At 67.5% G+C, this 56059-nt stretch carries 54 protein-coding genes and 2 pseudogenes (1 of these 56 cut by a window edge); 19 read left to right on the forward strand and 37 right to left on the reverse strand.

All coding sequences use genetic code 11. The features are described from left to right. The first annotated feature begins 354 nt into the window (after positions 1 to 354). Both AB5S17_RS21010 and AB5S17_RS21015 read left to right on the forward strand, forming a co-directional pair. Complete coding sequence (locus AB5S17_RS21010; RefSeq protein WP_369243102.1) at positions 355 to 1971, forward strand: dsDNA nuclease domain-containing protein; 1617 nt, start codon at positions 355 to 357, stop codon at positions 1969 to 1971. Beyond that, the gene (locus tag AB5S17_RS21015; RefSeq protein ID WP_369243104.1) at positions 1972 to 4161 is read left to right on the forward strand and encodes a DEAD/DEAH box helicase; all 2190 of its coding nucleotides are present in this window, start codon (positions 1972 to 1974) and stop codon (positions 4159 to 4161) included. 640 nt (positions 4162 to 4801) lie between these two features. On the opposite strand, the gene AB5S17_RS21020 is transcribed toward AB5S17_RS21015, so the two are convergent. The 25 genes and pseudogenes from AB5S17_RS21020 to AB5S17_RS21140 all read right to left on the reverse strand — a co-directional run bounded on the left by AB5S17_RS21020 (position 4802) and on the right by AB5S17_RS21140 (position 29045). Beyond that, complete coding sequence (locus AB5S17_RS21020) at positions 4802 to 5734, reverse strand: alpha/beta hydrolase (protein ID WP_369243106.1); 933 nt, start codon at positions 5732 to 5734, stop codon at positions 4802 to 4804. Then, positions 5734 to 6843 carry a magnesium/cobalt transporter CorA gene (gene corA, locus AB5S17_RS21025; RefSeq protein ID WP_369243196.1) on the reverse strand — a complete coding sequence of 370 codons (1110 nt, stop codon included), beginning with the start codon at positions 6841 to 6843 and terminating at the stop codon, positions 5734 to 5736. The genes AB5S17_RS21020 and corA overlap by 1 nt, the downstream gene beginning before the upstream one ends. Before the next feature lie 146 nt (positions 6844 to 6989). Beyond that, positions 6990 to 7976, reverse strand: coding sequence for a tRNA pseudouridine(55) synthase TruB (truB, locus tag AB5S17_RS21030; RefSeq protein ID WP_369243108.1), 987 nt, complete (start codon positions 7974 to 7976; stop codon positions 6990 to 6992). Then, a complete protein-coding gene (gene rbfA, locus AB5S17_RS21035; RefSeq protein WP_369243110.1) occupies positions 7976 to 8410 on the reverse strand; it encodes a 30S ribosome-binding factor RbfA in 435 nt (144 codons plus the stop codon). The genes truB and rbfA overlap by 1 nt, the downstream gene beginning before the upstream one ends. Positions 8411 to 8520: 110 nt before the next feature. Next, positions 8521 to 8727 (reverse strand): hypothetical protein, encoded by a 207-nt coding sequence (locus AB5S17_RS21040; RefSeq protein ID WP_369243112.1) that lies wholly within the window; start codon positions 8725 to 8727, stop codon positions 8521 to 8523. Continuing rightward, positions 8724 to 8969 carry a hypothetical protein gene (locus AB5S17_RS21045; RefSeq protein ID WP_369243114.1) on the reverse strand — a complete coding sequence of 82 codons (246 nt, stop codon included), beginning with the start codon at positions 8967 to 8969 and terminating at the stop codon, positions 8724 to 8726. The genes AB5S17_RS21040 and AB5S17_RS21045 overlap by 4 nt, the downstream gene beginning before the upstream one ends. A gap of 166 nt (positions 8970 to 9135) precedes the next feature. After that, positions 9136 to 11820, reverse strand: a complete 2685-nt coding sequence (gene infB / locus AB5S17_RS21050) for a translation initiation factor IF-2 (RefSeq protein ID WP_369243197.1) — start codon at positions 11818 to 11820, stop codon at positions 9136 to 9138. Between the two features lie 411 nt (positions 11821 to 12231). Further along, positions 12232 to 12378 (reverse strand): annotated as a pseudogene (locus tag AB5S17_RS21055) (translation initiation factor IF-2 associated domain-containing protein); the annotation flags it as partial. Continuing rightward, a complete protein-coding gene (locus AB5S17_RS21060) occupies positions 12379 to 13149 on the reverse strand; it encodes an RNA-binding protein (RefSeq protein ID WP_369243116.1) in 771 nt (256 codons plus the stop codon). Positions 13150 to 13171: 22 nt separating this feature from the next. Continuing rightward, complete coding sequence (gene nusA, locus AB5S17_RS21065; RefSeq protein ID WP_369243118.1) at positions 13172 to 14794, reverse strand: transcription termination factor NusA; 1623 nt, start codon at positions 14792 to 14794, stop codon at positions 13172 to 13174. A gap of 106 nt (positions 14795 to 14900) precedes the next feature. Beyond that, complete coding sequence (rimP, locus tag AB5S17_RS21070; protein ID WP_369243120.1) at positions 14901 to 15497, reverse strand: ribosome maturation factor RimP; 597 nt, start codon at positions 15495 to 15497, stop codon at positions 14901 to 14903. A 240-nt stretch (positions 15498 to 15737) separates the two neighbouring features. Continuing rightward, complete coding sequence (locus tag AB5S17_RS21075; RefSeq protein ID WP_369243122.1) at positions 15738 to 16196, reverse strand: N-acetyltransferase family protein; 459 nt, start codon at positions 16194 to 16196, stop codon at positions 15738 to 15740. Between the two features lie 45 nt (positions 16197 to 16241). Beyond that, positions 16242 to 16943 (reverse strand): tRNA (guanosine(46)-N(7))-methyltransferase TrmB, encoded by a 702-nt coding sequence (locus AB5S17_RS21080; protein WP_369243124.1) that lies wholly within the window; start codon positions 16941 to 16943, stop codon positions 16242 to 16244. 116 nt (positions 16944 to 17059) lie between these two features. Beyond that, positions 17060 to 18328 carry a methionine adenosyltransferase gene (gene metK, locus AB5S17_RS21085; protein ID WP_369243126.1) on the reverse strand — a complete coding sequence of 423 codons (1269 nt, stop codon included), beginning with the start codon at positions 18326 to 18328 and terminating at the stop codon, positions 17060 to 17062. Positions 18329 to 18526: 198 nt separating this feature from the next. After that, positions 18527 to 18952, reverse strand: coding sequence for a helix-turn-helix domain-containing protein (locus AB5S17_RS21090; protein WP_369243128.1), 426 nt, complete (start codon positions 18950 to 18952; stop codon positions 18527 to 18529). 147 nt (positions 18953 to 19099) lie between these two features. Further along, the gene (gene lnt / locus AB5S17_RS21095; protein ID WP_369243130.1) at positions 19100 to 20806 is read right to left on the reverse strand and encodes an apolipoprotein N-acyltransferase; all 1707 of its coding nucleotides are present in this window, start codon (positions 20804 to 20806) and stop codon (positions 19100 to 19102) included. A 253-nt stretch (positions 20807 to 21059) separates the two neighbouring features. Then, positions 21060 to 22007 (reverse strand): hemolysin family protein, encoded by a 948-nt coding sequence (locus AB5S17_RS21100; RefSeq protein ID WP_369243198.1) that lies wholly within the window; start codon positions 22005 to 22007, stop codon positions 21060 to 21062. A 211-nt stretch (positions 22008 to 22218) separates the two neighbouring features. After that, positions 22219 to 22758: an rRNA maturation RNase YbeY gene (gene ybeY, locus AB5S17_RS21105; protein ID WP_369243132.1), complete on the reverse strand. Its 540-nt coding sequence runs from the start codon at positions 22756 to 22758 to the stop codon at positions 22219 to 22221. Then, positions 22758 to 23756 carry a PhoH family protein gene (locus AB5S17_RS21110; protein ID WP_369243199.1) on the reverse strand — a complete coding sequence of 333 codons (999 nt, stop codon included), beginning with the start codon at positions 23754 to 23756 and terminating at the stop codon, positions 22758 to 22760. The genes ybeY and AB5S17_RS21110 overlap by 1 nt, the downstream gene beginning before the upstream one ends. Positions 23757 to 23806: 50 nt before the next feature. After that, positions 23807 to 25279 carry a tRNA (N6-isopentenyl adenosine(37)-C2)-methylthiotransferase MiaB gene (gene miaB, locus AB5S17_RS21115; protein ID WP_369243134.1) on the reverse strand — a complete coding sequence of 491 codons (1473 nt, stop codon included), beginning with the start codon at positions 25277 to 25279 and terminating at the stop codon, positions 23807 to 23809. Between the two features lie 111 nt (positions 25280 to 25390). Further along, positions 25391 to 26224 carry a lysophospholipid acyltransferase family protein gene (locus tag AB5S17_RS21120; RefSeq protein WP_369243136.1) on the reverse strand — a complete coding sequence of 278 codons (834 nt, stop codon included), beginning with the start codon at positions 26222 to 26224 and terminating at the stop codon, positions 25391 to 25393. 58 nt (positions 26225 to 26282) lie between these two features. Further along, on the reverse strand, positions 26283 to 26813 hold the full coding sequence (locus AB5S17_RS21125; RefSeq protein WP_369243138.1) for a GNAT family N-acetyltransferase: 531 nt from the start codon (positions 26811 to 26813) through the stop codon (positions 26283 to 26285). A 101-nt stretch (positions 26814 to 26914) separates the two neighbouring features. Continuing rightward, positions 26915 to 27616: a tRNA (adenosine(37)-N6)-threonylcarbamoyltransferase complex dimerization subunit type 1 TsaB gene (gene tsaB, locus AB5S17_RS21130; protein ID WP_369243140.1), complete on the reverse strand. Its 702-nt coding sequence runs from the start codon at positions 27614 to 27616 to the stop codon at positions 26915 to 26917. Positions 27617 to 27852: 236 nt separating this feature from the next. Then, a complete protein-coding gene (locus AB5S17_RS21135; protein ID WP_369243142.1) occupies positions 27853 to 28428 on the reverse strand; it encodes a NifU family protein in 576 nt (191 codons plus the stop codon). Positions 28429 to 28553: 125 nt separating this feature from the next. Beyond that, positions 28554 to 29045, reverse strand: a complete 492-nt coding sequence (locus AB5S17_RS21140) for a universal stress protein (RefSeq protein WP_369243144.1) — start codon at positions 29043 to 29045, stop codon at positions 28554 to 28556. Between the two features lie 161 nt (positions 29046 to 29206). Between AB5S17_RS21140 and AB5S17_RS21145 the strand changes: the two genes are divergently transcribed. Beyond that, positions 29207 to 30349, forward strand: coding sequence for an acyl-CoA dehydrogenase family protein (locus AB5S17_RS21145; protein ID WP_369243146.1), 1143 nt, complete (start codon positions 29207 to 29209; stop codon positions 30347 to 30349). Between the two features lie 99 nt (positions 30350 to 30448). On the opposite strand, the gene AB5S17_RS21150 is transcribed toward AB5S17_RS21145, so the two are convergent. Next, positions 30449 to 30598, reverse strand: coding sequence for a lmo0937 family membrane protein (locus tag AB5S17_RS21150; protein WP_369243148.1), 150 nt, complete (start codon positions 30596 to 30598; stop codon positions 30449 to 30451). 411 nt (positions 30599 to 31009) lie between these two features. After that, complete coding sequence (gene fni, locus AB5S17_RS21155) at positions 31010 to 32077, reverse strand: type 2 isopentenyl-diphosphate Delta-isomerase (RefSeq protein WP_369243150.1); 1068 nt, start codon at positions 32075 to 32077, stop codon at positions 31010 to 31012. A gap of 141 nt (positions 32078 to 32218) precedes the next feature. On the opposite strand from fni, the gene AB5S17_RS21160 reads away from it, so the two are divergent. The 3 genes from AB5S17_RS21160 (at position 32219) to AB5S17_RS21170 (ending at position 35143) form a co-directional block, all read left to right on the forward strand. Next, positions 32219 to 33163, forward strand: a complete 945-nt coding sequence (locus AB5S17_RS21160; protein ID WP_369243152.1) for a polyprenyl synthetase family protein — start codon at positions 32219 to 32221, stop codon at positions 33161 to 33163. A 112-nt stretch (positions 33164 to 33275) separates the two neighbouring features. Further along, positions 33276 to 33821 carry a sterol desaturase family protein gene (locus AB5S17_RS21165; RefSeq protein WP_369243154.1) on the forward strand — a complete coding sequence of 182 codons (546 nt, stop codon included), beginning with the start codon at positions 33276 to 33278 and terminating at the stop codon, positions 33819 to 33821. Between the two features lie 101 nt (positions 33822 to 33922). Then, a complete protein-coding gene (locus AB5S17_RS21170) occupies positions 33923 to 35143 on the forward strand; it encodes an amidohydrolase family protein (RefSeq protein ID WP_369243156.1) in 1221 nt (406 codons plus the stop codon). A gap of 58 nt (positions 35144 to 35201) precedes the next feature. On the opposite strand, the gene AB5S17_RS21175 is transcribed toward AB5S17_RS21170, so the two are convergent. Further along, positions 35202 to 35957 (reverse strand): GntR family transcriptional regulator, encoded by a 756-nt coding sequence (locus tag AB5S17_RS21175; RefSeq protein ID WP_369243158.1) that lies wholly within the window; start codon positions 35955 to 35957, stop codon positions 35202 to 35204. A 261-nt stretch (positions 35958 to 36218) separates the two neighbouring features. Here AB5S17_RS21175 and AB5S17_RS21180 point away from each other — a divergent pair, with 261 nt between their 5' ends. Genes AB5S17_RS21180 through AB5S17_RS21200 form a run of 5 tightly spaced genes read left to right on the forward strand, consistent with a single transcriptional unit; the run spans position 36219 to position 41174 of the window. Then, complete coding sequence (locus tag AB5S17_RS21180) at positions 36219 to 37220, forward strand: ABC transporter ATP-binding protein (RefSeq protein WP_369243160.1); 1002 nt, start codon at positions 36219 to 36221, stop codon at positions 37218 to 37220. A gap of 38 nt (positions 37221 to 37258) precedes the next feature. Further along, positions 37259 to 38545, forward strand: coding sequence for a PotD/PotF family extracellular solute-binding protein (locus tag AB5S17_RS21185; protein WP_369243162.1), 1287 nt, complete (start codon positions 37259 to 37261; stop codon positions 38543 to 38545). Positions 38546 to 38582: 37 nt separating this feature from the next. Then, the gene (locus AB5S17_RS21190; RefSeq protein ID WP_369243164.1) at positions 38583 to 39518 is read left to right on the forward strand and encodes an ABC transporter permease; all 936 of its coding nucleotides are present in this window, start codon (positions 38583 to 38585) and stop codon (positions 39516 to 39518) included. Position 39519: 1 nt separating this feature from the next. Then, positions 39520 to 40422: an ABC transporter permease gene (locus tag AB5S17_RS21195; RefSeq protein ID WP_369243166.1), complete on the forward strand. Its 903-nt coding sequence runs from the start codon at positions 39520 to 39522 to the stop codon at positions 40420 to 40422. Between the two features lie 23 nt (positions 40423 to 40445). Beyond that, complete coding sequence (locus AB5S17_RS21200) at positions 40446 to 41174, forward strand: aspartate/glutamate racemase family protein (protein ID WP_369243168.1); 729 nt, start codon at positions 40446 to 40448, stop codon at positions 41172 to 41174. A gap of 90 nt (positions 41175 to 41264) precedes the next feature. Here AB5S17_RS21200 and AB5S17_RS21205 read toward each other — a convergent pair whose 3' ends face one another. The 9 genes from AB5S17_RS21205 to AB5S17_RS21245 all read right to left on the reverse strand — a co-directional run bounded on the left by AB5S17_RS21205 (position 41265) and on the right by AB5S17_RS21245 (position 50250). After that, positions 41265 to 42257 carry a type II secretion system F family protein gene (locus AB5S17_RS21205; protein WP_369243170.1) on the reverse strand — a complete coding sequence of 331 codons (993 nt, stop codon included), beginning with the start codon at positions 42255 to 42257 and terminating at the stop codon, positions 41265 to 41267. Positions 42258 to 42316: 59 nt separating this feature from the next. Further along, complete coding sequence (locus tag AB5S17_RS21210) at positions 42317 to 43324, reverse strand: type II secretion system F family protein (RefSeq protein WP_369243172.1); 1008 nt, start codon at positions 43322 to 43324, stop codon at positions 42317 to 42319. Further along, on the reverse strand, positions 43324 to 44805 hold the full coding sequence (locus tag AB5S17_RS21215) for an ATPase, T2SS/T4P/T4SS family (protein WP_369243174.1): 1482 nt from the start codon (positions 44803 to 44805) through the stop codon (positions 43324 to 43326). The genes AB5S17_RS21210 and AB5S17_RS21215 overlap by 1 nt, the downstream gene beginning before the upstream one ends. 39 nt (positions 44806 to 44844) lie before the next feature. After that, the gene (locus AB5S17_RS21220; protein WP_369243176.1) at positions 44845 to 46110 is read right to left on the reverse strand and encodes a CpaE family protein; all 1266 of its coding nucleotides are present in this window, start codon (positions 46108 to 46110) and stop codon (positions 44845 to 44847) included. A gap of 8 nt (positions 46111 to 46118) precedes the next feature. Then, positions 46119 to 46850: a CpaD family pilus assembly protein gene (locus tag AB5S17_RS21225; protein ID WP_369243178.1), complete on the reverse strand. Its 732-nt coding sequence runs from the start codon at positions 46848 to 46850 to the stop codon at positions 46119 to 46121. A gap of 20 nt (positions 46851 to 46870) precedes the next feature. Further along, entirely contained in the window at positions 46871 to 48448 is a 1578-nt protein-coding gene (locus AB5S17_RS21230) for a type II and III secretion system protein family protein (protein WP_369243180.1), read from the reverse strand. Positions 48449 to 48459: 11 nt separating this feature from the next. After that, positions 48460 to 49281, reverse strand: coding sequence for a Flp pilus assembly protein CpaB (gene cpaB / locus AB5S17_RS21235; RefSeq protein ID WP_369243182.1), 822 nt, complete (start codon positions 49279 to 49281; stop codon positions 48460 to 48462). A gap of 157 nt (positions 49282 to 49438) precedes the next feature. After that, positions 49439 to 49954 (reverse strand): prepilin peptidase, encoded by a 516-nt coding sequence (locus AB5S17_RS21240; protein ID WP_369243184.1) that lies wholly within the window; start codon positions 49952 to 49954, stop codon positions 49439 to 49441. Positions 49955 to 50073: 119 nt separating this feature from the next. Then, on the reverse strand, positions 50074 to 50250 hold the full coding sequence (locus AB5S17_RS21245) for a Flp family type IVb pilin (protein ID WP_369243186.1): 177 nt from the start codon (positions 50248 to 50250) through the stop codon (positions 50074 to 50076). A 243-nt stretch (positions 50251 to 50493) separates the two neighbouring features. On the opposite strand from AB5S17_RS21245, the gene AB5S17_RS21250 reads away from it, so the two are divergent. The 8 genes and pseudogenes from AB5S17_RS21250 to AB5S17_RS21285 all read left to right on the forward strand — a co-directional run. Next, positions 50494 to 50961, forward strand: coding sequence for a pilus assembly protein N-terminal domain-containing protein (locus AB5S17_RS21250; protein ID WP_369243188.1), 468 nt, complete (start codon positions 50494 to 50496; stop codon positions 50959 to 50961). 121 nt (positions 50962 to 51082) lie between these two features. Then, positions 51083 to 51637 (forward strand): TadE/TadG family type IV pilus assembly protein, encoded by a 555-nt coding sequence (locus AB5S17_RS21255; protein WP_369243190.1) that lies wholly within the window; start codon positions 51083 to 51085, stop codon positions 51635 to 51637. Further along, positions 51637 to 52233, forward strand: coding sequence for a TadE/TadG family type IV pilus assembly protein (locus tag AB5S17_RS21260; RefSeq protein WP_369243192.1), 597 nt, complete (start codon positions 51637 to 51639; stop codon positions 52231 to 52233). Before AB5S17_RS21255 ends, AB5S17_RS21260 begins: the two co-directional genes overlap by 1 nt. Before the next feature lie 43 nt (positions 52234 to 52276). After that, positions 52277 to 53470: a phosphopentomutase gene (locus AB5S17_RS21265; protein WP_369243193.1), complete on the forward strand. Its 1194-nt coding sequence runs from the start codon at positions 52277 to 52279 to the stop codon at positions 53468 to 53470. A 92-nt stretch (positions 53471 to 53562) separates the two neighbouring features. Further along, positions 53563 to 54617 (forward strand): annotated as a pseudogene (locus AB5S17_RS21270) (adenosine deaminase). A gap of 39 nt (positions 54618 to 54656) precedes the next feature. Next, the gene (gene upp / locus AB5S17_RS21275) at positions 54657 to 55286 is read left to right on the forward strand and encodes a uracil phosphoribosyltransferase (protein WP_369243194.1); all 630 of its coding nucleotides are present in this window, start codon (positions 54657 to 54659) and stop codon (positions 55284 to 55286) included. Between the two features lie 373 nt (positions 55287 to 55659). Continuing rightward, entirely contained in the window at positions 55660 to 56001 is a 342-nt protein-coding gene (locus AB5S17_RS21280) for a DUF1778 domain-containing protein (RefSeq protein WP_369243200.1), read from the forward strand. Then, a protein-coding gene (locus tag AB5S17_RS21285) for a GNAT family N-acetyltransferase (RefSeq protein ID WP_369243195.1) crosses the window boundary here: on the forward strand, positions 55989 to 56059 show its 5' end (the start). 460 nt of this gene lie beyond the right edge of the window; only the first 71 of its 531 coding nucleotides appear in the window; the start codon lies at positions 55989 to 55991; the stop codon falls past the right edge of the window. Before AB5S17_RS21280 ends, AB5S17_RS21285 begins: the two co-directional genes overlap by 13 nt.

A 56059-nucleotide genomic window follows, 5' to 3' on the forward strand; every position in this document is an offset into this window, starting at 1 on the left:
GCCTGGCTCGTCCACTACAACACCGAACGCCCGCACCTCGGCTACCGCAACATGGGCCGCAGGCCGGTCGAAACCGTCATGTCATTCGTTAGTCAAGAAGCTTAAGAGGACACCTAGGAGTTGCGGGTTGTAGATGTTGATCGACAGCTTCGGAGAGATGTGGACTGAAGCCCTATTCCCGCATAAGTGTTAGAGAGGAAGTGATATCTTTGGCATTTGCCGCTGCACTCTGAAGTTTTTGAGCATGATCATTGAAAGACCGTTCGACACCAATGAGTCTGCGTGCCGTCGAATTCCACTAGACTGTAAGCTTCGCTCTTCAGCTGCAACATTGGCCTGCATCTGGATCTCCGCATGCCAGAGCCACTGATAGGTCCCACGGCATCTGACGCGGGCGGCATCGCGGCTCGACGAGGGTTCCGAGTTCAGGATCACGTCGCTGCACGGTTAGCGCTCGAAATGCTTCAGGACCCGAGCATTGAACAGTTAGAGTGCGAGACGGGGGACGACATCATCCTCCGCCGGATGGAAAGCGGCGAGGCGGTCATCGAATATGTCCAAGTCAAGACTACGGAGGCCGAGCGCAAGTGGAGTATCAAGGAGCTGACGGAGCGTGAGAAGGCACGGAAGGGTAGTTCCGTTTGTGAGAAATCGCTTCTCTGCGATCGGCACAATGCGATCGCATGGTTTCGGTTCGTCACTACCCGAGCAGTCTCGGCCAAGTTGTCCCCATTCCAGCGCCCGCGATCTAAGCGAGCCGGTGTGCTTGCGTTCAACCAACTCGTGACGTCTTTCGGCATGCGCTACAAGGACGTCAAGTCGGCCTCCGGCCGTGGGCTCGGCGACTGGGCAGAGCAGCTACTCTGGGAGGTAGAGGGCGACGAGCAAGCGCTAATGGCCCGCAATGTCAATTCGATGCTGCGCTTAACGTCGGGGCGTGGCCCCACCCCCGCCTACCAGCTCGTGGTGGAAACCTACGATGCACTGCTAAAGATCGTAAGAGCGATGGGGGACGCCTCGACCGCTGACGCGGCCGCAAAGGTGTGGACCCGCGCCGACTGTCTTGGCTGGTGGGAGGCGCAGCTGACAGCTATGCGTCGAGCAGCCTCCGGGGCCGTCAAGGTATACCAGCTCGCCGACGCGCCACGATTCTTTTCAGAGCTGGCGGTGATTGACGAGATCAAGATCAAGAGGGCGCTATACGCCTACGACGTAGAGTACGACGAAGAAATTTGGCGCAGCAGCGAGCTGATCGAACATCTTCTCGATTGGCTGCCGGAAATGACGCTTCCGGCAAGCACCTTGGCAAACTACAGCTACCTTGCCGCGCGTCGTCTTCCGACGGCCGCTCTCAAGGCTCTAGAGCGGCATGGCCTCACCGACATACCACAGATTGTCGCGGCGCTGATGCTACACGCCATTCTGCGCCACCATTTCTGTGCAGAGCCGATCGCCTGCCGCATCTTCGTTCGGGTCGGCGGCGCCATGCGATCGACCAGTGCACACATTGTACCATCGGAGCGCGGAGAGGAGATCTGGCTGGGGAGGTCGAAACTTTTGACCGCAGCTTCCCACCGCGCGGCGGTGGACGAAGTGCTTGACGAACTACGAACGGCGCTCACCCGCGATGTTCTCGTCGAGGAGCGAGACATCATTGTGCAGCTGCGCGAACCACATCATCTCAGAGCAGACTGCCTAGGACCTATTTTAGAATCAATGGCGAAGACTTCCGATCTGCTCAAGGTGCTAAGACTCCCCATCCTTATTGCTTACGATAGCGACACGTTGTCGAAGGGATTCGATGCAGCTTACGTCACGCATCTGCGCGATGAGGTTGAGGGAGAGTACAATCGCATAAAGCAGCGGATAGGACCGGAGCTTGGGAAGGTGGAGATAGCGCTGTTCCTCGTCCCTGTCGAATGCGCATCTACGCTCGCCAAAGAATTCGAGAAGCGGTTGAGGCGACCATAGATGGATGCAGATGCAATTCGCCGTCGGCTGGCCGAGCCGGACACATTCCCGGAGCATCGTTTCGCGGTCTTGCGCGACCTCGTGAGAATGGCGAACGACCAGCGCACCGTGGCCACAGCGCGTGAACTTGTCATTAGGGTACTGTCGTTGCGGGAGGCGCTCTACGACGGCTACGACGAGCTATTGGATGGGCTGGTGCGCCAAGTGGGGCTATATCCGTACATAGACCAAGACAGACCGCGTAGCTTTGAAGACCAAGTCGTCATAGAGGCGCATCGTGTTCACGGCCTCGCAGAGAACCGCCTTTTCCATAGTCTCCAGCTCTCTGTCTTCCAGGAGCTCGTTAGCGGCCGCAACGTCGTCCTGAGCGCGCCGACGAGCGTCGGCAAAAGCCTCGTGATCGACGCGATCCTGGCAACCGGCCGGCACAAGCGGGCGGTAATCGTGGTGCCGACAATCGCCTTGATCGACGAAACGCGCCGCCGCGTCGGCGCATCGTTAGGGCACTCGCACGATATCATCACCCATCCCAGCCAAAAGCGCCTGGATGACGGCCGGCCCACTGTTTACGTGCTTACGCAGGAGCGGGCGCTGAGCCGTAATGACCTGGAAGATGTCGACTTCTTCGTGATCGATGAGTTTTATAAACTCGACTTGCGTAGCGGTGAAGAGGACGAAAGGGCGGTGGATTTGAACCTCTGCTTCCATCGGCTCGCTCGACAAGGCGCCCAGTTCTATCTAATCGGGCCGAACATCGTCGATGTTCGCGGGCTCGCTTCTGAGTATCGCCACGTCTTTATGCCGTCCGATTTTTCCACTGTAGCTCTCGACGTCACGCATTACAACTTGAAGCGCCAGGGTCCCGAGCGAGGTTCGAAGCTGGTAGAGCTCTGCCGCGTCTTGAAGACGGCTACCCTCGTCTACTGCCAGTCGCCGCGTAGCGCGAGGGAGGCAGCACATCTGATGTATACGGAAGCTGACCTTCCAGAGATCGACGCGACTCGGGACGCAGTCGAGTGGTTGGAGCACAACTTTCCCCCCGAGTGGGAAGTCACCCGAGCCTTGCGGCGGGGTGTCGGCATCCACCACGGCAACGTGCCGCGCGCGCTGCAGCAGTACATGGTGCGTGCTTTCGAGGAGGGCCGTATCAAGTTCCTCGTATGCACGTCTACCATGATTGAGGGCGTGAACACGGTCGCCGAGAACGTGGTGATCTTCGATCGCCGAGGGGGAAAAAACAAAACCATAGACGACTTTACCTTCCGCAACATCGCCGGTCGTGCTGGTCGCATGAACCGCTACTTCATAGGGAAAGTCTTCGTTCTGGAAGCCGCGGTAAGCGAGGGCGATCATGTCGTGGACTTGCCGATCGAGCGGCAGGATCCGACGACGCCCCTATCGCTTCTCCTCGACTTGCCACCGTCGAGCCTAACCCCGCAATCGCGAGATCGTCTGGCTGAAATCTTCTCGAATTCCAATTTAAGCGAAATCACCATCCGGCAGAACCGATATATACCCATATCGAGCCAGAATGCTTTGTTTGATGCGATCTCCGAGCTGCATGATGAAAATCCGCAGCTAATTGGCTGGAGGGGCATCCCCAACTCGGATCAGCTGCTGGCGATCTGCAACCTGATTTTCGATCATGTCGACCAGGGCGTCACACTGCGCCGGCACGGCATCTTCAAGGGCAGCCAACTACAAGCAGTCCTGACCGGGCTGATGGCCGTGGATGACTTTGGGAGCTTCATCCGTCGGCGGGTAGAAGAGCGATGGGAGGACCAGTCTATCAGCGATGCCGTCGAGGGGGCGCTCGCCTTCCTGCGAAACTATGTCGGCTACACATTCGGACGACAGCTCATGGCGGTCAGCCGCATTCAGGCAGACGTGCTGTCCCGATTCAAGGCGAGTCCTCCCGGCGATTACAGCTTATTCGCCGCGCGAGCGGACTCCCTATTTCTGCCGGCAGGTATCTACGCATTGGACGAGTATGGCGTGCCGTCGGAAATCGCGGCGAAGCTGATGCGCCTTACCGGATCTATGGAGGACGTAGACGAAGGTCTACGGATGCTCGCGTCCATCACGCTTGACGACATTGACCTCCTGCCGTTCGAGCGAGACCTCATTGAGAACGTTAGACGAACTCTACCTCCTCGTGCCTTTCAATCTAAAAGGTCTGCTGGCAGCTAACTTCTCAGCGATGAAGTGAGACGCCGTTTCAGTTCCAGCCCGCCTTGCGACGGATTATGCTGATTGGAGCCGGGGGTGGGATTGAGAGAACGGGCGCCCGTCTGAAGAAGCACTATAGCACAACCGAGGTTTACGAGTACTTAACCTTTTACAGCTCGTGCACGAGGCTGCTTTCCTGCCTCTGCGGCAAATATCAGACCGACAGCTTTCGGCTCAATTTTCCCAATCTCTCCAAATTTTTATCCCGCCCCGCTCCCCCTCCCCCATACTCCCCTCACCGCCACCCCGACGGGACGGACGATCGCCGGGATCGTTCGGGGAGGCGGGCGGCGTCCGCGGCGTGGGGTCCTTCCGGAGGGCCGTCTCGTCCCGGACGGGTTCGCGGCTCCGCCGGCCCCTCGCCCACTACGAGGCGTGTGCGGATCGGTCCGCTTGAGCGGGGGCAACCCCGCGAAGAGCCGGCAGCGGCCTCGCAAGAGGCTCATGCGAACCCGCAGAGAACGCCGTGCGGAGCGCCGGAGGCGAGCCGTAGCAACAGCAATCGGAGGGCTTGCCTCCGGCGCTTCGTGTCCCGCTGCGGCGGGAAGCTGATGACCTTCCCCCGGCGCTATCCGCGCGGCCGGGCGCTTCGGCGCGCCGGTCAGGCGAGGAAGGCGGCGATGCGGGCGCGCAAGGCCGCCGTGCGGCGGATCCAGCCGCCCATCTGCAGGAAGCCGTGGATCATGCCTTGCTCGCGGGCATGGGTGACGGCGACGCCGGCTTCGCCAAGGCGCGCCGCGAAGGCCTCGCCTTCGTCGCGCAAGGGGTCGTGTTCTGAGGTGACGAGGAGCGTCGGCGGCAGGCCGGAGAGGTCCGGGGCGAGCAGCGGCGAAGCCCCGGGGGAATAGCGGTCCGCGACGGCGGGGATATAGAGGTCGTTCTCATAGGCGAGCGACTCCACCGTCATCACATGGCCGCTCTCGTCGGTCAGCGACGACCAGGGCCGGCCCGGCCGAAGGTCGGTGTTCGGATAGAGCATCACCAGCGCCTGCGGCATCGCCGTGCCGGCATTGCGGAGGCTCAGCGCCACATGGGCGGCGAAGAGGCCGCCGATCGAATCGCCGCCGATGGCGATGCGGGCGGGATCGCAGCCGAGCGCTGCGGCGCGGGCGATCAGCGCGCGCGTCGCCGCGAGGCAGTCGGCCGGCGGCGCGGGATAGGGATGCTCGGGCGCGATGCGGTAGCCGACCGAGGCGACCGCCCGGCCGGTGGCCTCGGCCAGTTGCGCCAGCGCGGCGTGGTGGCTTTCCAGCGACCCCGCCATGCCGCCGCCGCCGTGATACCAGACGAGCAGCGGCAGGCGGGGCCTGTCCGTCGACCGGTAAAGGCGCACGGGGATGGCCGCGCCTGCGCCTTCGATGGCGATGTCGGTGATTTTGGCCATCGGCGCCGCCGGGCCGGAGAAGTCGGCGAGGCCGTTCGTCATCGCCCGGGCGTTGGCGAGCGTTTCGGCGTCGCTTCGCGGCTCGGGCTGGGCCTGCTGGCGCCGCGCGAGTTCATCGAGGACGGCCTGGGCTTCGGGGTCGAGCGCCATCAGATCCACCGCCTGCGCCGGAAATAGCCGAGCAGGCCGATCGCGACGAGCGCCATGATGCCGAGCGCGATCGGATAGCCGTAGGGTGACTGCGTCAGCGGCATGTTCCAGCGCGATTTCGCCGGATCGAAGTTCATGCCCCAGACCCCGGCGAGGAAGCTCAGGGGGATGAAGATCGTCGAGACGATGGTCAGAAGGTTGATCACCTCGTTGGTGCGCGCCGAGGACAGCGTCATGTGCAGGTCGACGAGGCCGGAGACCGTGTCGCGGTCGGTGTCGTTGAGGTCGATCAGCTGGTCGGCATGGTCCTGGACGTCGCGCAGATAGGTCTTGGTCTCGGCCCGCAGCCACGGCCGGTCGATGCGCATGATGACCCCGATGGCGTCCCGGGTCGGCCGCAGCCAGCGCTTCTGCTGCAGCATGTCGCGCGCCATGGCGTGGAGCTCGGGCACCTGCACGGCGTCGACGTCGGCGAAGATCTCGTCTTCCAGCGTCTCGATCCGCGCCGTCTGCGCGTCGACCAGCGGGAAGTAGGCGTCCACCACCGCATCGATCAGCGCATAGGCGAGATAGTCGCCATGACCGGTGAGGATGCGCGGCGCGCCCCTGGCGATGCGCTCGCGCACGGGGGAGAAGGCGTCGCCCGGCCGTTCCTGGAAGGTCAGGACGAAGCCCTCGCCGAAGAAGATCGACAGCTGCTCGCTCTCGGCCTCGCCGCCGTCCTCGCTGGAATGCACCATGCGCAGGACGACGAAGGCGAGATCGTCGAAGACCTCGCATTTCGGCCGCTGGTCGGTGTTGACGACGTCCTCGAGCGACAGGGGATGCAGGCCGAAGGCGGCGCCGAGCGCCTGGATATCCTCGATGTCGGCAAGTCCCGTACAATCGATCCAGACGAGGGGCCAGGCCTTCCGGGCGGCCAGCGCCTCCTCCAGGGAAATGCCGGTGCGCAGCTCGCTCCGGCCCTCCCCGATGCCGAGGGCGCTGAACACCGAGGGGCGCGCCTGCGGGTCGGCGACGAGGACGCCCGGCGGCGCCCCGACGGCGCCGCGCCTGACCGCCTCGCGGGCTTTCCTGCGCCTGCGCCTCAGCCTCGGGATCGCCACCATGCCTGCCACGTCTTATGCCTCCCCAGTCCGCGGCCCCGGGAAAGCGGGCCGCAGGAAGGGTCATAAGGCGCAAGGCGGGTTTCGACAGGCGCAGCGACGTGTTTGCCGCAGCGACCGGGGTGCGATGAGGGCGGAGGCCGCCGGGCTCAGCCCCGGCCGCCGAACACCCGCTTCGGCTTGAACGAACCTTCCTCGATCGCGCCGAGGGCGATCAGCCGCCCATGGCCGGTGGCATAGGCCTCGTCGCAGAACACCGGCGCGTCGCGCCCGCGCAGGAGCACGGCATTGCCGGAGAGGACGCGGCCCGCCTGCTCGTCGGTCAGCATCACCTCGTAGAGGTCTGCGAGCGCTGATTCCGGGGAGATGATGTACTCGTCGAGGGCGTTGAAATCGACGACGCGGGCCTTGGCGCCGGCCTCGATCGCCTCGGCGTCCAGCACCTCGCGCCCCTCGTCGGCCGCGGCCTCGATCTCGTCCAGCGGCACGAGGTCGTCTTCGGTGAAGGCCCCGACGGCGACGCGCCTGAGGTCCGCGACATGACCGTAGCAGCCGAGGTCACGGCCCATGTCGCGGGCGATCGCCCGGACATAGGTGCCCTTGCCACATTCGGCCTCGAACACCGTGGTCTCGGCGTCCGGCATGTCGACGATCTCCAGCCGGTGGACGATCACCGTGCGCGGCGCGATCTCGACCGTCTCCCCCTCCCGGGCGAGGTCATAGGCGCGCTCGCCGGCGATTTTGATCGCCGAGAAGTTCGGCGGCACCTGCTCGATCTCGCCGAGATAGTCGGGGATGAGGTCGGCGATCTCGTCGCGCGTCGGCCGCTCGTCGGAAGAGCGCACCACCGGGCCTTCAAGGTCGTCCGTCGTCGTCTCGGCGCCCCAGCGCACGGTGAAGCGGTAGGTCTTGCGCCCGTCCATGACGAAGGGCACCGTCTTCGTCGCATCGCCGAGCGCGATCGGCAGCATGCCGGAAGCCAGCGGATCCAGCGTGCCGGCATGGCCGGCCTTCTGCGCGAAGTAGAGCCACTTCAGCCGGCCGACTGCGTCGGTCGAGCCCATGCCCTTCGGCTTGTCCAGGATGATCCAGCCGCTCACCGGCCGTCCCTTCGGCTTCTTGCCGCGCCGCGCCATTATTTGTCGTCTCCGTTCTTCTCTGTCGCCGGTGCGTCCGCATCGCGCCCGTCGTCGTCGCCATGGTCGAGGTCGCGCTGGACCTCGGGCGACTTCAGGAGCGCGTCGATGCGCGCGAAATTGTCGAAGGAGGTGTCGGTCCGGAACCGCACCTCCGGCATGTACTTCATCTGCCTGAGCGCCGGGGTCAGTCGGCCGCGGATGAAGCGGGCGTTCTGGTTCAGCGCCTTGACGAAGGGCTCCGTCTCGTCCTGGCCGAGAACGGTGACATAGGCCGTCGCGATCTTCAGGTCGGGCGACATCCGCACCTCCGAGACGGAGACCACGGCCTTCGAAAGCAGCGGATCGGTGATCTCGCCGCGCTGGAAGATCTCGGTCAGCGCATGCCGGACCTTCTCGCCGACCGAGAGCTGGCGGGTGGATGGTTGTTTCATCGTGAGCTTGCTTACTTAATGATCGTCTTCACTGGTCGAATTGCCGATGAGCCGGACGACGGCGTCCACGGCCGCCTTCTGCGCCGCCGATTCCACCCGATTGTCGAGCGTCACCCCATCAGCGACAGGATGACCTTCAACTGGCCGTTATGGTCGTCGACGACCTGCTTGAGCCGGTCGACCTGCCTGCGCAGCTCCTGGTTTTCGGCCTGCAGATCGCGAACGGCCCGCTCTAGCGTCAGGATCGACTTCAGGAACTCCGCAGCGCGCTTCCAGGACAGCCCGCTTTCCCCGGTCGAACCGGGCTTGTCGCTCATGACCCCTGCCGCCCCGCCCAATCCGACAGGAGCCGTTTGTTCTCTTCGTTGTCGTTCTCGATCCGATCGAGCTCAGCATCAGAGCGCACCAGCCAGTCTCGCATGGTCGCACTCTCACGATGAAGATCCGACGCAATCGCCGCCAGTTGACCCTCGGCATGTCTCCAAGTTTCAGCGGCCGGAAGACGAGAGTCATCGCTACCGGATATCGAGGTGGAGCCGAGAAGCTGCAAGCTCGCCATCAGACTGCCCTTCGAAACGAGAGAGCTCGAACGCCTATCGCGCCCGCCGACCTTCGCAAATCACCAGCTTGCCGGGCAACCGGTCCGGCGGCAAGAGGCGTGGCGATCCCCCAGGAAAAACCTGGAAAGCCGCCACGCCGTCTTCAACCGGCGTCTTGTGCCTGCCTTACAGCGTCCGCGCGACGTGCTCCACGCGGAAGCACTCGATGACGTCGCCCTGGCGAATGTCCTCGTAGCGCTCGAAGGCCATGCCGCACTCCTGGCCGCTGACCACCCGCTGCACCTCGTCCTTGAAGCGCTTGAGCGTCTTCAGCGTGCCCTCGTGGATGACGACGTTGTCGCGGATCAGGCGCACGCCCGCGCCGCGCTCGACTTCGCCCTCGGTGACCAGGCAGCCGGCGACCTTGCCGACCTTGGTGATGTTGAAGACCTCGCGGATCTCGGCATTGCCGAGGAAGGTCTCGCGCCGCTCCGGCGAGAGCAGCCCCGACATCGCGTCCTTCACGTCATCCACCAGGTCGTAGATGATGTTGTAGTAGCGGATCTCGATGCCCTCGCGCTCGGCCGCGTCGCGCGCCTGCTTGTTGGCACGCACGTTGAAGCCGATGATCGCGGCGTTCGAGGCGGCGGCGAGCGCGACGTCCGATTCGGTGATCGCGCCGGCGCCCGAATGGACGATGTTGGCGCGCACCTCGTCGGTGCCGAGCGCTTCCAGCGCCCCGTCGATCGCCTCGATCGAGCCCTGAACGTCGCCCTTGATCAGCAGCGGGAACTGCTTCAGCCCCGTGTCCTGCAGCTGCGACATCATCTGCTCGAGCGAGCCGCGCTGGCCGGCGGACTTGGCCACCTGCTTCTCGCGGGCGACGCGCTGCCGGTACTCGGAGATCTCGCGCGCCTTGGCCTCGTTCTCGACCACGGCGAAGCGGTCGCCGGCGTGCGGCGTGCCCTGCATGCCGAGCACCTCGACCGGCATCGAGGGCGGTGCCTCCTTCAGCTGGGCGCCCTTGTCGTTGACGAGCGCACGCACGCGGCCCCACTCGTCGCCGGCGACGACGATGTCGCCGATCTTCAGGGTGCCGGTCTGGACGAGCACGGTCGCGACCGGGCCGCGGCCCTTGTCGAGCTGCGCCTCGATGACGACGCCCTCGGCGGTCCGGTTCGGGTCGGCCTTGAGGTCGAGCACCTCGGCCTGCAGGAGGATCGCCTCCAGCAGCTTGTCGAGATTGGTGCCCTTCAGCGCCGAGACCTCGACGTCGAGCACCTCGCCGCCCATCGATTCGACGAACACCTCGTGCTGCAGCAGCGCGCTGCGGACCTTGTTGGGGTCGGCACCCGGCTTGTCGATCTTGTTGATCGCCACGATGATCGGGACGCCCGCCGCCTTGGCGTGATTGATGGACTCGATCGTCTGCGGCATCACGCTGTCGTCCGCCGCGACCACCAGCACCGCGATGTCGGTCGCCTGCGCGCCGCGGGCACGCATCGCCGTGAAGGCGGCGTGGCCGGGCGTGTCGATGAACGAGATCTTCTGCCCGTCCTGCTCGACCTGATAGGCGCCGATATGCTGGGTGATGCCGCCGGCCTCGCCGGAGACGACGTGGGTCTTGCGGATCGCGTCGAGCAACGAGGTCTTGCCGTGGTCGACATGGCCCATGATGGTGACGACCGGCGGCCGCGGTACGAGGTTCTCGGCCTTGTCCTCGACGTTGAAGATGCCTTCCTCGACGTCGGACTCGGCGACGCGGCGCACCGTATGGCCGAATTCCGAGGCGATGAGCTCGGCGAGATCCGGCTCGATGATGTCGCCCGGCTTCATCATCTGTCCCTGCTGCATCAGGTACTTGATGACGTCGACGGACCGCTCCGACATGCGGTTGGCGAGTTCCTGGATGCTGATGGTCTCTGGAATAATCACTTCGCGGGCAATCTTCTCTCGCGGCTGGTTCTGCTGCGAGCGTTTGAACTTCTCCTGGCGGCGACGGATCGACGACAGCGAGCGGCCTCGGGCGCCCTCGTCCGCGGTCAACGCCTTGTCGAGCGTCAGCTTGCCGCTGCGACGGCCTTCGCCACCGCGATCGGGACGCGCCGGCTTGGCGACTTCCGCCGCGCTCTTGGCGGGACGGCGCGGGCTGCCGGGGCGGCCGCGAGCGCCTTCGTCCTCGTCCAGCGCACGGCGGCGCGAGTCGGCGCGCGGCGCCTTGGCCGCAGCCGCTTCGGCATCTGCCGGCGAGGCAGGCACGGCCGGAGCTGCACCCGCCTTGCCGGCCGGGGCGACCTTGTTGCGGCGCTCGGCTTCGGCTTCGGCCTTGCGGCGCGCCGCCAACTCGGCCTCGAGACGCGCCTGCTCCTCGGCCTGGCGACGCTCGGACTCCTCGCGCTCGGCACGGCGGCGCTCGTCCTCGGCGATGCGCCGCGCCTCTTCCTCGCGGAAGATGCGGCGGGCCTCGACCTCGCGCTGCTTGGCGATCTCGAGCGCGCGGCGACGGGCGTCCATCTCGCGCGACGACAGGTCGGACAGGACCGCGCCGCGAGGCTGACGGCCGCCGGCATTGTTGCCGGAGGGCTGCGCCGCGCCGCCGCGTCGATCGTCACGACCGCCGGGGCGGCCACCCTGGTTGCCGGCGGCACCCTGGCGACCGGCCGGCTGGCCGGCGCCACCGGAAGCCCCCTGGCGCCCATGCTGCTGGCCGGAACCGCCGGGGCGGCCGCGGGTCTGCGGGCCGGAATCGACGCGGCCGGTCTGCGCCGGACGCGCACCAGCGGCCTGCGTCGGAGCCGGCGCCCGTTCGACACGGGCCTCGGCCCGCGGAGCCTCGGTCGGGCGCGCTTCCGCCGGGGCCGGCTCGGACACGGCCGCCGGGGCCTCCGCCTGCGGCTCGGGCTGAACGGGAGCGGCAGCCGGAGCCTCCGACGCCTTGGCGGCGGGGGGCGTTGCCGGCTCGGCCGGAGCGGAGGCAGCGACAGGGGCCTCGGCCGCAGGTGCCGGCGCCTCGGTAGCCGGCGCGGCCGTCGGCTGCGCCTCGGGGGCGCCGGTCTCCTGCGGTTCAGGGGCGCGCGCGGTCGGCGCCGGGGCCTGGCCGGGCTTCGGACCGATCTGAATCTGCGGGGGACGCCCGCCGCTCGTCTGCGGCTGCTGCGGCGGCGGCGCGACCGCGGGCTTGGCCGGCGCTGGCTGCGACGGCTGCGGCGCGCGCGGCTTCAGCCCCGCGGCCACGGACGGCGCAGGGGCCGCCGGCTCGTCGGGCTTGTGAATGCGCCGCTTCTTGGTCTCGACGACGACATTCTTCGTGCGACCGTGGCTGAAGTTCTGCCGAACCGTCGACTGCTCCATGCCGCCGCGCTTCAGGGTCAGGGTCTTCTTCGTGCTCACGCTCAGCGTCTTGTCGTCGCCGGACTTGGTATCGCTCATCTACGCTTCCGCTTCCTGCGCGGGACCCGTCCCGCACCCTTCATCTTGCCCGGAGCGTCGCTCTGAAGGCGCTCCCGTGTCGTTTTCAGTCTCAGCCTGGCGCCCGCGCCGACCCGAAGGGCCGTCGCCGTGCGCCGGATCGGGGCGCTCGCCCCGGTATTTCGCCAGCGCTTCCAAGCGCCGTCGGGCAGCCGAGCCTGCGTCACCGGCAAGGATGGCTGCATGTATCACATTCACCCCACCCAGTGCCAAACCCAATTCGTCCGAATGGATAAGGCGCAGGGCCGGAATCATCCTGTCTTCCACGCCTCCCGCTGCGGCATGTCGCGCCGCGTCGAGCTTGCGGATCCCGTCAGGCGCGGCGTCGAGCGCCTGGACGAGAAGAATGGCGCGGCCCGAGCGGATCGCCGCCCCGGCCTTTTCGGCACCGGTCACCAGCTGGCCGGCCTTGCGGGCCAGACCCAGCGCGCCGCAGGCCGAACGGACCAGAAGCGCGTCGACCCGGGCACCCAGATCCGCCGGCACCACCGTCTCCGCCCGGAACGACCGGGCGAAAAGCTTGCGCCGCACGGCCTCGTCGACAGAGGCCCGGCTGAAGGCGACATGCGCGCCGCGGCCCGGAAGCCGCCGGCGCAGATCGGGCACCACCTCGCCCTGCGGATCCCGCACGAAGCGGATCAGATCGTCCGCCGGACGGGCGGTGCGCGACACGATGCAGGTGCGATCGTTCAACACTTCGTCCCCGTCACCGACATCGCGGGTCCCGGCCATGACGATCCAGCTCCGCCAGGCGTCAGACGGCGCCCTCCGTCTCGGCCTCGATGCCTTCGCCCTCGCCCTCTTCCTCCTCCTGAGGACCGGCGAGATCGGCCTCCGTGATCCAGCCGGCCTTCAGCCGCGCGGCGATGATCATCTGCTCGGCGTCGGCGCGCGACACCTCGAACTTGGTGAGGGCGCCCGCGAACCGCTTCGTCTCGCCGTCCTTGCGTTCGGTCCAGCCGATGAGGTCGTCGGCCGCGCAGCCGGCGAAGTCGTCGAGCGACTTGATGCCCTCCTCGCCCAGCGCCACGAGCATCGGCGTCGTCAGGCCGGGAATCTCCTTCAGCTCGTCGGCAACGCCCAGCTCGACGCGCTTGGCCTCGTGCTCGGCCTCGATGCGGTCGAGATATTCCCGGGCGCGCATCTGGATCTCGCCGGCGGTCTCCTCGTCGAAGCCCTCGATCGCGGCCACCTCGTCCTGATCGACATAGGCGACTTCCTCGACCGTGGCGAAGCCTTCGGAGGCGAGCAGCTGGCCGACCATCTCGTCGACGTTGAGCGCCTCCATGAAGGTCTCCGACCGCTCGACGAACTCCTTGTGCCGCCGCTCCGACTCTTCCTGCTCGGTGAGGATGTCGATGTCCCAGCCGGTCAGCTGCGAGGCGAGACGCACGTTCTGGCCCCGCCGACCGATCGCAAGGGATAGTTGGTCATCGGGGACGACGACTTCAATGCGCTCGGCATCCTCGTCGAGCACGACCTTGGCGACTTCCGCCGGCTGCAGGGCGTTGACGAGGAAGGCCGCGGCATCCGGCGACCAGGGGATGATGTCGATCTTCTCGCCCTGCAACTCGCCGACGACCGCCTGGACTCTGGAGCCGCGCATACCGACGCAGGCGCCGACCGGATCGACCGAGGAATCGCTGGAGGTCACGGCGATCTTGGCGCGCGAGCCCGGATCGCGGGCGACCGCCTTGATGGTGATGATGCCGTCGTAGATCTCCGGCACTTCCATGGTGAAGAGCTTCGCCATGAACTGCGGATGGGTGCGCGACAGGAAGATCTGCGGCCCGCGCTGCTCGCGGCGCACGTCGTAGACGAAGGCGCGCACGCGGTCGCCGTAGCGGAACAGCTCGCGCGGGATCTGCTCGTCGCGCCGGATGATGCCCTCGCCCTTGCCGAGATCGACGATGACGTTGCCGTATTCGACCCGCTTGACGGTGCCGTTCACGATCTCGCCGACGCGGCCGACATATTCCTCATACTGCTTGTCGCGCTCGGCCTCGCGCACCTTCTGCACGATCACCTGCTTGGCCGACTGGGCGGCGATGCGGCCGAAGTCCATCGGCGGCAGCTGCTCGGCGATGAAGTCGCCCGGCTCGGCGTCGGGGTTCTTGTCGCGGGCAAGCTCCAGATAGATCTGCGTCGCGGGGTTCTCGACGTCCTCGACGACCTCGAGCAGCCGCTGCAGCTTCATCTCGCCGGTCTTCTGGTTGATGTCGACGCGGATATTGGTCTCCTGACCGTAGCGGCTGCGCGCCGCCTTCTGGATCGCGTCGGCCATGGCGCCGATGACGATCTCGCGATCGATCGACTTTTCACGCGCGACGGCGTCCGCAATCTGCAGAAGCTCCAGCCTGTTCGCACTGACTGCCATTGTCTTTCTCCTGAATTCGGGCTGCTCGCGCTATCCGATCCGCGACCGGCCCCATCTCATCCCTCAAAGGCGCGCCACCGTCTTCGGCTGCGCCGCATGCTTCAGCTCAGTGCGGGCCCGGCCCGCCCGCATCCTCGTCGACCGCCTCGCCGCGCGCCTTGCGCGCCGCCTTGTCGGCCTTCAGCGAAGCCTGGATCAGGTCGTCGGTCAGAATCAGCCGCGCCTCGCCGATCGCGTCGAGCGGGATGTCGACCGCGCTCGGCTCGCCATAGGCCGGCTGGTCGCGCTCAATCCGGATCGCCGTGTCGGAGACGTTCACGACCCGGCCGCGGAAGCGCTTGCGCTCGCCGATCAGCCGGCTGGTCTCGAGCTTCATCAGGAAGCCCGCCCAGGCCTCGAAGTCCGACCGGCGCACCAGCGGTCGGTCGATCCCCGGCGAGGAGACCTCCAGATGATAGGCCCGGTCGACCGGGTCGGCGACGTCCAGGACCGGCGAGATGCCGCGCGACACCGCCTCGCAGTCCTCGACCGTCATCGTCCCGTCCGGCCGCTCGGCCATGATCTGGACGGTGAAGCCGTTGAGGCCGGAGGTGCGCACCCGCACCAGCCGATAGCCGAGCTGCTCGATCGCCGGCTCGACGACGGCCGCGACCCGGGCCTCCAGCCCCTCTTCCCTGACGATACGATCGTTGTGATCCGACACGGTGCTCCAGAAGTCTTCGCTGACGACCCGATTCGAACGGGCCTCTTGGACACGCCCCGCGCGGCGGTCGACACCGACGGCCGGGGGCTCCTGACGGGCCCCCAAGGCCCAGGTAATAAAAAAGAGCGGGACCGGGTGGACCCACTCTCTCGATGCCATCGCGAGAATTTAGGGATCATATACACTTCCGTGCCGAGCGGTTCAAGCCACGGCCTCGGACGCGGGTGCGGCTTCCGGCTCTCAGACCTTCAGCGACTTGCAGATCGCGCCCTCGGCCTGACGCCAGGTCCGGAAGCCCATCGCTTCGTAATAGGCGAGCCCCTCGGTGTTCTGCGAGCCGATGAACGCTTCGATCGCAGGCAGGCCGGCGGCCCGCGCCGCCGCCAGCGTCGCCGCGAAAAGCTGCGATCCGACGCCGCGACGGGCGGCCGACGGCCTCACATGCGTGCCGATAATCCCCCATCCGAGCGGCGTGTCGTAGGGGTTGCCGGGATAGGCGCGCTGCAGCGACTGGAAGCCGAGGATGGCGCCCGAATCGTCGACCGCCACGGAGCATTCGACCCGGTGCGGACTGTCGATGTAGCGTGCCCTTACGGCGTCCGCATCGGCGCCCTGCGACCGCTTGCCTGCCAGGAGAAGCTCCTCGAGGACGCCGCTCATGGCTTCGGCATCTGACGCCCGCGCCGCGCGTATCTGCATCCGCCTGTCCCCCTTCGGCCGAAGCGCCCCGACTTACGCCCCGGCTTATCGGCGCACGAATGTCAGATAGGCGGGCCGCCGCCCTTCCCGGATCGCCTTGGCCTCGTAGCGGGTGCCGGGCCAGCCGGGATAGGGCGTATGCCAGTCGGCGGCCGTCGTCGCGGTCCATTCGAAGGCCGGGTGATCGCGGCAGTGGATCAGCGTCCAGTCGACATAGGTGTCGATGTCCGAGGCGAAGCGGAACTGCGCCCCCGGCTTCATCACCCGGGCCAGCCGGTCGAGGTTGCGATGGCTGACGAAGCGGCGCTTGAAGTGGCGCTTCTTCGGCCAGGGATCGGGATAGAGGAGATCGACGCCGGCAAGGCTCGCCTCGGGCAGCCAGTCGAGCAGCCGCGTCGCGTCGTCGTCATAAAGGCGCAGGTTCGGGCGCGGCGCGTCGTCCAGCGCCGAGAGCAGCTTCGCCATGCCGTTGACGAAGGGCTCGACCCCGATGAAGCCGACGGACGGCTGTTCGCCCGAGCGGTGCAGCAGGTGCTCGCCGCCGCCGAACCCGATTTCCAGCCGCACGGCTTCGACCGGAACCGCAAAGAGCGCCGCGGGGTCGGCCGGCGCCGGCTGCGCGAGATCGACCCGCAGTTCCGGCAACCGGTCGGCGATCAGCGCCGCCTGGTGCGGACGGAGCTTCGGGCCCTTGAGACGCCCGAAGAAGGCCTCGCGCAGCCGGGTCGGATGGTCGTCGTTCGCCATTGGATGCTCGGGATCGATCCTTAGAAATGCAATCGGCCGCGCGTCAGACAGACCGCGCGGCCGAGAGAACTGCCCTGTCCCGGCGCCGCCTCTATGGCGCGCCGGAAGCCGAACGGTCAGGCGCCCTTGATGGCCGCCTTCAGCTTCGGCGCGAGATCGGTCTTCTCCCAGGAGAACGACCCGTCGCGGCCGGCCTTGCGGCCGAAATGCCCGTAGGCCGACGTTTTGGCGTAGATCGGCTTGTTGAGGTCGAGGTGCCGGCGAATGCCCGTCGGCGAGAGATCCATCACCGAGCGGATCGCCTTCTCGACGTCGGCTTCGGTCACGCCGTGGCCGGTATCGTGGAGATTGACGTAGATCGCGAGCGGCTGGGCGACGCCGATCGCATAGGCGATCTGGATCGTGCACTTGTCGGCGAGCTTGGCCGCGACGACGTTCTTGGCGAGATAGCGCGCGGCATAGGCGGCCGAACGGTCGACCTTGGTCGTGTCCTTGCCGGAGAAGGCGCCGCCGCCGTGCGGGGCCGCGCCGCCATAGGTGTCGACGATGATCTTGCGGCCGGTGAGGCCGGCGTCGCCGTCCGGGCCGCCGATCACGAACTTGCCGGTCGGATTGATGTACCAGACACAATTCTCGGCGATCGGCAGATCGCCCATGGCTTCGCGGATATAGGGCTCGACGACCTGGCGGACCTTGTTCGAATCCCAGCTCTCGTCGATGTGCTGGGTCGACAGGACGATCGAGGTGACTTCGACCGGCTTGTCGTCCTCGTAGCGGATCGTCACCTGGCTCTTGGCGTCGGGTCCGAGCTTGGCGGCTTCGCCCTCGCCCTTCTTGCGCGCGGCGGCGAGGAGCTCGAGGATCTTGTGGGAATAGTAGATCGGCGCCGGCATCAGCTCCGGCGTCTCGCGGCAGGCATAGCCGAACATGATGCCCTGGTCGCCGGCGCCTTCCTCGATCTCGTTGGCGCCCTGCTTGTCACGCGACTCGTGCGACTTGTCGACGCCCTGGGCGATATCGGCCGACTGAGAGTGCAGGAGCACGTCGATCTTGGCGGTCTTCCAGTGGAAGCCGTCCTGCTCGTAGCCGATGTCGCGAATGGCGCGGCGCGCCGCCGACTTGAAGCGCGAAGGATTGATGACTTCCTTGCCGTTCTTGTCGGTCTTCATGAGCGACTTGGGCAGGCGCACCTCACCGGCGATCACGACGCGGTTGGTGGTCGCCAGCGTCTCACAGGCGATGCGCACGGACCACGGGTCGACGCCGGTCTTCTTGGCTTCCCGATACACCAGGTCGACGATCTCGTCGGAAATCCGGTCGCAGACCTTGTCCGGATGACCTTCGGAGACGCTCTCGCTGGTGAAAAGATAGTCCATGCGCGGCATGCAAAATTCCCTCGATTGGCGACTGTGCGGTCGCAGCCGGCATCTCAGCCGACGCGGAACCTCACCCGTCCGCGATTGCGGGCAAGCCTGACGATGCGACGTCATCCGATTCCGGAAAACGTTCGCGGCGCGGTTTGCGGCATGGCCGGTGCAGCGTCAAGATCGATTCGGCAACGGAACGCCGGATAATCGCGCTAATCAGCCCCTTTCGGCCGGCTCTGTGGCGTCGGCGAGGGTCCGCACGAGGTCGATCACCCGGCGCCGAACCTTCGGGTCGGAGATCTTGACGAAGGCGCGGTTGAGCTGGAGTCCCTCGGCCGAGGAGAGGAAGTCGACGACATAGTCCGTCCCGCTCTCCTGCAGGCCGCCGCTGCGGGGGGCTTCGGACCCGGGTGCATCTTCGAAGAAGAACGACACCGGGACGCTCAGGACTTCGGAGATCCGCTGCAGCCGGCTGGCGCCGATGCGGTTCGAGCCCTTCTCGTATTTCTGCACCTGCTGGAAGGTAATCCCGAGACTTTCGCCGAGCTTTTCTTGACTCATCCCGAGCATCGTACGGCGCAACCGCACCCGCGAGCCGACATGGATGTCGATCGGGTTCGGCTTCTTCTTGTTATCGAGCATCCGCACGCACCTTCTCGTTCGTCACGACCCGCTGCCGATCATGAACTCAAGCCCGGAACGGTCCGGATCTCGGACGATGATCCGACATGCGAAGAATTGTTCTAAAACAATTTCCCGACTACGGGTATGCCTACCGAGACCGCGATGTCAATCGACCCTCGCACCGATCCTTAACCGAATTGTGGTGGCAACGGTCGAAACCGCGGCAAATGCGAACCAAAAGATCCAGTCGCCAAAGCGGGCGTAGAGCGTCGGCGGCGCCGCCTGCGGCAGCGGCGCCTCGATCGTGCCGGTGGAGCCGAGAGCCAGCGCGTCGATCTCCCGGCCATAGGCGTCGGTCACGACGGAGATGCCGGTGTTCGCCGCCCGTACCAGCGGCAGCCCGAAGGCGACGCCCGTCATCTCGGCGAGACGCAGATGCTGGTAGGGACCAGAGGTGCGTCCGAACCAGCCGTCATTGGTGTCGTTCACCAGAAAGCCCGGCCGGGTCTGCGGCGTGCCGGCGTTTATCTCGCCGGGGAAGATGATCTCGTAGCAGATCAGCGGCAGGAAGGACGGGGCGCCCTTCAGTTCGACCCTGGAGCGCACGGCGCCCGCCGAGAAGCCGCCGGGCATCTCGGTCAGCTGGAAGATGCCGAGCGATTCCAGGAAGGACTGGAACGGCAGATATTCCCCGAACGGGACGAGATGCACCTTGTCGCGCGCGTCGACGATCTCGCCGTGGTCGTTGATCACATAGAGCGAGTTGTAGACGCGCCCGGTCGCAGGATCGGTGCCTTCCAGGCGCGGTGCCCCGGCGATCAGGGTCTCGCCCGGCTTCAGCATCTCGGCGATCCGGCCGATGGCCTCGGGATGATCGGTGAGGAGGAAGGGAATCGAGGATTCCGGCCAGACGACGAGGGTGCGCTGCGGCGGCGCGACATGCTTGATTTCCGGACCGGAGCCGGTTGCGGCGAGCGCCGCGCCGGATGCGCCGGATGCGACTGCAGGCGCCGCGTCGCCCTTTTCGGTCAGCGCGACATGCCGGGCAAACGCCTTTTCCGCCGCGGCCTCGTCCATCATCATCGACTGCGGGATGTCGGCCTGCACGACCCGCACCTTGACGCCCGCGACGTCGGCCGTCGGATGCGTCGCGAGCCGCCAGAGGCCGAATCCGACGTGGAAGACCGCGAGCGCGATGGCGAGGACGAGCACCGGCTGGCGGCCGCGCCGGTCGATCAGCACCGCCGGGCTGGAGAAGACGATCACCGCGAGGAGCGTCAGCCCGTGCGGCCCGACGAGGCTCAGCGTCTGCATCATCAGCGGGATCGGGGCCGCCATGACGCCGATCTCGTTCCAGGGAAAGCCGGTGAAGAGCACCGCGCGCAGGTATTCGGCGAGCGCGAAGGCCGCCGCGAGCGCGAGGATACGCCAGGCGCTGTCGCTCCACAGCCGGCGCGCGAGCAGCGTCGCAAGACCGAAATAGATCGCGCAGACGGCCGGCAGGCCGAGCACGGCAAAGGGGATGAAGACCGCGAATTCCTTGGCGTCGACCAGCATCGCCGCGCCCATCCACCAGAGGCCGGCGACGAAATAGCCGAAGCCGAACAGCCAGCCGATGGAAAAGTCGGAGAACAGCCGGCGCGCCGGAGAGCGCGCGGCACCCGCGCCGTCCAGCAGCCAGACCAGCAGCGGGAAGCCGACGAAGCCGGCGGCCGGGAAGTTGACCGGCGGCAGCGCCAGCGTGCAGACCGCTCCCGCAGCAAAGGTCACGAGGACGCGCGGGAGGCCCTCCAGGAGGAGGATCCGGTCGGCGAGACGGTCGACGAACTTCAGGCCGCCGACCGGGTCGGCGCGTTGAGAAAGAGCGCTCACATGTCCCCGCTCGCGAGGCGCCGGCGCCCCGCTTCCTGATCCCGTTTCGCCGCGCTCCGCCGCCGGCCTCGTCGCCAGCGGCTCCTTCGACCAGCCTCAGGCTGCAACGACACGCGCGACATCGTTCCCGTGAAGGGCGGTCCGCAGACGAGCGCGCCTCGCTGCCGGACAGACTCCCGACGGTGCGATCATGCCCCGCAATGCCTTTCGCCAAGCTTTTGGGAGGGAGGCCTGCCGCGCAAAGCGGACATTCTCAAGGCTGGTCGGCGAGCCCCTCGACGATGCGCCGGCGCTTCTCCCCCTGCCGGAAGCGGACGATGCGCACGCGGCGCACGCGGCGCGGATCGGCCTCCAGGACCTGGAACTCGAAGCCGGGCACCGCCTGCACCACCTCGCCGCGCGCCGGCACCCGGCCGAGTTCGGAGAACAGGAGGCCGCCGATCGTGTCGGCCTCGTCCTCGTATTCGCTGATGTCGAAGTCCGGCCCGATCAGCTGCTTGACCTCGTCGAGATCGGCGCGGGCGTCGGCGTAGAAGATGCCGTCGCCGCGCTCGGTGATCATCGGCGCGTCGTCGTCGTGCTCGTCCTCGATGTTGCCGACGACCATCTCGATGACGTCCTCCAGCGAGACAAGGCCGTCGGTGCCGCCATATTCGTCGATGACGAGCGCCATCTGGGTGCGGGTCGCCTGCATGCGCGCCATCAGGTCCGTCGCGAGCATCGAGGGCGGCACGAACAGCACCTTGCGGATGATGCCGAGATCCTCGACCCGGCGCGCCAGGTTGATCTGCCGCAGGTCGAGCCCGGCTCGCGGCTTTTTCGCGGGCTGTGCGCCGGCGGCTGCGGCCGCGTTCCCCTCACGGCTGCCGCCGTTCCCGCCGCCGGGGTTGCGCGCGGGACGCGCGACGCGGGTGATGTGGCCGACGACGTCGCGGATGTGGATCATGCCGCGCGGGTCGTCGAGGCTCTCGCCATAGACCGGCATGCGGGAATGGCCGCTCGCCTCGAACTGCTTCATCAGCTCGCCGAGCGTCGTGGAAATTTCCACCGCCTGAATGTCGGCGCGGGGCACCATGATGTCCTCAACCCGGACCTCCCGCAGCCGCAGGATGTTGTTCAGCATCGCCCGCTCGGCGGGCGTGAAGGAATCCTCGCCGCCGCTGCCCTGATGCAGCAGCGCCTTGGTCAGATCCTCGCGCATCAGCCGCGGCATGCGGGGGCGCAGGCGGCCGAACAGTCCCTTCAGGACGCCGTGGCCGTCGTGATGGTCGTCGGCTGCGGTCCGACTTCGGTCTTCGCCGGCGCTTTCGCCGGAGGCCTGGGGCTCCGGCCCGGCACGGTCCGATGCCGTCTCTTCGCTGCGCATCGTGTTGCTCATCGCTGTTGCTGCTCGTCCGTAACTCGGTTCGCGTTCAGGCGTTCACGGCATCCAGGTAGGGATCGGCGATGCCGAAGCCCGACAGGATCGCCACCTCCTCGGCCTCCATCGCCGCGGCCTCGTCCTCGTCGACGTGGTCGAAGCCCATCAGATGCAGGAAACCGTGCACCAGGAGATGGCGGAGATGATCGGAGAACGCCTTCCCCTCCTCCGCCGCCTCGCGCGCGACGGTCTCGTAGGCGAGGATGAGGTCGCCCATCAGCGGACCCGGCAGATCGCCCGGACCGAGATCGGCCATCGGAAAGGACAGGATGTTGGTCGGCTTGTCCTTCTCACGCCATTCGGCGTTGACGCCCCGCACCGTCGCGTCGTCTGCGAGCGTGACGGAGATCTCGCTCGTCAGCGAGACCGGCAAGGCGAGCCGCGCGGCGGCGGCATCGAAGGTCGCCTTGGCGAAGGCCTCGATGTCGCCGAGGCCGGCGGCCTCCCAGGCCGGCGTCTCGATCGCGAGCGCCAGCGTCAATCCGGGATAGTCTCCGGCCGTCCCGCCGGATAATCGATCTTCGACAGACATTACTTGTCCAGCGGCATCGCCGTCGCGCGATGGCGGCCCGCATCCTCTTCATAGGCTTCGACGATCGCCTGGACCAGCGGATGGCGCACCACGTCCGCCGCCTGGAACCGGACCGTCACGATGTTCGGCACGTTGTCGAGAACGCGCAGCGCCTCGACGAGGCCCGACTTCTGGCCGGGCGGCAGGTCGACCTGCGAGGGATCGCCGGTCACCACCATGCGGGCGTTCTCGCCGAGCCGGGTGAGGAACATCTTCATCTGCATGGTGGTGGTGTTCTGCGCCTCGTCGAGGATGACGGCGGCGTTGGACAGCGTGCGCCCGCGCATGAAGGCGAGCGGGGCGATCTCGATCGCCTGCGCGGCGAGCGCCCGCTCGACCTTCTCGGCCGGGATCATGTCGTAGAGCGCGTCGTAGAGCGGCCTGAGATAGGGATCGACCTTCTCCTTCATGTCGCCGGGCAGGAAGCCGAGCCGCTCGCCCGCCTCGACGGCCGGGCGCGACAGGATGATCCGGTCGACCTGGCCGCGCTCGAGCAGCTGCGCCGCATGGGCGACCGCGAGATAGGTCTTGCCGGTGCCGGCGGGGCCGACGCCGAAGACCAGCTCGGCCCGCTCCATCGCGCGCATGTAGGCGTCCTGCGTCGGCGTGCGGGCATGGATGGTGCGGCGACGGGTGGAGATCTGTGCCAGCGCCATGCGGCCCTTCTTCTCCAGCGTCGGAAGGTAGAGCTGGTCGTCCTGGGCGATCGCCATGCGGAGCGCGCCCTCGACATCCTTGGTGCCGATCTCGTGGCCGCTCTGCAGGCGCTCGTACAGCGCATCCAGCGCGCGCCGCGCCTGCTCGCAGGCGGTCTGGTCGCCGCGGATCTCGACCTTGTTGCCGCGCGCCCGCGCATCGACGCCGAGCTTCTGCTCGACCAGCGCCAGATGCTCGTCGAACTGGCCGAAGAGCGAGCTCGCCAGCCGGTTGTCCTCGTAGGCGAGCACGATATGCGCCATGTCGGACGCGCCGGAGGCGGGCGAGGAGACGGCGGTGCCGCGGGCGGGCTTCACGCGACGTTCCTTGCGGCCAGCGAAGCGACCGCCGGCCGGACGGCGGCGGACGCAGCGGCAGGAACCGGCGGCTGGTCCGCCCGAGCCGCGCCTTCCGCCAGCAGCGAATTCGGCAGCGTCGCGGCGATCGTCACGCGGACGATGTCGCCGATCTGCCCTGCCGACGCCGGCAGGACGACCGGCTGCAGGAAGGGCGAGCGGCCGACGATCTGGCCGGGATGGCGGCCGGGCTTTTCCACGAGGACGTCCATAGCGGCTCCCACGAGAGTCTCGGCAAAGGCGGTCTGCTGCTCGCGCAACAGCCCCTGCAGGCGCGCCAGGCGCTCCGTCTTCACGGCCTCGGCAACATGCCCCTCCATCTCGGCGCCGGGCGTGCCGGGGCGCGGCGAGTATTTGAAGGAGAAGGCCGAGGCGTAGTTCACCTCTTCCACCAGACGCATGGTGTCCTCGAAGTCGGCATCGCTCTCGCCGGGAAAGCCGACGATGAAGTCGCCGGACAGCGCGATGTCCGGCCGCGCGGCACGGATGCGCTCGATCAGCCTCAGATAATCCTGCGCGGTGTGACGGCGGTTCATCGCCTTGAGGATCGCGTCCGAGCCCGATTGCACCGGCAGGTGCAGATAGGGCATCAGGATGTCGAGGTCGCGATGCGCGGCGATCAGCTCGTCGCTCATGTCGCGGGGATGGGACGTCGTGTAGCGCAGCCGCGCGAGGCCCGGCAGCTTGGCCAGTTCGAACAGCAGTCCGCCGAGGCCGATCGGCCGGCCGGCCGCGTCCTCGCCGCTCCAGGCATTGACGTTCTGGCCGAGCAGCGTGACTTCCCGCACGCCGGCCTCCGCCAGCCGGCGTGCCTCTTCGAGGATCTGCGACAGCGGACGCGAGACCTCGGCACCGCGCGTATAGGGCACGACGCAGAAGGTGCAGAACTTGTCGCAGCCCTCCTGCACGGTGAGGAAGGCGGTGACGCCGCGCGCGCTCACCTGCCGCGGCTCGGACTGCGGCAGGTGCTCGAACTTGTCCTCGAGCGCGTAGTCGGTGTCGACGACCTTGTCGCCCTTCGCCACGCTCGCCAGCGCCTGCGGGAGCCGGTGATAGGTCTGCGGTCCGATGACGAGATCGACGACCGGGGCGCGGGCGATGATCTCGCGGCCCTCGGCCTGCGCGACGCAGCCGGTGACGCCAACGGTCAGATCCCTGCCCGCCTCCCGCCGTTCGGCCTTCATGTCGCGGATGCGGCCGAGCTCGGAATAGATCTTCTCCGCCGCCTTCTCGCGGATATGGCAGGTGTTGAGGAGGATGAGGTCGGCGTCCTCGATCGCATCGGTCGCGACATAGCCGTCCGTCGCCAGCGCATCGCCCATGCGCTGCGAATCGTAGACGTTCATCTGACAGCCATAGGTCTTGATGAAGACTTTGCGGGTATTGTGCCCGGCCGCGGCCGGTGCCTGCGCTTGTCTCGTTTCGGTCATGCGCCCTTCTGATCAGACCGGACCCGACGGCCTTCCTGCCGACCGGAGATGGTTTAAGCTCCTATATCGACAGCATCGTGACGCGGCGCAAGCCGGTCGGCAGCCGCAAAGTCAGATTGCACCGGAATCGGCGCCGCGTCGAGGCCCACTCGCAGGGCTCCGGCCGCGCAACCCGTGCGCGAGCATGCGCCGGACGCTCTCCTCGCTCTCGCGGGCAACGGCCTTTCGGTTGGACGCGCCGGAAAACAGCACGGGCTCGCCGAAGGCGACGGTGGCGTCGACCGCGCCCTCCTTCAGGAAGGCGAGGAGATGCGGCGCGAGTTCCACGTCGCCCGGCCAGGCGGCGAGCGGGCGAAAGAAGCGGCCGAGCGGCAGGCCGTGGGCATGGGTATAGGTGACGGCGACCGGCTGGACCATGACGGCTTCCGCCTCGGACGCCTTCAGCGCCATCTGTGCGGCGCCGAACAGCGCGGTCTTGAACGGCAGCACCTCGTTGCCGTCGGAGGTTGTCCCTTCCGCGAAGAGCACCATGGCGTCGCCGGCGCTCAGCCGCTCGGCGATCATGTTGGCCTGCTCGCCGGTACGCCCGCGCGCCTCGCGCTCGACGAAGACGGTGCGCTGGAGCTTCGCCAAGAGGCCGAAGGCGGGCCAGTCCCGCACCTCCGCCTTGGCGATGAAGGAGAGCGGCATCACCTTGCCGAGGACGGTGATGTCGGCCCAGGACTGGTGGTTGGCGGCGATCAGCAGCGGGCGGTGCGGCGACGGCGTCCCCTCGACATGCACCCTTATGCCGATGACGCGGCAGGCGACGCGGTGCCACAGATGCGGCAGCTTGCGCGCGATCGGCCAGCCGCGGGCGATGGCGACATGCTGCAGCGGCCAGAGGACGAGCGTCATCGCGGTCAGGAGGACCGCGACCATGGCGATACGCAGATGCGCGATCATCGCGCCGCCGCCCGCCTCGGGAGCACCGGGCGGCCCATGCACGGAAGGCCCAGCATCGTCACGCCCGGCGCAGCGTCCGCTTCAGCGTCAGCGCGCTGGTGCGCCGCCCGTCGGGTTTGCGATAGTAGGCCGGCCGGCGCCCGACCTCCTCGAAGCGCAGGCGGCGGTAGAGCTTCAGGGCGGGCTCGTTCTCCTCGTCGACTTCCAGGAACAGGCTTTCGGCGCGTTCGGCGTGGAGTTCCTGCAGGACGCGGTCCATCAGCAGGCGGCCGATGCCGCGCCCGCGCGCGCGCTTCGCGACGGCGATGGTCAGGATTTCCGCCTCGCCCTCGATATTGCGGGCGAGGACGAAGCCGAGCGGCGGGAGGCCCGGCTGCCCGACGACGCGCGCGACATAGCCGAAGCTGCCGCGCTGGGCGAGCAGCGTGCCGAGTTCGTCGCCGGACCAGGGCTGGTCGAACGCCTCGCTGTGGAGGTCGGCGGCCGCGTCGAGATCGTCGTCGGTCAGGTCCGCCGTCACCGGCTCCCCGAGGCCGAGCATGGCGTCGAGGATGGAGGCGGTCCAGATCCAGGGCAGATACCAATACACTCCCATCTCCTCCCTCGCGTCCCCCTCGCCTTGCGCCGCCCCGTCCGGACGGGCGGCCTCGTCGTCCTCAGGCGGAACAGTCTAGCCTAACATGACGCCGATTAGGGAATGCTTTCGCAGGATGCAAAGAGGCCTTTGGTGGGGGTGGCAGGCTTGGCGTCGGCTCCGCGCAGGTAGAGCGGCCGCGGCGGCCCCTCCGGCTCCTGCAGCGCGGCCAGGCGCGCCATCACCTCCATGTCGATCCGGGCCTCGTCCGACAGCACTTCCGTCGCGACGCCGGCGAGCGCGCCCTGGGCGATCGACGCCCCCGTCCCGACGATGCCGAGACGGTCCGGGTCCGCAGCGGAGACGAAGGCCGCGAGTTCCCCGATCGGCAGGGCGGCGGGCCCTGCCAGGCTGATCCCGCCGGGATGGAACAGCTCGGCATAGACCTCGCCGCGCCTGGCGTCGAGGACCGACAGGATCGGCCTGTCGCCGAGATGCGGCGCGGCCAGGACTTCGAGCGTTCCGATGCCGACGGCGGGGACGCCCAGCGCCAGCGCCAGGCCGCGCGCTGCGGCGACGCCGACCCGCAGGCCGGTGAAGGAGCCGGGGCCGACGGACACGGCGAGCCTCGCGACATCGCCATAGATCGCACCGGCATCGGCGAGAACACCGTCGATGACGCCCATCAGCCGCTCGGCATGGCCCTTGCCGATCTCCGGCTCGGCCCGCGCCAGCATGCGGCCGGTGTCGAGGTCGAGAATGCCGGCGGAGCAGCGCTCGAAAGCGGTGTCGATGGCGAGAAGGAGATGCGCTGGCATGGCTGTGGCTCGGTCTTAGAAGATGACGGCGGTGCCGCAATTCGCGTCGCCGTCACAGCGGAAGTCGCAAGGCTCTCTCAAGCAGGGCCGGATTGCCGACGCCGGTCCGACGAGTGGATGCCAGTGCCATACGCTCGTCATCCCGGGCTTGCCCCGGGATGACGAAGCCTTGGCTTTCGGTCGGAAGGTCGATGCAAGCCGCACCCGGCGATCGACCGCCAGCCCACCCGCAACCGTTACGCCGCTTCGACGGCCTCCACCGTCTCCACCTCCGGCACGAAGTGGCGCAGGAGGTTCTGGATGCCGTGCTTCAAGGTGGCGGTCGACGACGGGCAGCCGGCGCAGGAGCCGCGCATGTTGAGGTAGACCGTGCCTTCCTTGTAGCCGCGGAAGGTGATGTCGCCGCCGTCCTGCGCGACGGCCGGGCGCACGCGCGTTTCCAGGAGTTCCTTGATCATCGAGACCAGCTCGGCGTCGCCCGCCTCGAAGAATTCCTCGCCGGCAGCGGCCGGCTCCTGGTGTCCGCCCGGCGCCATCACCGGCTCGTTGCCGAGGAAATGCTCCATCAGGCTGGCGAGGATCGCCGGCTTCAGATGCAGCCAGTCGCCGGAGTCCTTCGTCACCGTCACGAAGTCGTAGCCGAAGAAGACGCCAGTCACCTCGGGGATCGCCATCAGCCGGGCGGCGAGCGGCGAGCGCGCCTCCGCGTCGGCCTCGGTGGTGAATTCCGCCGTGCCCTGTTCCAGCACGACGCGGCCGGGCAGGAACTTCAGCGTCGCCGGGTTCGGCGTGGTCTCGGTCTGGATGAACATCGCGTCGTCCTTTTGCGGATTGCGCACCGCGCTGTGAAATGTCTCGGGCGCCCGCTTAGCGCCCCGGCGCCGCCGTCTCAAGATAACCGGCGTGTCGGGCTCAACATAAGCGCCTCGGGCCGCGATCAACAGAGGCTGACGATGTCCTCGTCCGTCAACGTATTGGGGACGATCGTCACCGGGATCGGGAAGGCGGCGCCCTTGCCGGAGACGGAGGAGACGAGCGGCCCCGGCCCCTCGGAGGCCTCGCCGGCGGCAAGCACCAGGATCGCGATCTCCCGGTCCGCCTCGATCAGACGATGGATCTCCTCGGTGGTTTTGCCCTCGCGCACCACCACTTCCGGCTCGATCCCGACCTTTTCCCGCAGGTCCTCCGCGACCCTGGCGAGCTGCGAGTGGGCCTTCTCCTCGGCCTCGGCGCGCATGATCTTCTCGACGCCCAGCCAGTGCTGAAAGTCGCCGGGCTCGATCACGTAGAGGAGGACCGCGCCGCCGCCGCTCGCCTTGGCGCGGTAGGCAGCATAGGTGGCGGCCCGGGCGCATTCCGGCGTCTCGTCGATGATCGCGAGGAACTTGCGCTTGCCGCCGGCTTCCCGGCCGATGCGTCTCGATACCATGGCCGCAAGATGGCAGCGGCAGGCGGCGCCGGCAAGGTGGGCGAGGACGGATGGCGATTTGGCCCCGGCACACCTAAGCTGGCCGGCAGGAGGCGCGCCTGGCCGGGAGGCCGCCCGCACGGGACGAGGCCGGCGTCGCCGTCATCTCTGGGAGGCTATTCGTGGATTTCGCTCTTTCCGACGAACAGGCGCAGATCTTCGCGATGGCGCGCGATTTCGCGGTGGAAAAGATGGCGCCGCATGCCGCGCGCTGGGAGGAGGAGAAGGCGCTGCCGCGCGATGTCCTCGCCGAGCTCGCCGCGCTCGGCATGGCCGCGATCACCGTGCGCGACGACTACGGCTCCGGCCTGACCCGGCTCGACGCCGCGCTGATCTTCGAGGCGCTGTCCTATGGCGATCCCTCGGTCTCGGCCTTCCTGTCGATCCACAACATGGTCGCCTGGATGATCGACGCCTTCGGAAACGACGACCAGCGGGACCGGTGGCTGCCGAGGCTCAGCGCGATGGAAGCGGTCGCCAGCTACTGCCTGACGGAGCCGGGATCGGGGTCCGACGCCGCGGCGCTGCGGACGAGCGCGAGGCCGGACGACGGCGGCTACGTCCTGAACGGCACCAAGAGCTTCATCTCCGGCGCCGGCTACTCCGATCTCTATCTGGTCATGGCCCGGACCGGCGCGGCGGGACCGAAGGGCATCTCCGCGCTCCTCGTGGAGAAGGGCGCGTACGGCCTCTCCTTCGGCGCGAAGGAGGCCAAGATGGGCTGGCGGGCGCAACCGACGGCGGAGGTGCGCTTTGAGGACTGCCGGGTCAAGGAGGATGCGCTGCTCGGCGAGGAAGGCCGCGGCTTCGCCTACGCGATGATGGGCCTCGACGGCGGCCGGCTGAACATCTCCGCCTGCGCGCTCGGCGCGGCGCAGGCCGCGCTCGACCGGGCGGTCGCCTACATGAAGCAGCGCCAGGCCTTCGGAAAGAGCCTCACCGACTTCCAGGCGCTGCAGTTCCGCCTCGCCGACATGGAGACCGAGCTGCAGGCGGCGCGGATCTTCCTCTACCAGGCTGCCTGGAAGCTCGACCAGAAGGCGCCGGACGCGACGAAGTTCTGCGCCATGGCAAAGCGCTTCGTCACCGATACGAGCTATTCCGTCGCCGACATGGCGCTGCAGCTGCACGGCGGCTACGGCTATCTCGCGGACTACGGCATCGAGAAGATCGTCCGGGACCTGCGCGTCCACAAGATCCTCGAAGGCACCAACGAGATCATGCGGCTGATCACAGCCCGCGCGCTGCTGGCCGAGACGGCCTGAGACGGGGCTGGCGGAAGCTCGGGAATTTCGGTCCGGCGCGATGGCTCTGGCCGAGCCACCGCGCCGGGTTACTGACCGGACCGGCTGCCCGCGGCAGCGTCAGACCGCGCCGCGGCCGGCGACCAACTTGTAGATGATGACGATGACGGCGATGACGAGCAGGATGTGAATCAGCCCGCCGGCAATGTGGAAGGCGAGAAAGCCCAGGACCCACAGGATGACGAGAATTACGGCAATCGTCCAGAGCATCAGCGTTGTCCTTCGCAGTGTTTCGGCCAGAACCGGCCAATCGAGAAACCGCACAACGTCTGTAGCCATCTCACGTTCCGGTTACCGTGAGGATTTTTGTCGGATGCGCCAGTAAAGCAGCCAGCGCGTATTTGAGGAGAATTCGAAGAACTGTTCGGTGCAGCCGCCGACTCGACTCGCTGCGACACGGTTAACATAATGATAACAGTGCCGATTCTGTCTCGCATCGAGCGCGGTACGAAGGAGAGGGCACAGGACGGAGGGCGCATCGACGCCAGAGCGCCTTCGCCTCGCAACGGGGCCTCGGCATGCCTTGCGCCGGTTATCGGCACATCTCGAACGGAGACGTGGGCGCGTCGGCAGGAGCCCTGTCCCGCAGGCCTCCGGACGATCTGCCCGAGCGGCTTTGCCTCACCCTGCAAAGGCCGGCGGATCGATCAGGCGCGCGGAGCGCAGTGCCCGCAGATCGGCCGAGCCGGTGCAGAAGCAGGCGATCTTCAGCTGCGCGATCACCGAGGAGAAGTGCCGGACCACCGCTTCGGCCGAATGGTCGGCGGCCTCGAGCGAGGCCGCGGCCTGGCCGGCGATGTCGGCGCCGAGCCGGATCGCCCTGGCGACATCCAGCCCGGTCCTGAGGCCACCCGACCCGATCACCGTGGCCTCCGGGCAGGACCGCCGGACGTCGGCGATAGCCCGTGCCGTCGGAATGCCCCAGTCGGAAAAGACCAGGGCGCTCGCCCGGGCTAGGGGATCGCCGGCACGCTCCGCCTCGACGGCCGCCCAGCTCGTGCCGCCAGCCCCGGCGACGTCGATGGCGGCAACGCCCGCGTCGAGAAGCCGGCGGGCGAGCGTCCCGGAAATGCCGGCACCGACCTCCTTGGCGACCACCGGGACCGACAGCGCCTTCGCCAACTGGCCGATTCGGTCCAGAAGACCGCGCCAATCGGTGTCGCCCTCGACCTGCACGGCCTCCTGCAGCGGGTTCAGATGCACGATCAGCGCGTCGGCACCGATCATCTCGACCGCCCGCTCCGCTTCGTCGAGGCCGTAGCCGAGGCCGAACTGGGCGGCGCCGACATTGGCCAGAATCGGCACGCTCGGCGCGCGGTCGCGCAAGGACCGGTCGAGCCCGCCGGAGGCGCGGCCCTCGATCGCGATGCGCTGCGAGCCGACGGCGAGCGCGATCGCCAGTTCCTCGGCCGCTTCGGCGAGATGGGCGTTGATCCGCGCCGCCCGCTCCGGACCGCCGGTCATCGAGCTGATCAGGAGCGGCGCGCCCAGCCGCCGGCCGAGGAAGGCGGCGGACAGGTCGATCTCGGCCAGCGACAGCTCCGGCAGCGCCACATGCTCGAAGACCACCGCATCGAGCCCGGTCGAAGCGCGGCGCGCCGCGACCGAGGGATGCAGCACGATGTCGAGATGGTCGCTCTTGCGGTCGGCAATGTCGGCATCCGAGACGGGTTCGATGGGATCGGTCACGCTTGATAAGGTCCTTTCGTCGCACGTGGTCAGTATCGCATATTCATCGGCGTGTCCGCATGGCAGGATCGCAGTGGCATTGTGTGTCCAGTATGGTGTACACTGAGTGTCAATTCTGTCAGACACCGACTGAGAGCGGCCATGACGACGAAACAGAAGAGCGGACTGTCGGACTGCCGCGACAGGATCGACCTGCGGCTCGCCGCGCTCGTGCCGGAGGCGCTGCCGGGCCAGACCGAACTCGATACCGCGATCGCCGAGAGCGTTCTGGCGCCCGGCAAGCGGCTCCGCCCGCTGATGACGGCGCTGACGGCGGAGGATCTGGGCGGCGACGTCGCGACCGCGATCGACGCTGGCTGTGCGGTGGAGATGGTCCACGCGGCGTCGCTGGTCCTCGACGATCTGCCCTCGATGGACAATGCCGCGATGCGCCGCGGCCGACCGGCGCTGCACGTCACCTTCGGCGAGGACGTCGCCGTGCTGACCTCGATCGCGGTGCTCGCCGGCGCGTTCCAGATCCTCGCGACGATCCCGCGGCTGCGGCCGAAGGGCCGCGCCGAGGCGGTCGCGATCCTGACGCAGGCGGTCGGCACGCGCGGACTCGTCGGCGGTCAGTTCCAGGACCTGCGCGGCGGCCGGGCGACACGGGCCCTGTCCGAGATCGCGACCACGAACGGGCTGAAGACCGGCTCGCTGTTTTCCGCCGCAGTCGAGATCGGCGCCGTTGTCGCCGGCGCCGAGATGGACGTGCGCGAGCGGCTGCGGGCGTTCGCGACCGAGCTCGGACACGCCTTCCAGCTGCTCGACGATCTGCTCGACGGCGGGTCGAACGCCGTCCTGATCGGCAAGGACGTCGGCAAGGATGCCGGCAAGTCGACCATCGTCTCGCTGATCGGCCGGCCCTCGGTGCTGCGCCGGATCGAGCGTCATGTCGAAGAGGCGCATGCCCGGCTGACCGAGGTCTTCGGCCCGGCGAGCCGGCTGCACATGCTCGTCGACATGATCTTCGACAAGGCGCTGGGCGGCGCGCTGGAGCCGGCGGGTGCGGTGCTTCCCGTCCTGCCCGAGCGCGGCACGGGGACCTGACGGCCTTCCGGTGCGGGCGTTCCTCGCCTATGTCGTGGCGATGGGCGAGCGATCGGCGGCCATCCCTGGCTCCGGTGGGCCGCGCCGATCCTGAACCGCAATCGGACAAGCGATGACGCTCCTGTACTGGCTCGGCCTCTCGGCGATCGCCCTTGCCGTCTTCCTCGTGATGGAGGCGGTCGCCTGGGCGGCGCACAAATACATCATGCACGGCTGGGGCTGGGGCTGGCACAAGTCGCATCACGAGGAGCGCGAGGGCGCCTTCGAGAAGAACGACCTCTACGCCGTCGTCTTCTCGGGCCTTGCGATCGCGCTCTTCGTCGTCGCCGGCCTCGGCCACCCGATCGTCGGCGCGATCGCCACCGGCATCACGCTCTACGGCGCCTTCTACTTCATCGTCCACGACGGGCTGGTGCACCAGCGCTGGCCGTTCCGCGCGATCCCGCATCGCGGCTATGCCAAGCGCCTCGTCCAGGCGCACCGGCTGCACCATGCCGTCGAGGGCAAGGACGGCTGCGTCTCCTTCGGCTTCCTCTACGCGCCGCCGGTGGACAAGCTGCGCAGCGACCTGAAGCGCGCCGGAACGGTGGCGAGCGAGCAGGCGGAGCGGCGGCGCGCCGCGAATCCGGTCGACAGGGCCGGCGCGACGCTGCACTGATCGCCGCGCGCCGAGGGGTTTCGTCAGGCTGCGGGCCTGCGGCCGCTCGCCGTCGGTCCGTTCGCGCGCCCCGTTCCGTTTCTCCCAGAGAAGGGCCCGGCATGTTCGACTTCGTCCTCAGGGACGCCCGTATCGCGGGCCGCACCGAACCGGTCGACATCGGCGTTTCGGCCGGAACGATCGCGGCGATCGCCCCCGCCCTTCCCGATGGGCCGCCGGAGCGATCGGCGGACGGGCGCTTCGTCTGCACCGGCTTCACCGAGACCCATATCCATCTCGACAAGGCCGGGATCCTCGACCGCTGCCCGATCTGCGAGGGGACGCTGCAGGAGGCGGTCCGGCTGACCGCCGCCGCCAAGGCCGGCTTCGCCGCCGACGACGTCCATGCCCGCGCCAAACGCGTCGTCGAGAAGGCGATCACCCACGGCACGCTCCGCATGCGCAGCTTCGTCGAGACCGACCCGCGGGCCGGGCTGCGGTCCTTCGAGGCGATGGTGCAGCTGAAGCGGGACTATGCCGCGCTGATCGATCTCGACCTCTGCGCCTTCGCGCAGGAGGGGCTGACGCAGGAGATGGCGACTTTCGATCTCATTGTCGCGGCACTCGAAGGCGGCGCGACCAGCGTCGGCGGCTGCCCCTATACCGATCCCGATCCGGTCCGCCACATCGGCCTGATCCTCGACCTCGCCGAGCGCTTCGGCGTGCCCGCCGACTTTCACATCGACTTCGATCTCGACCCCGAGAATTCGGACCTGCCGACGCTGATCGAGGCGACGCGTGCGCGCGGGCTCGGCGGGCGGGTCAGCGTCGGCCATGCGACGAAGCTGTCCGCGCTCGCGCCCGAAGCGCTCGACCGGACGGCCGATCGGCTGGCGGAGGCCGGCATCGCCGTCGTCGTCCTGCCGGCGACCGACCTCTTCCTGAACGGGCGCAGCGCCGAGCGGCTGAAGCCGCGCGGCGTCGCGCCGGCCGAGCGTCTCGCGCGCCGGGGCGTGACGACGGCGGTCGCGACCAACAACGTCCTCAACCCGTTCACGCCCTATGGCGACGCCTCGCTGATCCGCATGGCGAACCTCTTCGCCAATGTCGCGCAGCTGGCCTCGGACGAAGAGCTGTCGCTCGCCTTCGACATGGTGAGCGCTCAGGCGTCGCGTCTGCTGGGGCTGGAGAACGGGCTCGCCGTGGGCGCCCCGGCCGACCTCGTCGTGCTCGACGCGCCGGATTCGGCGGCCGCCGTGCGCGAGATCGCCCCGCCGCTGTTCGGCTTCAAGCGCGGGCGTCTCGTCTTCGAGCGGCCGCCGGCCAAGCTCTTCGGGCCCTGATCAGAGGACAAACCGCCGCCTCGACCGGGACATGAGATGCCGCGGCAAGGCGGCCTCCTCACCCGGCGACCGGCCGCAGGATTTCGGCGAGAGCCGGCGCCGGGCGGCTCTCGGCATCGAGGTCGAGGCCGGACAAAAGCTCTTCGATGTGCCGGAGCATCGCGCTCGCGGCGCCCTCCCCGTCCCGCGCTTCCAGCGCGCCCACGAGGCGGTCGTGGGCATGGCTGTCGCAGGTGACCTCCCGGCGGCGCCAGTAGAGCGCGACGATCAGCGAGGACCGGGAGACGAGCTCGCGTACGAAGCCGGCGAGCACCGCCTGGTCCGCGACCTCGGCGATCAGCGTGTGGAAGGCGCCGGAGAGCAGGATCGCGCGATGCCGGTCCTCCGCCGCGTTCGCGGCCTCCTCCTCGGCGAGGTGCAGGCGAAGCCGCGCGATGTCGGCGGGTGCGATCCGTTCCGCCGCGCGCGCCGCAAGGCTCGGCTCGATCAGCATCCGCGCCTGGAAGACCTCTTCGGCCTCCCGCGGCGTCGGCCGCGAGACGAAGGCGCCGCGATGCGGCTCGATCGTCACGACGCCGTCATGCCAGAGCGCTTCCAGGGCCGAGCGAACGATGGTGCGGCTGGCATTGTAGAGCGCGCCGATCTCGTCCTCCGGCAGGCGCGTCGAGGACGGCAGCTTGTGCTCCAGGATGGCGGTCAGGATCTCGCGGTGGATCGCCTGCGCGCGGGCGCTGCGCAGCCGCGTCCCCGCTCCGCCGGACCGCGCCTCGCTCGACCCCGCAATCTCCGCGATCGCCATCGTCTTCCCGTCCACTCGCCTGTTCGCATCGCAGGGCGGGCAAGCTCGCTCGGCCGCAGCGCGCCTCATCCAAGGCCAAGGCGCGCCGGCCCGCAAGGCGAAATCGTATACAACGCTGCCTGCGAACTGTGCACGTCGCCCATCTGATCGTCAGGCAACCACCGACCGCTGATATCCCGACTCCGCATTGGCCGCCCGCATCCGCGCCGCGCGGCGCTGTGCGGCCGGCTGGCACGCCCCTTGCTTCGTCTCCGTCAATTCCGGCTGGAGATGAAAATGACGGAATCCGGGGACCTCGAACTCGCAACGGTGATCAAGCGCTACGGCGCGACGGTGGCGGTCGACGGCGTGTCGCTGAAGATCAAGGCCGGCACCTATTGCTGCCTGCTCGGGCCGTCCGGCTGCGGCAAGACCTCGACGCTGCGCATGATCGCCGGGCATGAGAGCGTCTCCTCCGGCGACATCGCCATCGGCCACAAGGTGGTGAACGACGAGCCGCCGGCGCGCCGCGGCACCGCGATGATGTTCCAGAACTACGCGCTGTTCCCGCATCTGTCGGTGCGCGACAACGTCGCCTTCTCCTTGAAGATGGCCGGCGTGAAGAAGGCCGAGCGGCGCGCCCGCGCGGACGAGATGCTGGCGCTCGTCGACATGCAGAATTACGCCGAGCGGCTGCCGGCGCAGCTGTCGGGCGGCCAGCAGCAGCGCGTCGCGCTCGCCCGCGCCCTCGTCACCAAGCCCTCGATGCTGCTCCTCGACGAGCCGCTGTCGGCGCTCGACCCGTTCCTGCGGGTGCGCATGCGGGCCGAGCTGAAGCGCTTCCAGCGCGAGCTCGGCATTTCCTTCATCCACGTCACGCACAGTCAGGAGGAGGCGATGGCGCTAGCCGACCTGATCGTCGTGATGAATGGCGGCCGGATCGAGCAGGCCGGCACGCCGCGCGAGATCTTCAACGCGCCGCGCACCGAATTCGTCGCGCGCTTCATCGGCGCCCACAACGTCATCCCGATCGAGGGCCGCAGCTTCGCCGTTCGCGCCGACCGGGTGACGCTCGCCAGCCCTCCGGCTGCCGAGGCCCGCAACGCGCTGGCGGCCACCGTCCAGGACGTCGAATACCAGGGCACGGTCGTCCTGGTGACGCTCAAGTCGCGGACCGGCCTCGACCTTTCCGCGCTGATCCCGGAGCGGACCTTCGACGCGCGCCCGATCGCGATGGACGAGCCGGTGACCATGACCTGGGACGCCGGCGACCTCCACGAACTGGCCGCCGCCTCCTGACCACCGCCAGAGCTTCATCCACCAAAGGAACAGGTGACATGACCAAGACGACGAAACCCGGCTCGATCGACCGCCGCACACTTCTGAAGGGGTCCGCCGCGCTGGCGGCCGGCGCCGCCGGTTCCACCCTGGTGACCGGCTTCCCCGCGGTGATCGCCGCCGAGCCGGTGACGCTGCGCTATCTCTCGACGGCGGTCAACCAGTCGCCCGCCATCGCCAAGAAGGCGATGGAGGAAACTGGCGTGAAGATCGAATACGTCACGGTCACGACCGACGAAGTCGCCAAGCGCATCATCACCCAGCCGAACTCCTTCGACCTGGTGGATAGCGAGTACTTCTCGCTGCCGAATCTCGTGCCGTCCGGCAATCTGATGGGCATGGACGCCAAGAAGATCAAGCTGGCCGACAAGATCACCCCGGTGCTGACCAAGGGCGAGATCGACGGCAAGAAGATCGGCAGCCAGGGTTCGGCGCCGTGGAAGTACTTCTATCTCGAAGGCCAGCACTCCAAGAAGTTCGCCAAGTCCCCGACCGACTGGATGACGCTGATCCCGACCACCTACAACGCCGATTCGCTCGGCGACCGGCCGGACCTCATCCAGGGCGAGGTCACCCACTGGTCGGCCCTGCTCGACCCGAAGTTCAAGGGCAAGGCGGCGCTGATCAACGTTCCCTCGATCGGCATCATGGACGCCGCCATGGCGATCGAGTCCACCGGTCAGTTCAAGTACAAGGACAAGGGGAACATGACCAAGGCCGAGATCGACAAGACCATGGAGATCCTGACCAAGGCGAAGAAGGACGGGCAGTTCCGCGCCTTCTGGACGGACTTCAACCAGTCGGTCAACCTGATGGCCTCCGGCGAGGTCGTGATCCAGTCGATGTGGTCGCCGGCGGTCACGGCCGTGCGCTCGAAGGGCATCAAGTGCACCTATCTGGCGCTCGACGAGGGCTATCGCGGCTGGGCCTCCGGCTTCGCGCTGCCCCGGACCCTGCGGGGCAAGAAGCTCGACGGCGCCTACGAGTTCATCAACTGGTTCCTCTCCGGCTGGGCCGGCGCCTATCTCTCGCGCCAGGGCTACTATCCCGCGGTGCTGGAGACGGCGAAGCAGAAGATGGAGCCCTACGAGTGGGCCTACTGGTACGAGGGCAAGCCGGCGGAGAAGCCGATCAAGGCGCCGGACGGCACCGTCATCGAACAGCCGGGCGCGGTGCGCGACGGCGGCTCCTACGAGACGCGCATGAGCCGCATCGCCTGCTGGAACTCGGTCATGGACGAGAACGAGTACCTGATCACCAAGTGGAACGAGTTCGTCGCGGCCTGAGGTCATGGTGACATCGACGCAAACCAGCGGGGCGGCCATGCCGCCCCGCACTACCGACGCCGCGGCGCCCGCCGCCGCCGCACGCCCGCGGCGCAGGGGCCGCACCGGCGGCGCCGCGCCCTACTGGCAGGCGGCGCCGATGGCGCTCGTCTTCTTCCTGTTCTTCGTGCTGCCGCTCGTCGTCGTCCTCGTCGTCAGCTTCTGGAAGTACAATTCCTACTCGATCACCCCGGCCTTCATCCTCGACAACTATACCGGCGTCTTCGACGGCTGCCTGGTGAGCCTGCCCTCGCTCTGCACGACGTTCGCGACCTACCTCTCGACCATCAAGTTCTGCCTGATCGTCTGGGCCGTCACTCTCGTCGTCGGCTTCACGATCGCCTACTTCCTCGCCTTCCATGTGCGCACCACGGCGATGCAGATCGTCCTCGCGCTGATCTGCATCATCCCGTTCTGGACCTCCAACGTCATCCGGATGATCTCCTGGATCCCGCTGCTCGGGCGCAACGGGCTGATCAACCAGATGCTGGTCGGGTCCGGCCTCGTCTCCCATCCGGTGGAATGGCTGCTCTATTCCGACTTTGCGGTGGCGCTCGCCTTCGTCCACCTCCTCACCGCCTTCATGCTGGTGCCGATCCTCAACTCGATGATGCGCATCGACCGTTCGTTGATCGAGGCGGCGCGCGATGCGGGCGCGAGCGGCGCGCAGGTGCTGTGGAACGTTGTCATCCCGCTGTCGAAGACCGGCATCGCGATCGGCTCGATCTTCGTCATCACCCTCGTGATGGGCGACTTCATCACCATCGGCGTCATGGGCGGCCAGCAGATCGCCTCCGTCGGCAAGGTGATCAACGTCGAGACCGGCTACCTGCAGTTCCCGCTCGCCGCAGCGAATGCCGTGGTGCTCCTCGTCGCCGTGCTCGGCATCATCTTCGCGCTGACGCGCTTCATCGACATCCGCAAGGAGCTTTGAGATGAGCGAGAAACGGCCGCGCTCCTTCTACGTCCTCGCAGCGGTCTTCGCGCTGTTCGTCCTGTTCCTCTACGGGCCGGTGATCACCATCCTGATCCTGTCCTTCCAGGGGCCGCAGGGTGGCCTGACCTTCCCGATGAACGGCTTCTCGGTCCACTGGTTCGAACAGCTCTGGCAGGGCGCCGGCCTCGTCGACATCTCGATCGGCCTGTGGAACTCGCTGAAGCTCGGCCTCCTCGTGATGGTGCTGACGGTCGTCTTCTCGGTGATGGCGGGCCTCGCCTTCCGCCGCCGCTTCCGCGGCTCGACGCTGCTCTTCTACACCGCCATCGCCAGCCTGATCATGCCGTCGATCATCGTCTCGCTCGGCATCGCGCTGGAGTTCCACATCGTCGACGACACGGTGATGAAGATCGCCGACGCCTATGACGTCGAATGGCTCTACGACAACTACCAGACCGCCACCGGGCTCTTCACCTCCGGCCTCGGCGCGCATCTGTCCTGGACGCTGCCCTTCGGCCTCCTGATCATGTTCGCGGTCTTCAACCGCTTCGACAAATCCTACGAGGAGGCGGCGCGCGACCTCGGGGCGACGTCCTGGCAGACGATCCGCCACGTCGTCCTGCCGATGGTCGCGCCCTCGGTCGTCGGCGTCGCGCTGTTCGGCTTCACCCTCTCCTGGGACGAGCTGCCGCGCTCCAGCCAGGCGATGGGTGCGGCCAACACGCTGCCGATCCAGCTACAGGCGCTGACGACGACGGTCACCACGCCGATGATCTATGCGCTCGGCACGGTGACGACGGCAATCTCGCTCCTCGTCATCGCGACGGCGCTCACCACCGTCTTCATCGTCCAGAAGCGCCGGCGGCGCCACGGCTCCGACGCCGGCCAGGGCGTCGTCTGAGCGAAGGCAGGAACAGCGTCCGCATGAGACTTCTCGTCGTCAATCCGAACACCACGCCGTCGATGACCCGCACGATCGGCGCGGCGGCGAGAGCCGTCGCGGCGCCGGGAACCGAGATCGTCGCGGTGGAGCCGTCGATGGGGCCGGCCTCGATCGAGGGCGTCTATGACGGCGCGCTCGCCGTGCCCGGCCTCCTGCAGACGATCGCCGCGCAGCCCGCCGACGGCATCGTCATCGCCTGCTTCGACGACACGGGCCTCGACGCCGCCCGGTCGGCGGCGGCGGTCCCGGTGGTCGGTATCGGCGAAGCGGCCTATCACGTGGCGAGCCTCGTCTCGGACCGCTTCACGGTGATCACCACGCTGTCGCGCTCGGTCCCGGTGATCGAGCGCAACCTCGCCGTCACCGGCCTGCGCTCGCGCTGCGCCCGGGTGCGGGCCAGCGACATTCCGGTCCTCGCCCTGGAGGAGCCCGGCAGCGACGCGCGCCGCCGCATCTCCGACATGGTCGCCCGGGCGCTCCAGGAGGACGGGGCCGACGGCATAGTGCTCGGCTGCGCCGGCATGGCGGACTTCGCCGCAGAACTGTCGCGCGCCCACGGCGTGCCGGTGATCGACGGCGTCGCGGCGGCGGTGAAGCTGATCGAGAGCCTCCTCGCTCTCGGCCTGTCGACGTCGAAGGCCGGCATCTGGGCAAGACCGCTGGCCAAGCCGTATCAGGGCTCGCTCGCCGCCTTCTCGCCTCGCAGCTGAACGCCGCGACGCGACGGCCGGGAACCTCGGCGCGCCATCGATGTCGTGGGTGGGGGTGCGGCGAGCCGGAGGCCGGCGCCCGTGTTCGGCTCAGTGGTAGCCGAGGACGCGGATCATCGCCGGGCCGATGATCACGACGAAGAGCACCGGCAGGAAGAAGACGATCATCGGCACGGTCAGCTTCGGCGGCAGGGCGGCGGCCTTCTTTTCCGCCAGCGTCATGCGCATGTCGCGGTTCTCCTGCGCCATCACGCGCAGCGCGTTGCCGAGCGGCGTGCCGTAGCGCTCCGCCTGGACGAGGGCCGTACACACCGCCTTGACGCCTTCCAGCCCGGTGCGGGCGGCAAGGTTGTCGTAGGCGACCTTGCGGTCCGGCAGGTAGGAAAGCTCGGCGCAGACGAGGATCAGCTCCTCCGCCAGCGCGATCGACTGGATGCCGATCTCCTCGGCCACGCGGCGGAAGGCGGCCTCGATCGACGAGCCGGATTCGACGCAGATCAGCATCAGGTCGAGCGCGTCCGGCCAGGCCCTGGTGATCGACAGGCGCCGCTTCGCCGCCTTGTTGCGCACGAAGATCACCGGCACATAGAAGCCGAGCAGCACGGCGCCGAGCACCACCAGGAGCTTCACGATCCCCGGCTGCGAGTGCAGGATGCCGAGCCCGAAGACGTAGATCACGGTGAACGTCACGAGGACGATCGGCGCCAGCACCCGCGCGAACAGGAACAGCGTCAGCGGCCGCTGGCCGCGATAGCCGGCGCCGCGGAGCGTCGCCACCGTCTTGTCGTCGACCAGCGCCTTGCGCAGGTTCAGCCGGTCGACCACGAGATTGGCGATGCCGCGGGTCTCCTGCTGACGCAGCCCGGCGCCCCTGCCCCGCTCCTTCTCGATCGCGAGGCGCGCGCGCTCGCGCGCCCGCACCTGGTCGCGTTCCAGCGCCACCGCCTTCATCCGGCTCTTCAGCTCGTTGCCCGCCAGAAGGGGCATGGCGATCGTCAGGAAGGTGACGAAGACCGCGCCGGCGACCAGCACGCCGATGACCAGCTGGGTCGACAGACCGATCGATTCGAACATCGATTCCATGGCGGGCGAAGCCTTTCCGAACGCGGTCCTCCGGCTTGCGGCGAGCCGGAGACCGGAGACTAGAAGTCGAAGTTGATCATCTGCTTCATCACGAAGATGCCCATCGACATCCAGATGCCGCCGCCGACGAGCAGGATCATGCCGATATTGGTCGTGTAGAGCGCCGTCATGTAGTCGGGCGTCGTGATCGTGACGAGGAAGAAGACGAGGAACGGCAGCGATCCGATGATGGCGCCCGAGGCCTTCGCCTCCATCGACATCGCCTGGATCTTGCCCTTCATCTTCTTGCGGTCGCGCAGCACGCGCGACAGGTTGCCGAGCGCCTCGGACAGGTTGCCGCCGGCCTGGGCCTGGATGCCGATGACGATGGCGAAGAAATTGGCTTCCGAAGTCGGAATGTTGCGGTAGAGCCGGTTGACCGCCTCGGAGATCGGCATGCCCATCTGCTGGGCCTCGACGATCTTGCGGAACTCGCCGGCCACCGGCTCGGGCGTCTCGCTCGCAACCATGCGCAGCGTGTCGTTCAGCGGCAGGCCCGACTTGACGCCGCGCACGATCAGGTCGACCGCATTCGGGAACTCGTCGGTGAACTTCTGCAGCCGTTTCTTGCGCGCCCGCGCCAGCAGGAAGCGCGGCAGGCCGAGGCCGGAAACGATGGCAATCCCGAGCGCCAGGATCGGCGACAGCTGCAGCATCAGCGCGATCACACCGCCGACGAAGCCGGCGGCAATGCTCAGCAGGACAAACTGGCGGGGCGTGATGGAGAGCCCCGCCTGCTCCAGCCGCCGCTGCAGGGACAGCTTGCTGGTGTGCTTGTCGCGCTCGCGCTGGCGCGCCTCCAGCTCCTTCAGCGAGGACTGGATGGTCTTGCGGCGCTTTGCCTGTTCCTGCAGCCGGTCGCGGGCGAGCTTGGAGGCAGCCCGGTCGTTCTCGTCGCGGATGAACTGGGTGCGCCGCTGCTCCGCCTTCTTCTCCTCGGCGATCCGCGGCTGCAGGAACGCGAAGGCGAGACCGCCGGCGGCAACGGTCGACAGAAGTACGAAGAGGATGGCGGCGAGCGGGCTCATCAGACCGCGCCCTCGTCGCTGACGGCGCTGGCGTCGATTGCCGCTGCGAGGCGCTGCTCCTCGTTGTAGTAGCGCGCGCGCTCCCAGAAGCGGGGGCGGCCGACGCCGGTCGAGCGATGCCGGCCGATGATGCGCCCGTTCGCGTCCTCGCCGAGGATCTCGTAGACGAGCAGGTCCTGCGTGGTGATGACGTCACCCTCCATCCCGAGGACTTCGGTGATGTGGGTGATCCGGCGCGAGCCGTCGCGCAGGCGCGAAGCCTGGACGATGACGTCGATCGAGCCGGTGATGATCTCCTTCACCGTGCGCGAGGGTAGCGAGAAGCCGCCCATGGCGATCATCGATTCCATGCGGTTCAGGCACTCGCGCGGGCTGTTGGAGTGGATCGTGCCCATCGAGCCGTCATGGCCGGTGTTCATCGCCTGCAGGAGGTCGAACACCTCCGGGCCGCGCACCTCGCCGACGATGATCCGCTCGGGACGCATGCGCAGGCAGTTCTTCACGAGGTCGCGCATGGTGATCTCGCCCTCGCCCTCGATGTTGGGCGGCCGGGTTTCGAGCCGCACCACATGCGGCTGCTGCAGCTGCAGCTCGGCCGAGTCCTCGCAGGTGATGATGCGCTCGTCGGCATCGATGTAGCGGGTGAGACAGTTCAGCAGCGTCGTCTTGCCCGAACCGGTGCCCCCGGAGATCACGACGTTGCAGCGCACGCGCCCGATGATCTGCAGGATTTCGGCGCCTTCCGGGGTGATCGTGCCGAACTTGACCAGCTGGTCGAGCGTCAGCTTGTCCTTCTTGAACTTTCGGATGGTGAGCGCGGTGCCGTCGATCGCCAGCGGCGGCGCGATGACGTTGACGCGCGACCCGTCCGGCAGGCGCGCGTCGCAGATCGGCGAGGTCTCGTCGACGCGGCGGCCGACCTGGCTGACGATGCGCTGGCAGATGTTCAGGAGCTGCTGGTTGTCGCGGAAGCGGATACCGGTCTGCTGCACCTTGCCGCCGACTTCGATGAAGGTCTGACTGGCGCCGTTGACCATGATGTCGGCGATGTCGTCGCGGGCGAGCAGCGGTTCGAGCGGGCCGTAGCCGAGGACGTCGTTGCAGATGTCGCCGAGCAGTTCCTCCTGCTCCGAGATCGACATCGCGAAGTTCTTGATCGCGATGATGTCGTTGACGATGTCGCGGATTTCCTCGCGTGCGCTCTCCTGATCCATGCCGGCGAGCTGCGACAGGTCGATCGTGTCGATCAGCGCGGCGAAGACCTGGCTCTTGCGCTGGTAGTACTCCTCCGACTGGATGGACGAGGCCCGTGCCGGCTCCGGCGCCGGCTCAGGGCGCACGGGCGCCGCGCTGCTGCGCGGGGCGTCGACCTCGTGCCGCCCTGCCGGGGGCGCGGGCGCAGGGCGCTTCTGCTGCGGCCGCGAAACGGTCGCAACGTCGCCGTCGCCGAAGGGCTTCTCGTTTCCGCGCTTGCCGAACATGATCCGCTACTCTCCTGGAAGTCTTTCCGGCGCCCGGCGCTATTTCCGACGCAGCCGGTCCAGCAGCCCCGCCTTCTTCGGCTTCTTCGCCTCGCCGCGCCCGGTCAGGACATGCGCGATGTGGTGGAAGGCCTCGATCGACGGATGCTTGGCATCGGTCTCGGCGATCATCCGGCCGCTGTTGGCGGCATTGCCGAAGGCGTTCGGGTCGAAGGCGATCTCGGCGATCGGTTCGAGGCCGAGCGGGGCGGAAAACTCCGACGCCGAGATTTCCGGACGCTTGGGAACCTGCAGCTGGTTCAACACCAGGTGCGGCGCCGCATCGTTCGGCCGCAGCTTCTTCAGCGTGTCGACGAGGTTCTTGGCGTTGCGCAGGTTGGCGAGATCCGGCGTCGCCGTCAGCACGATCTGGTCGGCGCTCGCAAGGACCTCCCGGGTCCAGTCGCCCCAGGCGTGCGGCACGTCGAGGACGACCGCCGGGGCGCTGCGCTGCGCGGTCTCGATCAGCGCGCTGAACGCGTCTGGCCCGAAGTCGTAGGTGCGGTCGAGGATCGACGGCGCCGCGAGCAGCGACAGGTGCTCGGCGCATTGCGCCAGCAGCCGGTCGAGCAGAACGTCGTCCATCCGGTCGGCCGAGAAGATCGCCTCGGCGATGCCCTGCGCCGGATCCTGGTCGAAATTGATGTTCGCCGTCCCGAAGGGCAGATCGAGATCGGCAAGGACGACGTCGCTCGCAAACAGCTTGGAGATCGACCAGGCGACGTTGTGGGCGATGGTCGAGGAGCCGACGCCGCCCTTGGCGCCGACGAAGGCGATGGAACGGCCGAGCGGCTCGGCATCGTCGGCGACGAAGAGCGAGCTGATCACGCCCATCACGTCCGCGAGCGAGATCGGCGCCACCAGATATTCCGAGATGCCGTTGCGCACGAGGTCGCGATAGAGCTGGACGTCGTTGTAATGGCCGATGATCACCACCCGCGAGCCGGGATCGCAGACCTCGGCGAGCGTCTCCAGATCCGCCAGCATCTCGTGCGGCGGCTGGCGCGACTCCAGGAAGACGAGATTGGGCGTCGGCGCGGACGAGAAATGTTCGGTGGCGGCGCGGATCCCGCCCATCTGGACCTTCAGATGGGCCTTCGCCATGCGACGGTCGGTTCCGGCCTTCTCCAGCGGAGCGGCCACGCCGTCCGTCTCGCAGAAGGCCTGGATGGAGATCCGCGGGATCGGCCGGACCTTGTCGAGCAGCGCGCGCTCGCTGGCGTCGCTCCCTGCCGCATTCTCGAAGGCGGCACTGTCCCTGGTCATGTGCTGGTTTACCATGAGTAATCGACCTCGGACTTGGACGGGTCGGTGACGGTCGTCTGGCCCTTGCGGTAATGGTCGAGGACGGTCGAGCGGCGGGCCGCATCGATCGGGTCCATGCCGCGCGGCCCGAGAAGATCGCGCGGATCGGCGACCTGGGCGGCAAGGTTATGCTGGGTGGCGCAGCCGAAGTTGAAGTATTCCTTGTTCTCCGACGTCTCCGACAGATCCTCCGGCCAGCGGCCGCAGGCGTCGGTCTTGGCGACCAGCGTCGAGAAGGCGAGCCGGATCGGCGTCGGACCGTTGTCGCCGATCGCCTGATAGGGCTGCACGATGATGCGGTTGCGACCGATCCTGTTGCGGTAGAGCGTCGCCACGACATCGTGCGAGACGCGCTCCGCCGCGCCCTGATTGGCCGAACCGTAGGGCAGCATCACCCGCATCGTGTCGGCGCCCGACGCACGGAAGCGGGCGGAGAACTCCTCCACCCGACTACGCGCGCCGAGCGTCAGCTTGGCCTCCGACGAGGTCACCGGCAGGTCGATCGCGGTCTCGGCCTGCGACACGACGATCGGGTGCCGCGTGCGGTAGTCGTCCGGGATCGTCCCGACCTCGACATTGTGGACGTTGGCGCAGCCGGCGAAGGCCGACAGCAAGGCGATCGGCAGGATCGCCGCGAGGGCTCGCCGGCGGGCGGGCCGCAGGCCGCTTCGGCAGGAGAGATTGGCAGGACGGGTCGTCACGGTGGTCATCCTCGCTACCGTCATTTGTAGATGTAGCCGACGACGCCGTGATACCGGCCCGGCGGCAGATCGGTTTGCATGTGGCCGTAGACGCGGTTCAGGCGGCCGAGGAAGTTGGCGGAACCGTCGCTGGAGAAGTTCAGGCCGTCGTCCGGGCGCGCCAGCGCCTGACGCGCGACCGGCCGCACGAGATAGGGCGTCACGATGACCACGAGCTCGGTCTCGTAGTGCTGGAAGTCGCGGCTGCGGAACAGCGTCCCGAGTACCGGGATCTTGGCGAGGCCCGGAAAGCCCGAGATCACCTGCCGCGTCTCGTCGCGCATCAGGCCGGCGATCACCAGCGACCCGCCGGAGGGCAGCTCGACCGTGGTGTCGGCCAGGCGCTTGCGCAGCCCGATGATGCCGACGCCGGGACCGTATTTGTCGCCGTTGAAGTTGAAGGGCTGTTCGAAGGTCGGTTCCGAGACGCTGGTGCGGATCTTCAGGCTGATGCGGCCCGGCGACAGGACGACGGGAGTAAAGTCAAGACCGATTCCGTACTCGACCTGCTTGGTATCGATGGTCGCGTAGCCATCGCTCGTCACGTGGCCGTTCTGATCGAGCGTCGCCGGCGTAAACGTGCGCCCGCTCGGAACGGTGAATTCGCCGCCGACCTTGAAGCTGGCTTTTTCGCCGGAAACCGCGGTGAGGCTCGGCTCCGCCAGAGTGCGCATGACCCCGGCCTGCTCCATAGCGCTGACCTCGGCACTGACGCCGTAATCGCCGATTGCCTTCTTGTAGAGTCCAACAGCGCTGTTGGAGATCGCCTTGCCGAGGCCGTAGGGGTTGTCGAAATTGGCGTAGGAGATGCCGTCATTGCTGGAGACCGAGCCGTTGAGGCCGAGCTGCTTGACGACGGAGCGCTGCACCTCGGCGACCGTGACCTTCAGCGTGACCTGATCCTCGCCGTTGATCTGCAGGAGGTTGATGATCTGGCTCTGCTGGCGGTTTTCCTGGGCGAAGGCGACATCGCCGTTGCCGCCCTGGGAGCCGCCGGGCGCCGTCGCCGACTGGATGTACTGTCCGGTCGTCGCCTCGCCGCCGGTGACGAAGATGCGGGCGAGGCGCTCGACCTTCGTGGCGTCCTGCGGCGTCTGCACGGTGCCGGTCAGGACGACGTTGTCGTTCAGCATCTCGACGGTGACGTCGCTGTCCGGCACGTATTTGCGGATCGAGGCTTCGAGGCCGCTGATGTCGCGCTCGATCTTCAGGTCGATGGAGGCGATCTGGTGGTTCTGCGCGTCGAAGACGACGATGTTCGTCTGGCCGATCTGCTTGCCGAAGATGTAGATGCGGCGGGCATCGCGGGTGACGGCGTCGGCAACGGCGGGATTGGCGACCAGGATGTCGTGAGCATCGGCCGAGAGCACGATCACCTTCGACTTGTTCAGGCCGAGATTGATCGTCTGGTGGCCGGCACCGACATTGACCACCGCCTGTTCGGCGAAGGCCGTTGTCGGCAGGGCGACGGGCGTCAGCACGGTGGATGCCGCGGCGAGCCCGAGGATCGACTGGCGCAGCGCGCCCAGGATCTTCTGCGTCGGGAGGAAAGCGGTCATGGGTTCGCCCGTCATTTCGTCGTGGTGATGTCGGTGGATTGGCCGTAGCGGACGACCCGGATCGTGCTCTTCTGGTGCTTGTCCTGCGCCAGCAGGAAGGCCGCATAGCCGGGCGTCCCGGGGATCGAGTCGGACAGCGAGCGCAGCGACAGCACCAGGCGGTCGGCCATCTGCTGGGCCGAGGTCAGCGCCTCGGCCTGGTCCGGATCGACCTCCAGCGTCGCGGTCGTGCCGACGACGACCTTCTGGCCGTCCTTCTCCTGGACCGCCTGATCGATCGCCAGGACCCTGAGGTTCCGGAGCACGGTCTCGGTGGCCATGTGTTCGCCCTGGCCGTCCGAGTTCGCGACCTTGCGCGTCATGATCACGTCGACATGGTCGTTCGGCAGGATGAAGCCGCCGGCAGCCGTGTCCGCCGCGATGCGGACGGCCACGGCGCGCTTGCCGGCCGGCAGGATGGCGGACATGAAGCCGTGGTCGGGCCGGATCAGCTTGGCTTCGCGGACCGGTTCGCCGGCAAAGAAGGACTGGCGCGCGACCGAGCCCTTGAGCTTCTCGATCGCGTCCGGCTCGTTCTTCTTCAGGATCAGCGTCGGGCCGATCCCGTCTTCCGGCCATTTCTGCCAACCGAGCGCGCCATTGACCGATGCGCCCATCTCGAGCGCCTTGGTCGTGGTCAGGACATCCTCGAGCTTGACCGGCGGCTGGGCCGGCGCCGCGGTGATGATCACCGGGTCGTTCGACTTCGAGCTCGACAGGTTGAGGGCAAGCAGTCCGGCCCCGAGCGCCGCCACAAAGGCGACGCCGATGACTGCGACACGGGCCAGGCTCATCCGATCACTCCCGCAACGACGCCGCACCAGCGCGGCTGTCCGGGACCGTTATCGAACGGAAACCGTCAATGTATGGTTAATGAAATCTATCGAGAGGCGACGTAGGGGAAAAAAATCGGAGCGTCGCAGTGTTGGGGACCGCTCGCGGCGCCGCCGATCACGATGCGAGGCCGCGCACCGCAATGTCCATCCAGGCGCTGTTGGTGTAGACGAAGAGGCCGGCCGCGCCGAGCGCGATGCCATAGGGCACGCCGGTGTTGCGCTCCAGAAGCCGATCCACGAAGGCGACGCCGGTGGCCGGCATGACATGCGAGCGCATCGCCAGCAGGGCGATGGTCAGGCCGCCGCCGCAGAGCGCGCCGAACAGAAGATATTGCAGGAGATCCTGCCCAGGCCCGAACCACAGCGTGGTCGCGGCCAGAAGCTTGGCGTCGCCGCCGCCGATCCAGCCCGCCGCGAACAGCCCGAAGGCGACGACCAGGCAGAGAAAGCCCGCCGCAGCATGGGAGCCGACCGCCTGCCACGGCATGCCCGACAGCGCCGCCGCGAGGAAGAACGCCGCCGCCAATCCCAGACAGACGCGATTCTCGATGCGCATGGTCAGCAGATCGGTGGATGCTGCGTAGATCATCGCAAAGGGGAAGGCGATCAGGAGAAGGACGGAAAGCAGCATGCCGGAAGTCCTCATGAAGCGTGAGCAGCGGCAGACCGTCTCCGGTCCGCCGCTTGAAGCATCTGCACCATCAATGTCCGCACCGCGCGCATCGCAATGCGGACATCGAGTTGAAGGGATTACTTGACGCCGTTGTTCATCGTGTTGGCGACGTTGTCGAAGGTCGTCTTGAGCTGCGGAGCGAGCAGACCGAACGCGGCGATCAGGGCGACGGCCATGATGCCGGCGATGAGACCGTATTCGATGGCGGTGGCGCCGGACTCGTCCTTGACGAAGCGAGCGAAGAGCTTGGACATGGGAACTCCTTCCAATCCGTTTGTAGCACTCCCGTCGACTGTTCTTCGTCGATCGGATGGGTGAACCATACGGCGGCGCTCTTGCGATGGACTTAAAGCGGAAGGTTGATTTTTAGTTACCCGCGGCAGCGTGAAGAAAAGAAGAAAGTTTCGGATGCCGCAGGAAATCTTTACCTTCCGTTCACCCTATCGCGCGAGGCTGTCCCTCACACGCTCCAAAGCTCCTTCACGCCGGACATCCCGATGACCTTGTTCCCGCGGCTCTTCTCGCTCGGCCTCCTCGTCGCCCTCTCCTGGCCTGTTTCGCAGGCCGAGGCAGCCGGTTCCGACATCCTGGGGATCGCGGTCGATCACGCCCGGATCCTGAAGATCGACCAGCCGGCCGCGACCGTCATCATCGGCAACCCCGCCATCGTCGACGTGGACGTGCTCAGCGCCGACCGTCTGGTCCTGACCGGCAAGAGCTACGGCATCACCAATGTCGTCATCCTCGACAAGGACGGCAATCCGATCCTCGATGAGCAGGTGGCCGTCCAGACCTTCGAAGACAAGACCGTGCGCGTCTACCGGCAGGCGAGCCGCACCACCCTCGCCTGCGCGCCGAAATGCGAGCCGACCGTGACCATCGGCGACGACACCAAGGCCTTCGCCGAGGCGACGCAGCAATACCAGGCGCGCCAGCAGATGGCGGTCAACGCGGCCAAGCACTGACACGATGCGGCAAGCGGTGTCGCGCCGTCCGATCGACTTTTGCGCTTCCCGCTAAGGCTTTCCTTACCCCTCGGCGCTACGGTCGCTGCATTCGCAACGCTAGCTGGCGGGGACGAAGCGCATGTCGCCGGGTTGGAAAACCGCCCAATCGCCTGAACCGAAGCACCGTCGCGGGCTTCGCGCGTTCCTGCGTGATCGCCGCGGCGCGACGGCCATCGAATTTGCGATTCTGGCGGGACCGTTCTTCATCCTGATGCTCGTCCTGCTCGAGACCTCGACGATCTTCATCGGCGAACTCGTCCTCGACCGCGCCGTGGCCAAGGTGGGACGCGAAGTGCGCACCGGACAGGCCACCAACGCCGGCGTCAGCAAGGCGGACTTCAGGCAGATGATCTGCGACGAGGTCAGCTTCATGATGAACTGCGGCAAGCTGCAGATCGACCTTCAGTCCTACGGGACGTTCTCCGCCATTCCGACCAGCATCCCCGTCAAGAACGGCGATATCGACGCCTCCAAGCTGGGCTACGCGCTGCCGACGAGCGAGACGATCACGGCGCTGCGCGTCTACTACAAATGGCCGCTCTACACCGACGTTCTCCGCGAGATGTCGACCACGATGAGCGACCACTCCTTCGTCCTCGTCGCGAGCGCGGCCTTCCGCACGGAGCCGTTCTGATGCGCAGCGGCTTCTTTCCCAAGCTCGAACGGCTGTCCCGCGGCTTGCGGCGGATCGGCTCGCTCTGGAAGGATCGCAGCGGCGTCGGCGCCGTCGAATTCGCCCTCACCGTGCCGTTCATCGCCATCATCTACATGGCCGGCTCCGACGCCTCCATGGCGGTGTCGGTCAACCGCAAGATCCACAACGCCTCCTCGACGATCGACGATCTCGTCACGCAGTCGCAGTCGATGACGAAGTCGGAACTTTCGGCGCTGATGAACGTGACGGCGTCGCTGGTCGAGCCCTACAGCCAGTCCTCGGTGTTCATCCGCGTCACCCAGGTGAAGATCGACGCCAACGGCAAGCAGACGGTCGACTGGACGCAGTCCTACAACCCCATCGCCTCCTACGGCACGATCAAGGCCGGCGACATCTTCCATCTTCCGTCGTCCTTCGCGAACGAGAGAAGCGTCTACGTCATCGTCACCGAGGCCTATTACGACTACGACGCGCTCGGCGGCTACGGACTGACGGGCCCTATCAAAATGGGCGAGACCAACTATCTCTATCCGCGGATCGGGACGATGATCCCCTGCAGCGACTGCGCGAGCTGACGCTTCGCCGCACGGGGCTCGTCCGCGCGGGAGGAGATGCCGTTTGAGCCGTGCCCTGTTGATCGTCCTCGATTCCTTCGGAATCGGCGGGGCACCCGACGCGGACGCGTTCGGAGACGAGGGCGCCGACACGCTCGGCCACATCCTCGCGGCGAGCCGACGCGGGGAAGCCGATCGCGCCGGCCTTCGCAAGGGCCCGCTGGCGCTGCCGAACCTTGCTCGCCTCGGCCTCTTCCACGCCGCGGGAATCGTAACCGGGGACCGCCCCGCCGGGCTGTGGGGCTCCGCCGCCGAGGTCTCGCGCGGCAAGGACACGCCCTCCGGCCACTGGGAGATCGCCGGCGTTCCCGTCGCCTTCGACTGGGGCTACTTCCCGAAGACCGTTCCGGCCTTTCCGGCCTCGCTGATCCAGGAGATCCTGGACGACAGCGCGATCCCCGGCATTCTCGGCGACCGCCACGCCTCGGGCACCGAGATCATCGCCGAACTCGGCGAAGAGAGCATCCGGACCGGCAGGCCGATCTTCTACACCTCGTCCGACAGCGTGCTGCAGATCGCGGCGCACGAGACGCATTTCGGCCTGGACCGGCTCTACGCCCTCTGCGAGGTCGCGCGCCGGCACGTCGATCCGCTGAACATCGGCCGCGTCATCGCCCGCCCCTTCCTCGGCGAGAGCGCCGCCGATTTCCGCCGCACCGCCAACCGGCGCGACTATGCCGTGCCGCCGCCGGAGCCGACCCTGCTCGACCGGGTGGAGGCCGCCGGCCACAGGGTGATCGGCATCGGCAAGATCGGCGACATCTTCGCCCATCGCGGCGTCAGCGAGGTGCGCAAGGGCGACGGCAACATGGCGCTCTTCGACCGCATGCTGGAGGCGCTGGACGATGCGGCGGACGGCGACCTCGTCTTCGCCAACTTCGTCGACTTCGACACGCTCTTTGGCCATCGCCGCGACGTTGCCGGCTATGCCGCGGCGCTCGAGGCCTTCGACGCGCGCCTGCCGGAGCTGCAGGCGCGGCTGCGGCCCGGCGACATCGCCATCGTCACCGCCGACCATGGCTGCGACCCGACCTTCAGGGGCAGCGACCACACCCGCGAATGCGTGCCGGTGCTCGTCTTCGGGCCACAGGTCTCCCCGGGCACGATCGGCCGCCGCGAGACCTTCGCCGATATCGGCGAGAGCGCCGCGGCCCATCTCGGCCTGCCGCCCGGCCCGCACGGCAGGAGCTTCCTCTGAGCATCGTCGCCGGACCGGCCGGCGATGCCCGGTTTCCGATTGCCGAGCTCCACTGCCACATCGAGGGCGCCGCACACCCCGCCCTCGTGCAGATGCTCGCCCGTCGCCACGGCATCGACCTTTCCGGCATCATCCGCGACGACGCCTATGTCTGGCACGACTTCACAAGCTTCCTCGCCGCCTACGACCGGGCCTCGACCGTCTTCCGCACCGAGGAGGACTTCGCCGAACTCGCGGCCGACCATCTGACCCGCCTTGCCGCCGCGGGCACGCTCTATGCCGAGTTCTTCATCTCGCCCGACCACGCCTCGGCCGCCGGCGTCAGCCCGGAGGCTTATGCGGGCGGCCTGTCCCGCGGCATCGCCCGGGCGCGCGCGGCGACGGGCATCGACGCGCGGATGATCGTCGTCGGGGTGCGCCATCTCGGGCCCGATTCGGTCGAGCGGGCGGCGCGGTTCGCCTGCCGTGCGGGCCTGCCCGACATCACCGGCTTCGGCTTGGCCGGCGACGAGCGGATCGGCGTGCATGCCGACTTCGCGCGGGCCTTCGACATCGCCCGCGACGCNCGGCGCGGTTCGCCTGCCGTGCGGGCCTGCCCGACATCACCGGCTTCGGCTTGGCCGGCGACGAGCGGATCGGCGTGCATGCCGACTTCGCGCGGGCCTTCGACATCGCCCGCGACGCCGGCCTCGGGCTGACGATCCATGCCGGCGAACTCTGCGGGGCCGACAGCGTGCGCGCCGCGATCGCGGCGGTGCGGCCGTTCCGCATCGGCCACGGCGTGCGCGCGATCGAAGACCCCGGGCTCGTCGCCGAGATCGCCGAACGGGGAATCGTGCTGGAGGTCTGCCCGGGCTCGAACCTCGCCCTCGGCGTTTATCCCGACATCGTCGCCCATCCGCTGAAGCGCCTCGTCGAGGCCGGCGTGAAGGTGACGCTCGGCTCGGACGATCCACCGTTTTTCCGCACCAGCCTTTCGGCCGAATACCGGCTGGCGGAGGCGGCCGGCATCGATGCGGCGGGCCGCCTCGCCCTCACCCGCAATGCGCTCGACGCCGCCTTCGTCGACGAAGCGACGCGGCGCACGCTGCTCGACCGCATGGTGCTTTCGGCGCTCTCGCTTGGCGCGCCGGGAACATCGCAGTAGGAAGACGGACAAGACAGGCAGAAGCGAGAGCGAGGCACCATGGACGGCGTCACCGTCATCGACCACCCGCTGGTCCAGCACAAGCTGACCATCATGCGCAACAAGGAGACCTCGACGGCGAGCTTCCGCCGGCTCCTGCGGGAGATCTCGACGCTCCTGTGCTACGAGGTCACGCGCAACCTGGACCTGACGACGGCGCGCATCGAGACGCCGATGCAGGCGATGGACGCGCCGACGCTGGAGGGCAAGAAGCTGGTCTTCGCCTCGATCCTTCGAGCCGGCAACGGCCTCCTCGAAGGCATGCTCGACCTCGTGCCGGCCGCCCGCGTCGCCCATGTCGGCATCTACCGCGACCACGCGACGCTGCAGCCGGTCGAATACTATTTCAAGGCGCCGGAAGACCTCGCCAACCGCCTGGTGATCGTCGTCGACCCGATGCTCGCGACCGCCAATTCCGCGACCGCCGCGATCGACAAGCTGAAGGAGCGCGGCGCCCAGAACATCCGCTTCCTCTGCCTCCTCGCCGCCCCCGAAGGCATCGAGCGCTTCCGCAAGGCCCATCCCGACGTGCCGGTCTTCACCGCCGCGATCGACAGCCACCTCAACGAGAAGGGGTATATCGTGCCGGGGCTCGGCGATGCGGGCGACCGGATGTACGGGACGAAGTAGGGGGCGCGGCTCCTTTCGGGACTTAGCCCCCTTGGAGGGCAGGCAACGAAAGCTTCGAACGCGGTACGGCGGAGGCCGCATTGGAGTCACCTCTTCTGGATGTCGGCTCTGCGCCCCTGTCAGTCGTTTGTGTTAAAAGGTACGCGTATCAAAGCGGACATAGCTTCGCTTCGCGCAACAGCCGGAAGCGGGCGCACTGTGACAAGTGGGCGTCATGCGCGCGATTGCCTCGCCCTTTTGCATTAGTGACGGAAGCCGAATGGCAGAGACCGCCTGTAGTATGATTCCAGCGCAGCAGAGCGGTCCGACAGGGCAACGCCCAGCTGCACCCTTCGTATTGACGTCGTAGATACGCATGGGCATATTGCCAGCTATGTCAAAGGTGCGCACATCCTTTCCAAAAATCCCGGATCAGGAGGCCGGAATGGTCGCAGAGCGGTCTTCGATTGCCGATACGAAGGGGAGTATCAATCTCCGGATTGAGACGAACACGCGTCAGCTCATCGACGATGCAGCAGCGGTTCTGGGCAAGACGCGCACCGAATTCATGGTCGAGAGCGCCCGGCGGCAGGCGATCGATGTGCTGCTCGACCAGCGGCTGTTCGCACTGAATCCTGAGCGTTACGATGCATTCATGCACGCGCTTGACAATCCGCCCGCCTCCGGGCCGAAGCTGCGGTCCCTGCTACGCCGAGTGCCGGCATGGCAGAAGTAGAGAATTCATCGGAACACCCGGACGTTGCGCTTTCCGCTCCCGTTCCTCTCACGGATGA

This window comes from Jiella sp. M17.18 (assembly GCF_041027365.1).
Lineage (GTDB): Bacteria > Pseudomonadota > Alphaproteobacteria > Rhizobiales > Rhizobiaceae > VKMB-3413.

Excerpts from the sequence above, each read along its gene's own strand:
- AB5S17_RS21010 (WP_369243102.1), top strand. The coding sequence starts at position 355 with ATGCCAGAGCCACTGATAGGTCCCACGGCATCTGACGCGGGCGGCATC.
- AB5S17_RS21015 (WP_369243104.1), top strand. The coding sequence starts at position 1,972 with ATGGATGCAGATGCAATTCGCCGTCGGCTGGCCGAGCCGGACACATTC.
- AB5S17_RS21020 (WP_369243106.1), bottom strand. The coding sequence starts at position 5,734 with ATGGCGCTCGACCCCGAAGCCCAGGCCGTCCTCGATGAACTCGCGCGG.
- corA (WP_369243196.1), bottom strand. The coding sequence starts at position 6,843 with ATGGTGGCGATCCCGAGGCTGAGGCGCAGGCGCAGGAAAGCCCGCGAG.
- truB (WP_369243108.1), bottom strand. The coding sequence starts at position 7,976 with ATGGCGCGGCGCGGCAAGAAGCCGAAGGGACGGCCGGTGAGCGGCTGG.
- rbfA (WP_369243110.1), bottom strand. The coding sequence starts at position 8,410 with ATGAAACAACCATCCACCCGCCAGCTCTCGGTCGGCGAGAAGGTCCGG.
- AB5S17_RS21040 (WP_369243112.1), bottom strand. The coding sequence starts at position 8,727 with ATGAGCGACAAGCCCGGTTCGACCGGGGAAAGCGGGCTGTCCTGGAAG.
- AB5S17_RS21045 (WP_369243114.1), bottom strand. The coding sequence starts at position 8,969 with ATGGCGAGCTTGCAGCTTCTCGGCTCCACCTCGATATCCGGTAGCGAT.
- AB5S17_RS21060 (WP_369243116.1), bottom strand. The coding sequence starts at position 13,149 with ATGGCCGGGACCCGCGATGTCGGTGACGGGGACGAAGTGTTGAACGAT.
- nusA (WP_369243118.1), bottom strand. The coding sequence starts at position 14,794 with ATGGCAGTCAGTGCGAACAGGCTGGAGCTTCTGCAGATTGCGGACGCC.
- AB5S17_RS21075 (WP_369243122.1), bottom strand. The coding sequence starts at position 16,196 with ATGCAGATACGCGCGGCGCGGGCGTCAGATGCCGAAGCCATGAGCGGC.
- AB5S17_RS21080 (WP_369243124.1), bottom strand. The coding sequence starts at position 16,943 with ATGGCGAACGACGACCATCCGACCCGGCTGCGCGAGGCCTTCTTCGGG.
- metK (WP_369243126.1), bottom strand. The coding sequence starts at position 18,328 with ATGCCGCGCATGGACTATCTTTTCACCAGCGAGAGCGTCTCCGAAGGT.
- AB5S17_RS21090 (WP_369243128.1), bottom strand. The coding sequence starts at position 18,952 with ATGCTCGATAACAAGAAGAAGCCGAACCCGATCGACATCCATGTCGGC.
- AB5S17_RS21100 (WP_369243198.1), bottom strand. The coding sequence starts at position 22,007 with ATGCGCGAGGATCTGACCAAGGCGCTGCTGCATCAGGGCAGCGGCGGC.
- ybeY (WP_369243132.1), bottom strand. The coding sequence starts at position 22,758 with ATGTCTGTCGAAGATCGATTATCCGGCGGGACGGCCGGAGACTATCCC.
- AB5S17_RS21110 (WP_369243199.1), bottom strand. The coding sequence starts at position 23,756 with ATGGCGCATATCGTGCTCGCCTACGAGGACAACCGGCTGGCGAGCTCG.
- miaB (WP_369243134.1), bottom strand. The coding sequence starts at position 25,279 with ATGACCGAAACGAGACAAGCGCAGGCACCGGCCGCGGCCGGGCACAAT.
- AB5S17_RS21120 (WP_369243136.1), bottom strand. The coding sequence starts at position 26,224 with ATGATCGCGCATCTGCGTATCGCCATGGTCGCGGTCCTCCTGACCGCG.
- tsaB (WP_369243140.1), bottom strand. The coding sequence starts at position 27,616 with ATGCCAGCGCATCTCCTTCTCGCCATCGACACCGCTTTCGAGCGCTGC.
- AB5S17_RS21135 (WP_369243142.1), bottom strand. The coding sequence starts at position 28,428 with ATGTTCATCCAGACCGAGACCACGCCGAACCCGGCGACGCTGAAGTTC.
- AB5S17_RS21140 (WP_369243144.1), bottom strand. The coding sequence starts at position 29,045 with ATGGTATCGAGACGCATCGGCCGGGAAGCCGGCGGCAAGCGCAAGTTC.
- AB5S17_RS21150 (WP_369243148.1), bottom strand. The coding sequence starts at position 30,598 with ATGCTCTGGACGATTGCCGTAATTCTCGTCATCCTGTGGGTCCTGGGC.
- AB5S17_RS21160 (WP_369243152.1), top strand. The coding sequence starts at position 32,219 with ATGACGACGAAACAGAAGAGCGGACTGTCGGACTGCCGCGACAGGATC.
- AB5S17_RS21165 (WP_369243154.1), top strand. The coding sequence starts at position 33,276 with ATGACGCTCCTGTACTGGCTCGGCCTCTCGGCGATCGCCCTTGCCGTC.
- AB5S17_RS21170 (WP_369243156.1), top strand. The coding sequence starts at position 33,923 with ATGTTCGACTTCGTCCTCAGGGACGCCCGTATCGCGGGCCGCACCGAA.
- AB5S17_RS21180 (WP_369243160.1), top strand. The coding sequence starts at position 36,219 with ATGACGGAATCCGGGGACCTCGAACTCGCAACGGTGATCAAGCGCTAC.
- AB5S17_RS21185 (WP_369243162.1), top strand. The coding sequence starts at position 37,259 with ATGACCAAGACGACGAAACCCGGCTCGATCGACCGCCGCACACTTCTG.
- AB5S17_RS21190 (WP_369243164.1), top strand. The coding sequence starts at position 38,583 with ATGCCGCCCCGCACTACCGACGCCGCGGCGCCCGCCGCCGCCGCACGC.
- AB5S17_RS21195 (WP_369243166.1), top strand. The coding sequence starts at position 39,520 with ATGAGCGAGAAACGGCCGCGCTCCTTCTACGTCCTCGCAGCGGTCTTC.
- AB5S17_RS21200 (WP_369243168.1), top strand. The coding sequence starts at position 40,446 with ATGAGACTTCTCGTCGTCAATCCGAACACCACGCCGTCGATGACCCGC.
- AB5S17_RS21205 (WP_369243170.1), bottom strand. The coding sequence starts at position 42,257 with ATGGAATCGATGTTCGAATCGATCGGTCTGTCGACCCAGCTGGTCATC.
- AB5S17_RS21210 (WP_369243172.1), bottom strand. The coding sequence starts at position 43,324 with ATGAGCCCGCTCGCCGCCATCCTCTTCGTACTTCTGTCGACCGTTGCC.
- AB5S17_RS21215 (WP_369243174.1), bottom strand. The coding sequence starts at position 44,805 with ATGTTCGGCAAGCGCGGAAACGAGAAGCCCTTCGGCGACGGCGACGTT.
- AB5S17_RS21220 (WP_369243176.1), bottom strand. The coding sequence starts at position 46,110 with ATGACCAGGGACAGTGCCGCCTTCGAGAATGCGGCAGGGAGCGACGCC.
- AB5S17_RS21230 (WP_369243180.1), bottom strand. The coding sequence starts at position 48,448 with ATGACCGCTTTCCTCCCGACGCAGAAGATCCTGGGCGCGCTGCGCCAG.
- cpaB (WP_369243182.1), bottom strand. The coding sequence starts at position 49,281 with ATGAGCCTGGCCCGTGTCGCAGTCATCGGCGTCGCCTTTGTGGCGGCG.
- AB5S17_RS21240 (WP_369243184.1), bottom strand. The coding sequence starts at position 49,954 with ATGCTGCTTTCCGTCCTTCTCCTGATCGCCTTCCCCTTTGCGATGATC.
- AB5S17_RS21245 (WP_369243186.1), bottom strand. The coding sequence starts at position 50,250 with ATGTCCAAGCTCTTCGCTCGCTTCGTCAAGGACGAGTCCGGCGCCACC.
- AB5S17_RS21250 (WP_369243188.1), top strand. The coding sequence starts at position 50,494 with ATGACCTTGTTCCCGCGGCTCTTCTCGCTCGGCCTCCTCGTCGCCCTC.
- AB5S17_RS21255 (WP_369243190.1), top strand. The coding sequence starts at position 51,083 with ATGTCGCCGGGTTGGAAAACCGCCCAATCGCCTGAACCGAAGCACCGT.
- AB5S17_RS21260 (WP_369243192.1), top strand. The coding sequence starts at position 51,637 with ATGCGCAGCGGCTTCTTTCCCAAGCTCGAACGGCTGTCCCGCGGCTTG.
- upp (WP_369243194.1), top strand. The coding sequence starts at position 54,657 with ATGGACGGCGTCACCGTCATCGACCACCCGCTGGTCCAGCACAAGCTG.
- AB5S17_RS21280 (WP_369243200.1), top strand. The coding sequence starts at position 55,660 with ATGTCAAAGGTGCGCACATCCTTTCCAAAAATCCCGGATCAGGAGGCC.